Raw genomic sequence first — 56,494 nt, forward strand, 5'->3', positions numbered from 1 at the left:
TTTCCTGGTGGGTTTTAAAAAAAGACGTTAAAGGCTCACCACTGATTTCATACACTTCCAGAGCACGTTGTACACGCTGCGGATCATTAGGATGAATTCTTGCCGCAGACTCGGGGTCAACTTTGGCTAGTCGTTGATGTAAAGCCTCTTTGCCCAAGTTTGCTAGTTCGTCATCCAATCGGGCACGAATTAATAGATTAGCTTCGGGTAATATATCCAGTCCGTTATTGAGGGCATTAAAATACAGCATGGTGCCACCCGCTAAAATAGGTGTTTTACCGCGTTGGTGGATATCTTGCATTAATGCCAAAGCCTGGTTTTTAAATTGCCCAGTTGAATAAGCTTCAGCCGGATCGAGTATGTCAATTAAATGGTGGGGTATGCCTTGTCTTTCCGTTAATGTTGGCTTGGCTGTCCCTATATCCATGCCTTTGAACACGAGGGCGGAGTCCACGCTGATAATTTCACCATTCAGATGTTTGGCCAATTGTACCGAAAGGGCAGTTTTCCCTGAAGCAGTCGGACCCATGAGGAAAATAGCGGGTGGGAGGTTGGGCTGGGTCATGCCTTTTATAAGGTTATTGTTGTTAATGTCTTTGAATTTAGCACGAAATGCCAAAAGCACACTAAATTTTTTGTTATCTTTCTAAAGCTAGTGGCTGTCTAAGGACAAATTTTGGCGGGAACAGGTTAGTAGAGTGGGGATTAATTTAGCTCAACAGTTTGACGTGCTCTTTTTAACGGCCTTTAAAAGGCGGCGTTTTACACATCAAACCACTCTATTTGCATAAAATTGTCAGCTAAACCAGCAAGTGCTAATTGTGCGCCGCAGCCGGTAGTGTTATGTTATGGGCTGTTATTTTATTACGGGAGTTGTTATGCCAAATCCTTCGTTTACCTCGGCCTCGGGCGCTAGTGTTATTACTTTCCAAGATGGCAAACTGTGTGTACCTAATAATCCAATTATTCCATTTATAGAAGGCGATGGCACAGGGCCTGATATTTGGCGTGCTACGGTACGCGTTTTAGATGCAGCGGTGGCTTGTGCTTATTCTGGGCAACGAAAAATTCATTGGCTAGAAGTATTTGCAGGTGAAAAAGCCTTTAATTTATTCGGAACCTGGCTACCTGATGAAACGGTAGACTTGTGTAGAGAGTATCTTGTTTCCATTAAAGGGCCCTTAACAACGCCTATTGGGGGTGGCATACGTTCCTTAAACGTGGCGTTGCGCCAGTTATTGGATATGTACGTGTGTTTACGTCCGGTGCGTTGGTTTAAAGGCGTGCCTTCTCCGGTTAAAAATCCGGGCGGCGTGGATATGGTGATTTTTCGGGAAAATACCGAAGACATTTATGCAGGTATTGAATTTGAAGCAGGCAGTGATGATGCCAAACTTTTCTTGGCGTTATTAAAAGAACATTTCCCTGGTCAATTTAGCAAAATCCGGTTTCCTGACACGTCGGGTATTGGCATCAAGCCGGTTTCCAAACAAGGTACAGAGCGTTTGGTTAAGGCGGCGATTGACTATGCCATCGTCAATAAACGTAAAAGTGTAACCCTGGTGCATAAGGGTAACATTATGAAGTTTACAGAAGGTGCGTTTCGTCTGTGGGCTTATGCACTTGCTGAACGTGACTATGCTGAGCAGACTTATACGTGGGCTCAATGGGAAAAAACCAAGGCTCAGCACGGTGAGGCATCAGCCAATAAAGAGCAATCCGATGCTTTGGCGAGCGGCAAAATTTTGATAAAAGATGCTATTGCGGACATTACCTTGCAGCAAGTGTTAACGCGACCTGAAGATTTTGATGTGATTGCGACGTTAAATTTAAACGGCGATTATTTATCAGATGCGCTAGCAGCGCAAGTTGGCGGCATTGGTATTGCACCTGGGGGGAATATTAACTACTTAACCGGTACGGCAATTTTTGAAGCCACACATGGCACCGCGCCTAAATATGCAAATTTGGATAAGGTTAATCCAGGCTCGTTAATTTTGTCAGGGGAAATGATGCTGCGTTATATGGGCTGGACAGAAGCAGCCGATGCGTTAATTAATGCCATGGATGCGGCCATTGCCAGCAAACACGTCACTTACGATTTTGCGCGGTTGATGGATAACGCAACCGAAGTCAGTTGTAGCCAATTTGCTGATAAGATTGTCGAGTGCTTGCAGAACGTAGCTTAGTTAAACGGCTTATAGCGTAATTGTTTCATCCCCCATTTGAAAAAGAGGGGATGAATGCTGACCCTTTAGCTAATAACGAAGACCGGATTACTTAACCACCCGTAACGTCGGCCTTGGCGGCGGTGTTTCATCGGGTGGTATGTCATCATAATCATTTTCATCGACATTTTCCGCATCGAAGACCATGCCTTTGCCGCTTTCCTTGGCATAGATAGCCAACACCGCTTTCATCGGAGCCAGAATATACATGGATTTACCGCTAAATCTGGCGTTAAATTCAATTTCGTCGTTACCTAGTGAAAGTGCATCTACCGCAGCAGGTTTTATATTCAATACAATTTTGCCATCTTCAACAAACTGCATGGGTAAAACCGCTTTTTTGTGGGTTGCATCTACCAGAAGATGCGGTGTGCAATCGTTGTCAATAATCCACTCGTAAATAGAACGTACTAAATAAGGCTTTAAAGGTGTCATGTCAGACTCACTTTGGCGAGACGGCCATTTCTTTTTCAGCTTCGCTGAGACTACGTTTAAACGCCGGTCTGCTGAAAATACGTTGAGCGTAGTTGGTAATTACATCATTAGGCGTGGAGACATCAATACCAATGCTGGGTAAACGCCACAATAACGGTGCAATAGCACAGTCTATCAATGAAAACTCGTCGCTCATGAAAAAAGGCTTGGCGGCAAAAATAGGTGCGGAAGATAAAATACTTTCTCTCAGCATTTTTTTAGCTTTGGCCGATTTTTTCTCGCCTGAAGATATAATCTCATCCAGCAATTGATACCAGTCCTGATCAATGCGTTTTATGAGCATTCTGGCGGTAGCGCGAGAAACCGGATCCATTTGATGTAACGGCGGATGCGGAAAGCGCTCGTCAAGATATTCCATAATAATACGCGAATCGTACAGTACCAAATCCCGCTCAATCAGCGTAGGGGATGTCCCCGTTGGATTTAGCTCTAGTAAGTCAGCTGGGGGCTCATTCGGGTCATAATATTCTATGTCTGAAACAATCGCTTTTTCATGGAGAACAAAGCGAGCCGCGTGACTCATCGCGCAGGTTGGCGAAGAAAAAAGTGTCATCACAGATTTACGCGTAATAATATTTGCCACAAATAACAACCTCTTTGGACATGTAGGGCAGTAAAAATGACGATTATAGCATAAAAGGTCAGTTTTTTACGGGACGCATCCAGAATTGGTAAAGGCTAGTTTGTGAGAAAACATCCTTGTTTTCTCAATTCACATTCACACTTAGTCTATATCTTTCCAATATTCTTTCTTCAGCTTGTAAGCGATCACTGAAAATATAAGGAAGAAAAACAACACGTATTTTCCAAGACGCTGTCTTTCTAATTGTATGGGTTCACCCGCATACACCAGAAAATTAACCAAATCATTGACCATAAGATCAAATGCTGGTTCAGATAATTTACCCGGTTCACTTATCACTAATTTTTCGATTTGTTGTTGACCATCGACCAGATGAAAAACTGGTTTTTGCAGGCCTTGCAACTCCCAGAATACATTGGGCATGCCGACATCTTTAAAAACCGTGTTGTTAGTGCCTAACGGCTTGGTTTTGTCATTATAAAAGCCTTTGAGATAGCTGTATAACCAATCAGCGCCACGCGAACGGCCAATTAATGATAAGTCAGGTGGCTGCACCCCAAACCATTTCTCGGCATCATGCTTATTCATTGCCGTATGCAATTGATCATAAATAGTCGCACCTTGGATGGCGATGTCTTTTAAGACTTTTTTGTCATCGATGCCAAAATCTTGAGCCATGCGTTGATAGCGCATATGCTTTACCGAATGACAACCCAAACAGTAAGTTACAAAATGTTTTGCGCCGCGCTGCAAGGATTCGGAGTTGCTAGGATCAATATCAGCTTCTTGCAGCTCCATATCTCCTGATGCATAGCCACAAAAAGACAGTGATGCTAATAAAATTAGAGTTATTAATCTTTTCATATCAATCAAAGCTCTCTTTTAGTCTTTTTGTTAAGCGAATAATGAGAATAAGAATTCCTTTTGCATCAGGTTTTCTCATATTAATAATTTTGCCACTTTTTGTAGTAATAGGGGCGGGTACGGTGATTTCATCAAAACTATGGCCGACTGAAGCCAGTCGTTCTTCAATGGATTTATTTTTGGTTAACCGTGTAGGTAATGGTTTGGTTTTTTCCCAGCGCGTATAAATAGGCATGAGCAGGAAAAAGCTGAAATAAAGTGCGGTAAATAGTCGGGCAACAAGGGTAGCGCCAGGGGTAGCGGGCAAGGTACCCAGATAACCTAACACGACAAAGCTAATAACGAATATTGCCAACGCTTTTTTGTAAATGCCACCACGGTATCGGATCGATCTAACCGGACTGCGATCCAGCCATGGCAATAAAAACAGGACGATAATAGAACCAAACATGCCAATAACGCCAGCGAACTTATCTGGAATAGCCCTTAAAATGGCATAAAACGGGGTAAAGTACCAGACAGGTGCAATATGCTCGGGAGTTTTCATGGAATCAGCGGGAATAAAGTTTGCAGGTTCTAAAAAGTAACCTCCCATCTCCGGCCAGTAAAAAATAATCGTCGCAAAAAGCGTTAAAAATACGCCAACACCCACCAAATCCTTTACGGTGTAATAAGGATGAAAGGGAATGCCGTCCAGGGGAATACCGTTAGCATCTTTAGTGTATTTAATTTCAATGCCATCAGGATTGTTAGAGCCCACTTCATGCAAGGCAACAATGTGCAAAAACACCAGTAATACTAAAGCCAGCGGTACCGCAATCACATGAAAAGCGAAGAAGCGGTTTAGCGTGGCATCAGAGATAACATAATCGCCTCTGATCCACAGTGATAAATCGTCACCAATAATAGGGATGGCACTAAACAGCGAAATAATAACCTGTGCGCCCCAGTAAGACATCTGTCCCCAGGGCAGTAAATAGCCCATGAATGATTCTGCCATTAGGGCGACAAACAACAGCATACCGAAAATCCAGATCAGCTCTCGCGGATGCTTAAACGAGCCATAAAGCAAGCCTCTGAACATGTGCAGATAGACGACAATAAAAAATGCCGACGCTCCCGTTGAATGCATGTAGCGGATCAGCCAGCCCCAGTTAACATCGCGCATGATGTATTCAACGGAATCAAAAGCGAGCGCTGCATCTGGCTTGTAGTTAATGGTCAGCATGATACCGGTAAGGAACTGATTCACTAAAACCAGTAACGCTAACGAGCCAAAAAAGTACCAAAAATTAAAGTTTTTCGGCGCATAATACTGCGCCATGTGGCTGTTCCATAGATGAGCCAGTGGAAATCTATCCAGAAACCAGTTACCGACTCCGGCAAAGCGATTTATTTTCATGCTGCTTTCTCCTCTGTAGCTTCGCCAATAATTAACCGTGTGTCAGAGATATAACGATAGGGAGGGATTTCTAAATTGGTGGGGGCAGGTACACCACTGTAGACTCGTCCGGCCAAATCAAACCTGGATCCGTGACACGGGCAGAAAAAACCGCCTTTCCATTTGGGTCCCAAATCAGCCGGGGCTATTTCAGGCCTAAAGGTGGGTGAGCAGCCTAAATGTGTGCATAAACCTAGCGCAACAAACAGTTCCGGCTTTATGGAGCGGAAACGGTTTTTGCTGGAAACCGGCTGCAAAGAGGCTTGCGAAAGAGGGTCACTTAATTGATCCTCTAAGCTTTTCAAGTCTTCAAGCGCTTTAGTTGTTCTATTAAGAATCCATACTGGTTTGCCACGCCACGCGACTCTAAGCAGTTGACCAGACTCCATTTTGCTAAGATCAACCTCAACAGGTGCACCTGCTGCCATGGTCTTAACGCTAGGTTGCATTTGAGCCAAAAAAGGAATGGCCAAATAACCTGTGCCAACCGCGCCCACCACGGTCAATGCCGAGGTTAAAAACTGGCGCTTAGACTTATCGACGCCTTCATTAATCATTATAGAACTCTCCTGGTTAGAATCGTGTCTTCGACAGCGTGTTTTTATTATTGCCGGTCAATATACCACTAGAACACCGTGGATTTGAAGCGTTAGTCATGATTAATTTAGTCGGTATGCAGTTGTTTTTAGAGCTTCTCTAAACACGCGAAACACGGCTTGATGCTAAGTCCATGAACTTTAAAAAAATTATATTATTAATTTTGAGTCTTAAAACCCAGTAAAAATTCAGTAATTTGTGATTATTGTGCTAGCAACTCGGCCAAAAGCTAAAAGAATCAGCTATTAACTTAATGGTGGTTTTTGGATCGTTTTGCGAGTTTATCAATATGCAGGGACTCTTAAAAGAGAGTGTTAGTTTCCGGGCGCAGTTATTTTTAAGCTAACGATTTATAAATTTAAAGCATTAGATGCCTGGATTAACTTGCAAAATCTATAGGCGGTGGTAAAAAGAATAATGCAGGGCAGCATGGTTGAACGCGCAAAGCGCAGAAATAAATAATTGTTCAGGAGACGTGTCATTGACAGCTTTAATGCCAGCATTGGCGTTTGTAGATTTAGAAACCACCGGCGCATCGGCTACTAAAGATCGTATTACGGAAATTGGAATCGTGTTGGTTGATGAGCAGGGTGTTCGGGAATGGAGCCAATTGATTTATCCGCAAACCCGTATTCCTGGGTTTATTGAGCAACTGACCGGCATTAGTAACGATATGGTAGCGGATGCGCCGCGATTTGAAGCCGTTGCACAACAAGTAGAGACGTTATTACAAGGGCGTTTGTTTATTGCTCATAATGCCCGCTTTGATTATAGTTTTCTGAAAAATGAATTTAAGCGTGTAGGCATGATTTTTCGGCCTAGCGTGTTGTGCACGGTAAAATTATCCAGAACCTTGTTTCCGCAACACGCCCATCATAATCTCGATAGTTTGATTGAAAGGCATGAATTACAGGTAGAAAGTCGTCACCGTGCATTGACAGACGCCCGGCTTATTTACCAGTTTTGGAACAAGTTGCCTGACTATTTTTCACAAGCGCTTATTAATACCACCGTTCAACAGTTGGTTAATCGTTCCAGCCTACCGTCGCATATTGATCCGTTGCTGATTTATGACCTTCCGGAAAGTCCAGGTGTTTATCTGTTTTATGGCGTTAACGAGCTGCCTTTGTATATAGGTAAAAGCGTGAATATTAAACAACGTGTGCTGTCGCATTTTTCAGCCGATCATCGGCATAACAAAGAAATGAGTCTGTCCCAGCAGTTACGCCGCATTGAATGGGTTGAAACAGCTGGCGAGTTAGGTGCTTTGTTGATGGAAGCCAAATTGATTAAGCAATTATTACCTATTTATAATCAACGCTTACGTCGTAAAAATGAACTGTGTGCTTGGCAATTACAACAAAGTGACCAGCTGCGGCCGGTGCTCAGCTGGGCAAATGATCTTAATAGCGGCACGCAGGACAATCTTTACGGTTTATATCATAGCCAGCGCGACGCTCAAGCCGCGATGCGCGGTATTGCTAACGAGTATCAATTATGTTCGGGGGTGTTGGGTCTTGAAAAGGTTGCCAAAGGCAAGCCCTGTTTTGCTTATCAGCTTAAAAAATGTAAAGGCGCGTGTGTGGGAATCGAAAAGCCGCTGGATCATGCGGCACGGCTACTGATTGCAATGCACAAACTTAAGCTGGCCTCTTGGCCATATTCAGGTGCCGTTGGCATTCGGGAAGGCAATGCTTTGCATGTGATTGATCATTGGTGTTATTTAGGCACGGCAGAAAACAAGACGGAGGCGTACGATTTGTTAGGCGCGGGTCGACCTGAATTTGGTCGTGATACCTATATTTTACTGGTTAAAACTTTGAAAAAATCACAAGTGATAATGTTGAATTCGGTATAAGATGTTTTTCAAGGTTCAAGGTTCAAGGTTCAAGGTTCAAGGTTCAAGGTTCAAGGTTCAAGGTTAAGACCTCACATAAATTTTATATGGGTAAAGAGTACGGGTTATCTGTAAATGTCTGAAACTGCTGTTTTAGCCAGTTTTTGTTCTACGGTAATCACTGCTCTATTCAAAACGCCCAGATTTTTTTCTTCAATAATCTGTATGCCCATCACATAAAATATCGGCATCCACAACGGATTAATCAACAGGCCACCGAGTATGCTTTTAAACGTGCGTTTCCGGTTTTTTAAAATATTGTAAGATTCACTCAAGGGGGGCATGGGGTGTTCTACGAATACGGCGGTAATAGGGTAAAGCCTGGCTTTATCGCTATACTCAATCTGCGCTAAAGACTCACGCAGCTTACGCTCCATATTATGATAATTTCTGCGTGCCAAGCTTGAGGTAATCGCAAAAGTCAGCGCAACCAGCGGTAGGATAATATGAGGGGGTGCAACCGGCGCAAAAGTTGAGGACAGCATGACAATACAAAGTCCCAGCATCAAAATATCCTCACCGCGCTCAACATCTCGATCAATGCCTTCAACAATAGCATTAACCGGATTTTTACAGGGCTGGTTTAAATAATGGGTTGTTTTGGCCATGAGGTTTTCCTTGCGGATATACCCTTGATATAACTTTTACTGGCCAAAAGTCAAATAAGCTTAGGTGGGCAAAAATCACTTTATGCTGTGCACAGAAAGCCCAAAGACAAAAAATCATAACAGCAACGTCATTAACATCAAGCAGCAGATTTTCATATAAAGCTGTCTTATGTGCGTGCCAATTTCTAAGGTCTAAGTGATTACTTTTACAGTACAATACACGGCCATACGAAAGCGTAGCGCGTTACCGGATTAATAATACATGCTTAGAATCACCGAACTTAGACTGCCGCTCAACCATACCGATGCTGAACTTAAATCAGCCATCCTCAGCAAACTTAATATTGCCGACGACAAGCTGCTGTCTTACACCGTGTTCCGCCGCGCGTTTGATGCCCGCAAAAAACACGACATCAAACTGATTTACACGATAGATTTGCTCGCCAGCAACGAAGACGACATCCTAAAAAACTTGGCAGCTGACCTGCAAGTATCAACAACACCGGATACCTCCTATCATGAAGTAAGCCGCGCACCCGCTAATCTAAAAACAAGGCCGATCGTAATAGGCACTGGCCCATGCGGTTTATTTGCCGGATTAATATTGGCACAAATGGGTTTTAATCCCATTATTTTAGAACGTGGAAAAGCAGTGCGCGAACGCACCAAAGATACTTTTGGATTATGGCGCAAAGGCATTTTTAACCCAGAATCCAACGTGCAATTTGGTGAAGGTGGTGCTGGCACTTTTTCCGACGGCAAGTTGTATACGCAAATCAAAGATCCTAAGCATTATGGCCGCAAAGTGCTGGAAGAATTCGTTAAAGCCGGTGCGCCGCCAGAAATTTTATACGTCAGCAAACCGCATATCGGTACGTTTAAACTGGTATCAATGGTAGAAGACATGCGTACCAGCATCGAAGCCTTGGGGGGTGAAATCCGCTTCTCCAGCCGCGTTGATGACCTGTTAATTGATAACGGCCAAGTGCAAGGCGTGCAGCTTTCCAGTGGCGAAATCCTCCACAGCAGCCATGTTGTATTAGCCGTCGGCCACAGCGCCCGTGATACCTTTAAAATGCTTTATGAGCGCGGGGTTTATGTGGAAGCCAAGCCATTTTCAATCGGTTTTCGTATCGAACACCCGCAATCCATTATAGATAACTGCCAGTTTGGTGATAACGCGGGCAATGAAATACTTGGCGCTGCCGACTACAAACTGGCGCACCACTGTACTAATGGCCGCTCGGTGTACAGCTTTTGCATGTGCCCAGGCGGCACAGTGGTTGCGGCGACATCAGAAGCAGGCCATGTGGTCACCAACGGTATGAGCCAATATTCGCGTAACGAACGCAATGCCAACAGTGGTATCGTCGTGGGCATTACACCAGAAGATTATCCTGGTAATCCGCTTGCAGGTATTGATTTACAGCGTCGTTTAGAAGCCCATGCCTTTACCTTAGGTGGTGGTACGTATGCAGCACCTGGTCAATTGGTCGGTGACTTTCTGGCGCAACGGCCTTCTACCGAATGGGGGCAAGTGCTGCCGTCATACACGCCGGGCGTACAGTTGGGCGATTTAAGTTCTGCCTTACCCGGTTATGCTATTGATGCTATCCGTGAGGCACTGCCGGTATTCGACAAGAAAATAAAAGGTTTCGCCATGCACGATGCCTTGTTAACCGGTGTAGAAACCCGTACTTCCTCACCGATACGCATCAAGCGTAACGATGATTGCCAAAGCCTAAATACCAAAGGCCTGTATCCGGCGGGCGAAGGGGCGGGTTATGCGGGGGGGATTTTGTCTGCGGCGGTAGATGGCATTAAAGTTGCCGAAGCGGTCGCTATCAATATAATCAGCATGAGTTAAAAAGAAGAGAACATGCATCTTTTACTTGAGTTCTAAAAGATAGCACCCATATTAATAGCACGGCACAGCCGCAGGTCATTTTTTTCCACAATCCACCTAAGACCCTGTAGAATTAATGCAGGTATTTAGCAACTTCAGGATAACAATAAAGTGTTTAGAGGAACAACCATACTCTCTGTGCGCAGAGGCGATAAAGTAGTGATTGGCGGCGACGGTCAGGTCACTTTAGGCAATACCGTCATGAAAGGCAACGCCCGTAAAGTACGGCGCTTGTACAATGATAAAGTCATCGCAGGCTTTGCAGGCGCGACCGCCGATGCCTTCACCCTGTTTGAACATTTTGAGGGCAAGCTAGAAAAGCATCGCGGCAATTTAACGCGTGCTGCCGTAGAAATGGCCAAAGACTGGCGTACCGACCGCGCATTACGCAAACTGGAAGCCTTGTTAACCATTGCCGATTCCAGAACTTCGCTGATAATTTCAGGTACCGGTGATGTCATCGAACCTGAAAACAACTTAATGGCGATAGGCTCTGGCGGGGCATTTGCCCAGGCTGCTGCCCGTGCGTTGTTGGAAAATACTGATCTTAGCGCACGCGAGATTGTTGAGCGTGCCTTGAACATCGCCGCTGATATTTGTATTTACACCAACCACAATCTGCGCATAGAAGAACTAGACGCCGAACCTAACGAGTAGCCGCATGACACACATGACCCCCAAAGAAATAGTAAGCGAACTGGATAAGCACATCGTTGGCCAAGACAGCGCCAAACGCTCGGTTGCCATTGCACTTCGAAATCGTTGGCGTAGACAGCAGGTTGATCCTGCTTTGCGTGATGAAATTACCCCCAAAAACATTTTAATGATCGGGCCAACCGGTGTCGGCAAAACTGAAATTGCCCGTCGCTTAGCACGTTTAGCCAATGCACCGTTTATTAAAATAGAAGCCACTAAATTTACCGAAGTGGGTTATGTAGGCCGTGACGTCGAATCCATTATTCGCGATTTAGTCGATAGCGCCGTTAAGATGACACGCATTGCCGAGATGGAAAAAGTGCAATCTCGTGCTTTTGATGCCGCCGAAGATCGTGTTTTGGATATTTTATTGCCGCGTGCCGATGGCGGCATGTTATCGGACACCGAAGCCGGCACCCGCCAAAAAATGCGTAAAAAACTGCGTGAAGGCGATCTGAACGACAAGGACATCGACGTGGAAGTGCATGTATCACCGGTAGGTGTGGAAATCATGGCACCTCCTGGCATGGAAGAAATGACCAGCCAGTTGCAAGGCATGTTCCAGAATATGGGTTCAGGCAAAACCCGTTCGCGCAAGATGAAAGTCAGCAAAGCGTTGAAAGTGTTACAGGAAGAAGAGGCCGGCAAGTTGCTTAACGATGAAGAAATCAAGATACGCGCGGTAGAAGCGGTAGAACAAAATGGTATCGTGTTTTTGGATGAAATCGACAAAATCTGTAAGCGTTCCGAGCATGGCGGCGGGGGCGGTGAAGTATCGCGTGAAGGCGTACAACGTGATTTGTTGCCTTTAGTGGAAGGCAGTACGGTCAGCACTAAATACGGCGCCATTAAAACCGACCATATATTGTTTATTGCGTCAGGTGCTTTCCATGTCGCCAAGCCTTCAGATTTAATTCCTGAGTTACAAGGCCGTTTCCCAATCCGTGTTGAACTCAGTGCGTTGTCGGCAGATGATTTCGTACGTATTTTGACTGAGCCTAATGCGTCTTTAACGGAACAGTACCGTGCCCTGCTGGCCACTGAAGGTTTGGAGCTGAGCTTTACCGAAGACGGTATTAAACGTATTGCACAAATGGGCTGGCAAGTGAATGAAACCACCGAAAATATTGGTGCCAGACGCTTGCACACCATGCTGGAAAAGTTGCTGGAAGAAATCTCTTATAACGCACCGGATTTGGTAGATAAAACTGTGGTGGTGGATGCGGCGTATGTTAATTTGCATCTGACGACGTTGGTTGAGGATGAGGATTTGAGTCGGTATATTTTGTAGTTAGCTTGGTTAGGACGACATTCCGCACCCCTATTAGCGCATATTTATCGATAAAAATATATAATAATCATATTATTATATAGGATATCGAGAAAAAATAAATAATCAATAACTTACGATTTATTCCTAGAAATATTTGTTTTTCAATAGGTTAAGAAATATCAATTTAGGGGAATTAGTGATTTGCTAAAATAAATCAAATTAAATTATTTTAATATCAATTAGTTAAGGGTACGGAATGTCGGCTACTGGATTTCTTCATTGCTTTTTACTGCTTTACCATGGCCATACGTTTTTTCAATCATGTCGGTTATATGATTAATCTGCCTGGCAACGCTAGTGCTAATAATAGCGCTTGCTATCCTCGACAAGACACCGAGCTGAGCAATATATCAAGATTCTTGTTTAGCATCATGGCTGGAATTGCCCTCTTCAGGCGAGCCAAATTTTTTCGTCGTGTACGATAAAATCAGGATCGACAGGCTTAAAATGGCAATCGCGCCGGTAGTGCTGAGCAGTAAATACAAATGAAAGCTGTCTGATACTTCTTGCACATCAATCACCAGATGCCGTGATAGCGCGGTAATGGCAATATAAATCAGGTATTGCACCGGCAAACGATGCGTTCTGAAGTAAATGCCGACCATCGCGCCCAATTCCAGATAAATGAACAGCAGCAAGATGTCTTCCAGGCTGGCATGGCCGGATTGCACCATGTGCAGATAATCATGTATCCCTGACCACGCAATCATTGCCCCAATGCCAAACAGCGCAAGATAATGGAAAAGATAAACCAGGCCGTCGCCTATTTTTTGGATGATGACTATCTTACTGTCCATAAAGATTCCTCTTGATGCCCTCTTAGCGAAGGGCTTAAATTTTCAACTATCGGGTTCTTCGTTAATCTCTAACCACAACGCATTAATGATAGCCAAAGCACACGCCAAGCCGACCCCTAAAATCCACGCAAAATACCACATACTGTTTCCCCTTAATACAAGACGTTTTTGTTGTTCTGAATATCCTCAACCGTCACCTTGCCACGCATAACGCGATACACCCAGGTGGTATAAGCCATAACGATAGGCATCATTAATACAGTAGCAAACAACAGTATATTTAAAGTATAGTGGCTGGCGCTGGCATCCCACACGGTTAGACTACTGGTTGGGGAGATGCTGGATGGCATGAGGAAGGGGAACATCGAACCCGCCGTCGTCACTATTACGCAAACAACGACTAAACAGCTGGTTAAAAATGCCCATCCGGTATAGCGTTTAGCTGATAAAAATACCACCAGACCCGTGCCGATAATCGCAAGTAAGGGCGATAATAATAACCAGGGATACGTATTGTAGTTAGCTAGCCATAAGCCGCTTTCTTTGGTTACCGTTTTTGCTAATAGATTGGCGACAATATGGGTATCAATAGACGAGGTAATGCGGTAACCATCCAGACCGACCGCGACCCAAACACCCGCTACGATGAAGCCCAGTGCAAAAATCAGGGCGCTCCAGATTATCACTTGTCGGGCGCGTTGCGCCAACGCTGCTTCAGTACGCCAGTGCAAGAAGACCGCACCGTGCAAGCACAATAACGCTAATCCGATAACCACGCACAGTAAGGCAAAGGGTTGGAATAAATCCCAGAAGCTGCCGCTGTAGGTGGAGCGTAAATCGCTGTCAATTTGAAACGGCAAGCCAATGATTAAATTGCCCGCGCCAAGACTTAACACTACCGTCGGTACTGCGCCCCCTGCAAACAACGCCCAATCCCACGCCGAGCGCCAACGAGGATTTGGCAGCTTGCTGCGATAATCAAAGCCTACCGGGCGCAAAAATAAACCGAACAACAGCACCAGCATTCCGGTATAAAGCCCTGAAAAGAAGGTGGCATACACCAGCGACCACGCACCAAACGAAATGCCACCCAGCGTAATCAACCAGGTCTGGTTACCTTCCCAGGTGGGGCCGATGGTATTGAGCATCACGCGGCGTTCATCATCGGTTTTGCCGAGGAAGGGCAGCAACATGCCGATACCTAGATCAAAGCCGTCCATGACGATAAAGCCGCAAATCAAAAACACCAGCAGTGCCCACCAAATCAGTCGTAAGGTTTCAAAATCAAACATGATTCATACCTTCTTGTTCAAAATGATAGCGACCGGTGTGCAAACTGCTAGGCCCTAAGCGTACATATTTCGTCATCAAAAACAATTCAATAATGAGCAGCACGGTGTAGAACACGAAAAACCCCACCAGACTTAAATACAGTTGCCCAACATCAACGCTGGAGGCGCTCAAATGGGTCGGTAAAATACCGGCGATTGTCCAGGGTTGACGACCGTATTCGGCGACCACCCAGCCCAATTCGTTGGCGATCCAGGGTAATGGCATAGCGTAGAATGCCAGGCGTAATAACCAGCGTTGTTTATGGGCGGTGCGTTTGGCGTTGTAGTAAAACGAGGCGGCGAAAATAAACAGCATTAACACACCGCACAACACCATGCCGCGAAATGTCCAGAACATCGGCGCTACTTTAGGTATTGAATGGCGGGTGGCTTGCTCAATTTGCGCAGGTGTCGCATCGATGACTTTGTCGGTATAGCGTTTTAACAGCAGACCATAACCCAGATCGTCCTTGTGACTTTCAAACGTTGATTTTGCTTGCAGATCGAGCTTATCCAGGCGCAATTTTTGCAGGTTTTCATAAGCTATCATGCCGCTTTTAATACGCTCGCGGTTGTTGGCCAATATGTCGTTTATGCCGCCGACTTTTTCGTCTATTGAGCGCGTCGCGATCAGGCCTAATACCCAGGGAATAGTGATGGCGTAGTCAGTTGTCATGGTTTCTTCATTGGGCAAGCCGAGCAGCGTGAACGAGGCGGGTGCTTTTTCAGTTTCCCACTCCGCCTCAATGGTGGCCAGCTTGGCTTTTTGCACTTCACCCACGGTATAGCCGCTTTCATCGCCCAATACAATCACCGACAACACGGATGCCAGTCCGAAACCGGCGGCTATCCTGAATGAGCGCCTGGCAAAAGCGACATCGCGATTTTTTAACAAATAATACGCACTAATGCCCAGCACAAACATAGAGCCGGTGACATAACCCGCCGCAACGGTATGCACAAATTTGACCTGTGCAATCGGGTTAAAGAATACGTCGGCAATGCTGGTCAGTTCCATGCGCATGGTGTCGTAATTGAATTCGGCACCGACAGGATGTTGCATCCAGCCGTTGGCGATCAGTATCCACAGCGCCGATAAACTCGTGCCTAACGCTAACAGCCAAGTGACCATCAAGTGCTGAACTTTGCTGAGCCGTTCCCAACCGAAGAAAAATAATCCTACAAATGTGGATTCCAGAAAAAACGCCATCATGCCTTCAATGGCCAGCAGCGGGCCAAAAACATCGCCCACATAGTGCGAATAATACGCCCAGTTGGTGCCGAACTGGAATTCTAGCGTGATGCCGGTAGTGACCCCCATCGCGAAATTAATGCCGAATAGCTTGCCCCAGAAGCGTGTCATGTCTTTGTAAATTTGTTTACCCGACATCACGTACACCGATTCCATAATGGCCAGTAAAAACGACAAGCCCAGCGTGAGCGGCACGAATAAAAAATGATACATTGCAGTCAGTGCAAACTGAAGCCTCGATAACTCTACAACTTCATTGACGATCATTAATGGCCTTCCTTATTTTGCTGTGAAATAGTTGTTGAATGCTGCGCACCAAAAATTTTCTCGGCGATAATCGCGCCATTAACGGGGGGCTTGTTGCCAGAAAAAAACAGCCACCACAAGCCGCCTAGCAACAAAAACTTCACCAGCAAGGCAAGGGTTATTTCTTTGCTATACGATAAAAATCGAATGTGCTTGCTGGGGAATGGCATTATTTTTCTCGATTAAAATACAGGAAGACTAAAATGAGTCCAAAAATGAAGGCAGGCATGACGAAAAAGCTACCTTGGGGTTGATCCCAGTTTTCGGTGCCCCTGCGTAAAGCGGAGTCTTTGGATTCGTCGTAAGGCACATTCTTTTTTACGGAAAATTGTTGCGACCAATTGAATGCGCTATCAAAACTCAGGTTATCCGTAACAGCCAATGCTGTATCAACGAGGCTTGTATTGGCAGAGGCGATAGATACTGGGCTACTTGCTAATGACAGAATGATGGCCAAGCTTGAAATTATTTTTTTTATCATGGGTTTCTCCTGCGAGTGGTTAAAGTCAATAGTGCTGAAAAATTTTCGGTATGGCTGATGGTAAATATCAAGTTTAATAAGGCGTAAGCACGTAGACCTTCTCTTGAAGGCCTGTTAATCCGGCAGTTTTGAAGTGGGGATAAATGTCTAGTACGTCTTGGTTAAGCAAGAGATCGATACCATAGTTATCTCGGTAAAGCCTATGAACTTCGGCTTCACTGACTGAAAATGGTGGACCCGCCATTTCTGTTTGGTCATACTCAAAAGTGACTAGCAAAATTTTAGCCGTGTTGGGCAAAATGCTTTTTAAATGCCGTGTATACTGCTGGCGCAATTCAACCGGCAAGGCGACTAAACATGCACGATCAAAAACCCCTGCAACATTGTCAACATGCTGCGGCGTTAAGTCGAAAAAATCGCCTTGCAGTAGTGTTAAATGCTCGGTTTCATGGCAGTGAAAACAGTCTTGTTCAAAGCTATTAGGATTTAGTCCATTTTCAGTAAAAAAATTATCGACTGCTTTCTCACTGATTTCAACCCCGATGACGCTATGCCCTTGTTGTCGCAGCCACAAAAGATCGAGGCTTTTACCACATAAGGGCACAAATACACGGCAATGCGGTGGCAGATTCAAATGCTGCCAAAATGAGATCAGATGATTGTTGGTTTGTTGTTGATGGAAGCCAATTTTATTGTCTTGCCAATTTTTCAGCCAAAATCCAGGGTTCATAAAAATTATCTTGTCAGTGAGTACAGGGTAAGCATTCTTTACAATTTTTTATTATGATAAAGCCTTGAAGACAGCTCAAGTAAAAAATAACTTATTATTTGTTGGATATCCATTATCGCCCTCCACTGGTTAATGCTTTCATAAAGGCCACTAAATCCGCTTTTTCTTGTTGGGTGAGATGCAACGGGAAAATCTCTTTGTCGATAAACTGATTTTTATCGCCGCCTTTATCGTAATGTTCAATAACTTCTTCCAATGTTTTCATGCTGCCATCGTGCATATACGGTGCGGTTAGGGAAATATTTCGTAACGTTGGTGTTTTAAATTTGCCAACATCGGTTAGCACTTTGGTGACATTAAAGCGCCCCAGTTCAGAACGCTGGGTATCGGTTAACGGGAAGTCATCTGGATTTTTGCCTTGGTTTACAGCGGCAATCAACGCATCTAAAACCGGCGCTAAACGCTTAAAACCTACGCCGACATTATAAAAACGGTTATCGGTGAATAAGGCGTTATTCCAGGATATTTCATGGCACACCAGACAATTGCCCTTGCGCTTGAAAAGGCCTAAACCCCGTTCCGCACTTTTTGACAATACCGTGTGATCGCGTCCAAACAGATAACGGTCAAAAGGCGAATTACCGGCAATCAAAGTGCGCTCATAACTGGCAATGGCTTGGGTGACATGGTTAATGGTTATTTGCTGCGGTTGTAGGGCAAAAACTTTTTGGAATTGTTGGCCATACTGTGCATCTTTCTGGATTGTATCAACAATGGCTTGGTGATTGTTTAAGCCATGCTCAATGGGGTTAATAAACGGCCCTAAGGCTTGCGCTTCCAGGCTGTTGGCGCGGCCATCTAAAAACAGGGTTTCAAAAAATGCCGCATTCAGCACGGTAGGGGCATTGCGTGTGCCGGTTTGTCCGTTTAAGCCTTGGGCTAACGGTCGTCCATCGGTAAAGGCTTTATCAGCATGGTGGCAGCTGGCACAACTTACCGAGCCATCGGCACTAAAGCGTTTATCGTTGAACAAGTGTTTGCCTAATGCGATTTTGGCATCGGTTTGTGGATTATCAATCGGTACAGGTAAAGCTGGCAAGCCGAGATTTTGATCGGCGACAGCTGCGGCTGAAAGTGTTAATCCGACCAACAGCGTTAAAAAAAATCGCATAACCGTCTCCTATGGGCAGAAACTTCGGCTTCAGAGCAGCGCCTAAAAAGCATAGTCAACCCCCAACCAAATATTATTGTTGTTAACGCTGTGTGCTTCCGAGGTTAATTTTCGGCTGCCATGTTGCCAACCTAATTTAATCGTTGCTGATTTATCGAGTTCATACAATAGCTCTATCTCGCCCTGAAACAGATTTTCAGAAGCCCCGCGATGTTCATCATTAACATATTGGCTGGTGTAGGCATTTTTTTCATAATCAAATATAAAAATGGCGCTTAACTTTTCCAGTACCTGTAGCTTCAACTCCGCAGACGCATAGTGATTGACATAGGATATATCGTCATCCACATTGATGGCTTTTTGGTGGTCTGCCACGCCGCGTTCATAATGATAACCCAGTAACAACTCTACCCCTGGGTGGATAGCCCATTCAAGATGCGGTCCCAGCGTCCAGAACTGCGTATCACGATGCTGGAAAGGTGCGTTGTAATGGCGTAAGCCATAACGCCCCAGTAAACGGACGGTTATATTACGGGTTAAGGGGTGGTCTAAACGAACAGACCAATAATGGTTGCTGAGTATTTCGTCGTGTTCAGATTCTTGAGTATTTACTTGTCTTAGGGTATTTTTCCCTAAAAAAAGATCAGGCACAAAATTGTAATGCAGGCTTATTTTGCTGTCGTCTGCAAAGGTTTGTGCCAACCGAAATTCGTATAATCCATGCGAAAAGGCGGATTGCTCGGCAAAGACATAACCGCCCGCATCCATTGCCACTAATAGCTTGCCTAACGTATTCTTCCCTGTCCACTCCAGTGTTGCACTGGGATCATAAACAAAATCCCCGCCTTGGCTAGGCCTATCAACCACCGGTTGCGTCGGATCATCTTTAAGCGACAATCGCCGCGTTACCGAGAACAGCGCGACATCATCCGTGTAATGCACGCTGTTGCCGAGGTTGGCCAACCAATCTGCTGATGTCTTGAAACTCACTAGCATTATTCCGATAAAAAATGCCGTCTTTAAAGAAAATGACGGCATGAACGCACTCAATTGGCTGTGCATGGCAGGGGCTTATGCGCCTCTTCCGCGTGTATTATTTTATAGTCCACAGACCCGACATCCCCATGTCCTGATGTTCTACAATATGACAATGGAACATGGCTGTGCCGGTAAAATCTTTAATCGGCACTAATAGCTTAACGCTACCCTTTCTAGGTACGATAACTGTATCTTTCCAAGCTGGAGTAGTGGTATAAAATTTTGTATAGTCCTTATCGCCACCGGTAATTGACAGCACCTGCACAGAATTAACATGCTGGTGGAACGGGTGATCTATGCCGCTGTCATTGAGGATTTCCCATATTTCATAGGTGTTGACCTTGGAATTAAGGTTATACGCCGTGGTTGCCGTGTGGGCAATATCGTTGATATAAGCGCCATCCATGTCCATGCTCAGAGTCATTTTTCGGGTGGGCGTGCCTTTGGGGATAGCCAGCCGTACTGCTTTGCTGTTAATTTTGGCAGGAATGCTCTGAGTAACCGCCTTGCCTGTGACATTAACCGTGAGTAAGGTGATTTTCTGGTCGGTATTGTTGTTTCTGCGCGTGGCGTAAGGCGTGGACAGTAATTTGTAATAGCCTTTAGTAGCCGATGCTTTAACCATAATGTCGATACGTTCGCCTGGCGAGAGTAAAATGGCGCTTTGGGTAGAGGGTTTATTCAGTAACCCGCCATCGGTACCGATAATGTGCAGATTATGACTGGCCAAGCTGAGTTTATAAAAACGTGCATTGCTGGCATTGACTATTTTCCAGCGTTGCACTTGCCCTGGCTTCATGGCTAGCACGGGATTGACTTTGCCGTTAATCATCATGACAGCGCCTTCTTTGCCGCGCATATAGTCTTCTTCGCTATGCTTTTCTGGGGCTGAACCTGTCAAGGTGATGTCTTTTAACATCATCGTGTGGGTTTCATAACTCGCCAAGGCATTGGTTTCATCGGCAACTTCCAGCGCACCGGTCAGGCCGCCCCAGACTTGTTCTGCGGAATTACCGTGTTGATGGGGGTGATAAAAATTCAAATTACCGGCAGGATGCAAAGACAAGTCGTATTCATAATCGAACGTGCTACCGGACTTGACACTGATCATCACATTATCAGATTTTCCCTTCGGTGAAACATGCAGTCCGTGCGTGTGCAAATTGGTTAAATTACGGGCTTCGCCCATGGTGTTGAGACCTTTATTAGGCAATGAATTTTTAAAATGGATCTTTAAAACATCGCCTTTTTTAACCTTAATAGTCGGTGCGGGATACATGCCGTTATAGGTAATCAAATTAGCTTTTACACCATTGATATTAATAGGTGCGACTTTCGCTTCCAGATTCACCTCGACAATGCCCGCCGTTTTAGACATATTAGTTATGGTTACGGGGTCGGTAAACACTGCACCGCGCGGCGGGTCAATTATAGTTGTTGCGCCGATAGTCTGTGTTGTTGCCACTATGCTGGCCAAGCCAGCCAAAATCTGCCAAGATTTCTGGATTTCCATGTCTATCCTTTAAATGTGTACAGAAGTTCTGCCTAGTACGTGCAGTAATCCGCCTAATAAGAGCCAGATTAATTGTTAAAAAGAGCCAGCGGAGGTGTTGCAAACCTTAATCCGCTGACTTAAAGCTGTGTGTTTAATACACAACAAGGGGAGGATGGTATTTATTTTTTAACGTCCGGCATGTCTTGGACAATCAGTACGTAAGGTTCGCCCAAAGGGATTTTATCTTCGGGTTTTTGGAAATAAACCACCTTGCCGTAGGTTTCGTGTACGGTGGGTAAAATGGTGTTCGCTTCTTCCTTGGTTAAATCGGGGAAGGTGGCGCAAGCTCTGCCGACTTCGGTTTTATGGTAATGCCAGTAATGTTTTTCTTGTGCAGGCAAGGTGTTGTATTGCGCCGTTGGTATGATGTATTCAAAGCCAATCGGTTTATCTTGATCTTTCATGCCGCCTGGAAACATTAAACAGACTAATGTGCCGTCATCGTAGGCTTTACAGTGATGGTGGACAATGGCGTGTAATTTAGGGTCTTCAATACTCATGACATCGGGTTTAAGATGCCGAATAGCTTGGATATGCAGGTCATTAAAGCCCATGACATTCGGGTGTTCTATTTGCCTTGGGTTCATGACAGGATTGTATTTGGGTTCGCCTGACACCGGCATCATAGCGTGGTTATGTTGCAGTTCTGTGATGGCGTTGGGCGTGTTGGTAGCACAACCGGCAGTTAATGCCAGCACTGCACTGGCAAGCAATAATTGTGTGTTCATTTTTATCCTCCCAAGGATTAATCTAATAGTTATAGTGATGTACCAGGCTTTTCTGGCTATCATCTTTACTAAAGCGAAGATCGTGCCAATAGAGAAAAATAGTTTTATCTATTTGTTTTTAATGGTAAATGTTTTTATTGAAAACTATTATGATTGCCATCATGTTTCATGTATAGTTTCTTGTGAAACGATTTGGTGATTCATTTGAACGCTTATGAAACAAAAAAATCTTTAGGCTTTGATAGGTATCCGAGTTGAATGAAGGCGATAACCGCAAATTTAGGTTATATTCTGAACCTGTAATTTTTTGACTGATACGGAGTTGCTATGCAAGCACAACAGGTTATGCCATTAATAAATGAGGACGAATATCTGGAAATGGAGCAGCAGGCTAAATTCCGCCATGAGTATGTCGACGGCTATATTTATGCGATGACGGGCGGGTCGCGGGCGCATAATAAAATCAGCGGCAATTTATATGCAGCCTTACATCAGCAGATCAAGGGCACACCTTGTGATGTGTATATGAACGATGTGAAACTAAAAATTGCCCATAAGCACAGTTATTATTATCCCGACCTTATGCTCGGATGCAGCCGTGACGAAACGGATGCATATTTTTTAACCCAGCCGTGCTTGGTGATAGAGGTGTTGTCGCCATCAACCGCCCGCACCGACAGACGGGAAAAATTAATCGCGTATCAAAGTATTACCAGTTTGCGTGAATACTTTTTGGTAGTGCAAAGAAAATATCAGGTAGAGCGATACCACCGTGCTGATGAGGCTGGATTGTGGCATTTAACCGTTTATGAAAAAGGCGATCAGGTGCAGTTTTCCTGTATTGATTATCAGTTGGGTATGGATGAGATTTACGCAGGTATTTTAGACGGTTAATCTTCAACACCGGTGCAGTTTCTTGCGAAACGGTTTTGTGATTCATTTGAGCGCGTATGAAACAAAAAAAACAATCTTTAGGCTGGGTCAGCGAGTATTCCGCATGGTTAGCGCAATTTGATGGTGCGACGCTGTTATCGACAATGCTCGATCTTTGTGAATCCGCTGCTATTTATATTGTCGATAAAAATCAGCAGGTGCTGTATTGGGGCGACGGTATGGAAAAGTTAACCGGCTTGCGCCAGGAAAATACGGTCGGCAAGCCTTGTTTAGCGGAATTCACGCTAGCTGAAACCGATGACAACCAAGAGCAATCCATAAAGCTATCTCAGGCTAACGGTGATAAAACCACACTAAAAAAAATTAGCCAGATTTTGTTGGATAAGTCGGGGCTGTTTGCTGGCGGCATTGTTTTACTGACTGAGGCATCAGAATCAGCCTCCAATACTTTTCTACCCAAAGTATTGGCGACTGCAAAACAAAATTTTCACGGCATTTTAAGTCGCTCACCGACCATGCACGATGTGTTCCAGATTATCCAAAACGCCGCCGAAACCGAGGCCACGGTTTTAGTCAGAGGTGAGAGCGGCTCTGGTAAGGAGTTGGTCGCTAAGGCCATTCATAATTTGAGCGCCCGTAGGCACGCACCTTTTCTGGCGGTTAATTGCGCGGCGCTGTCCAGTAATCTATTAGAGAGCGAATTGTTTGGCCATGTGCGCGGCGCTTTCACAGGCGCGATAAAAGATCATAGTGGCTTATTCCAGCGTGCCAATGGTGGTACATTGTTTTTGGATGAAGTTGCCGAGTTGCCTTTGGAATTACAAGCGAAATTGCTCAGGGTATTGCAAGAGAGAAATTATATTCCGGTGGGCGGTGACCGTACTATTGAGGTGGATGTGCGCATTGTGGCGGCAACCCATCGCTCATTGCGGGAAGAAGTAAAAAATGGCCAATTCCGGGAAGACTTGATGTATCGTCTCAGAGTCGTGCCTATTTTTCTGCCGCCGCTTAGAGAACGCAGAGAAGATATTAGCCTGCTAATTTGGCATTTTATTACCCAGCACAACGATGAGCGGGTTCGTATCATCGAAAAAATTGATCCGCAAGCCATGCGTTTATTACTGGATTATGCGTGGCCGGGTAATGTCAGGGAGCTGCATAATGTGGTGGAATATGCGTTTGCAGTAGGAAGAGGCAGTACTTTGCGGCTGTCTGAGTTGCCACCTGAATTCAAAGAGACGCGTGTGGCTGAGGCATCAAAACAACTATATAAACGCGGCCCAGCACTTGATACTGAAGATGAACTTGCAGCTATCCGTCAGGCTTTACAGCAAAGCCATGGTCGAGCGGGGCTGGCGGCTAATGTGTTGGGAATGAGCCGAGCTACGTTTTGGCGTAAGCGTAAGTCGCATGGGCTATAAGTTTGGCATTCGGGCTTAGGGGTGTTACCCAGAAAGTGCCAGATAACTTTGCTTTGTATTTATATTTAAAAAGGTCGGACAATTCTACTCAACTCGGTGTCCTGTCCAGCATAGCAAGCTCCACTATCAACACCAGCGTTGCCAGTAGCAAAAAATAGGGGCCGAAAAACCATAATATAATCGGTAAGCTAAAAAAGAAAGTACGGATTCCCAGCATATAGTAACTGCCAGCTTTGTTTAGATAGGCGCAGGTTTGTTTATATAAACTGTCATCTGTCGATGGGTCGCTAGGCAAATTAATCATATAACCGACATGATTGAAAAAGCGTATAGCCATGGCAAAACAGTAGAAAGCAATGAAAAAATCCAGCAGCAATAAACCTAATTTTATCTGCCATAACTGGCTAGACTCAATATCGACTAAAGCATGAGGATGCCATTGTAATGTCCATTTGCCGATTTTTTCGCTTAAGTTTAATGCACCGATTATCAACAATACGGCAGTCGATGCCATGAAGTTGGCGGCCATGACTGAGTTACGTAAAGTTTGAACAGCCAGAATTTCCATATTGCCTTTGCTCATGACCATACCAACCCATCGCTCGCGAACCCTGGCATTGAGCGCATGCACACTTGAATCCGGCACGCGGCGAGTCCGTCGCCATAAATACAGGTAATAAACCAGTATTAACAAGCAACTGACCAAAAATGCACCCGTATCGTAAATCATGCAACACCCTGAGTTTTGTTATTTCAGAATGAATACGTTACATTAAGCCCATGAAAAATGTAATAGCCGCTGACTATTTACCAAAAATTTAATGATCATTTTTCAAGCGTGAAAGCACAACTCACTTTTCCAAAAACACACCAAACAACACCCGTAAGGTAGATCATGTAAGAAAAAGCCCCGCTTCTCGTTTCGCCTACCAGCCCTTACGCACGTAAAGTACCAATTGCTGCACTTGAAAAAAATATAGACTTTGACATCAAAGCAAATGTGTCTTGCAATGAAGATACTGGTGCTATTACATTAAACCCATTGAGAAAGATACCTGTATGGCTAAGACCTGAGGGCAATGCCATTTATAACTCGCGCGCCATCAAGGGATGTATATGAAAACTTACCAACACACCGATTTAAATGGCCACTGTAGTGGAGACGAGCTCTATGATATCCCTGCATTCGGCAATGTAAGCTTGCTGCACTTCACCGACTGCCACGCGCAGCTGCTGCCTATTTATTACCGTGAGCCCAGTATAAACCTGGGTATAGGTAAGAGCGCAGGTAAGCTGCCACATCTTATCGGCGCAGCGCTGCTTAACGCTTATGGCATTAAACTGGGTAGTCGCGAGGCTTATGCGTTCTCGCACCTAGATTTTTGTGAGGCAGCTCGGATCTATGGCAAAGTTGGCGGTTTTGCGCATTTGGCCAGCCTGGTCAAGCAGCTGAAAGCAGACCGTCCGAATGCTTTGCTGCTGGATGGCGGAGATAGTTGGCAAGGATCGGCTACAGCGCTTTGGACGGCTGGGCAGGATATGGTAGAAGCTTCGCTTGCGTTAGGCGTTGATGTGATGACGGGGCATTGGGAATTTACTCATGGGGCCGATCGGGTGCTGCATGTTGTGCATAATGATTTCAAAGATAAAATCGCTTTTATTGCGCAAAACATCGTCCATGAAGACAATGCCGAGCCGGTATTTGAGAGCTTCGTTATTCGTGAACAGAACGGTATTCCGGTTGCCATCATTGGCCAGGCGTTCCCGTATACTCCCATGGCCAACGGCGCACAATTCACTCCAGACTGGCAATTTGGCATTGATGAAAACCGCCTCCAGGTTACGGTAGATGAAGTCCGTGCTAAAGGTGCACAAGTTGTTGTATTGTTGTCGCATAATGGTATGGACATTGATCTTAAATTGGCTGCGCGGCTTTCCGGAATCGATATGATACTGGGTGGGCACACCCATGATGGCGTTCCCGTACCCATTGAAGTTCCTAACCCTGGCGGGATAACCGTCGTTACTAATGCCGGATCCCATGGCAAATTTCTTGCTGTGCTTGATTTTGATGTCAAACATGGTCGCGTAGCGGATTATAAATATCACTTATTGCCGATATTTTCAGAGCTGCTGCCTGCCGATCCGGATATGCAGGCAGTCATCGACCGAGTGCGTGCACCGTTTAAATCTCGCCTTGAGGAACCTCTTGCCCAAACTCAGGAGTTACTTTATCGGCGGGGTAATTTTAATGGTTCCTGGGATCAGTTGATTGTTGACGCTTTGATACAGGTGAAAGACACTGAAATTGCATTTTCGCCTGGATTCCGTTGGGGAACAACGCTACTGCCTGGCGAAACTATCACCCGTGAGCGACTGATGGAACAAACGGCTATTACTTATCCCAATACCTCGGTGGTAAATATGGCGGGCGCTGAAATCAAGCAGCACTTGGAAAAGCTCTGCGACAAGATATTTAATGACGATCCTTATCAACACCAGGGAGGCGATATGGTGCGTACGGGCGGATTAATTTACACCTGTAAGCCGTGGGGGCAATTAAATTCACGGATTAGTAACATGATGCTGAATGGCGAGCCAATACAGGCCGAAAAAACCTATAAAGTGGCTCGCTGGGGCGTAGGCAGTGTTCAATCTGGGGGAGAGCCAGTGTGGGGCGTGGTTGAGCAGTATCTGAAAAGCAACCCGATTGTTAAAAACCAACGCGTCAATGTACCGCAACTTGTAGGACTGGAAAACAACCCCGGATTGGCAGATTTATAAATTAAACCAGCCTTGGGTTTCTTATGAAGATATTTTTTCAAAGTAACTTTAAGGACTTGTGCATCTTGTCCTTAAAAAGTCATTCATTTGGGTATAGGTTCGGTAACGTACAGACAATAAAATAGCATAAGTCTATGTTTATCCATGAAAACTAAATACATTCAAAAATTAATTCAAAAGGAAAACCATGAGACTTAGCCGCATAACCCTTATCCCTTTGTGTGTCGTTGCAATTACAGCTTGCACGCCCTCTGCTCTATCACCATTAAAACCCGAAGGCCAGGAAAAATCTTCAAAGACTAAAGTACTTGAAACAGGCGCTGCCATACTACAAACTGATTCGCCCCTAGATCCTATGAACATCTATCTGGACGGCTTTCATGCCGCCAAAGATGATCCGGCACACCAAATGGAAGCCCATCATTTCTGCCGGCAGGTTAACGAGGATTTTGCCCAGTGCGCCCTGTTCGATGGTAATACCCGGCAAGCGAACCTGATCGGCATTGAGTATATTGTTTCGGAAGTGTTGTTTGAATCCTTGCCCGGAAAAGAGAAAAAGTACTGGCATCCACATAATTTCGAGATTTTATCAGGTCAGCTTATTGCCCCTGGTATTCCTGAAATGGCAGAAAAGGAACTTATGAAAGGCAAGATGAACAGTTACGGTAAAACGTGGCATGTGTGGAATTCTGCCCCTTATGGAAAAACGGGCGACAAGCTGCCGTTGGGCGAGCCTATGCTGGAATGGTCATTTAACCGTGACGGTGAAGAAATGCCCGGATTAGTAGAGCAGCGAGATCAGCGCCTGGGTATGAGTACGCAGGTCAAACGTCAGGAGCGCGTTGATTTGACACCCTTAGCCAAACCCCAGATGGGTGTCGATGCACTGAATGGCAAATTTAAAAAACCGACAACGCCTCTTTCGGGCGTGGTGGATAAAAGACCGCGCCGCTGAATTAATCAATAAATTAACATTCAAGTGCAGTTATTTTTAATGAGCCGGGAGACAAAGCATGACGACCTCAACGTTGTCTTAATTAAGTGGATCAAAAATTTCATTGCTCCGCGATTCAAGTGAAACGCAATTTACAAGCGCATTACTTTTGCTAATAACTGACGATTCCGTTTTTCATTAGTTATATAAACTCAAAAACAGGCTTAGGAATATGAAATCAAAATCAGACAAAAATAAGAATGACATAGATAAGCGCGTAATTGGTTTTGCCCTCATTTTTATCATGCTGTCGGGATACTCTCAAATGGTTTCCTCCGCTACCAATGCTAAGCAAACGCCGCCGCAACAAGGCATTCAGGGTTACGGGAAAGTCTATCCTTACCCTGGAGCCGCCATGCAACCATCGCCTGAACGTGACTACCAAGTGTTGTTTGACATCACTAAAACCGCAGACGCCCCTGACAAGGTAAATCCGGGGCTTGACCATGTCGCGCGGCTTTTGAACCTTTTCGCTGCGGCAGGAGTTTCAACTGACCGCCTGAAAATCGTTGTGGTTGTGCATGGCCCAGCAACCCCTGTTGTTTTGAAGGATGATGCATATCAAAAGCTGTATCAAAAAGGCAATCCCAATTCTGAGCTTATCGGCCTGCTCCACAGTGCAAACGTCAAGCTTTACATCTGCGGCCAAGCCTTGGCGGAAAAAGACTTAAGCCCTGAATCGGTTAATCCCAAAGTTACCTTGGCTTTATCGGCTTTAACCGTCCTAATTAATTATCAATTGGACGGCTACGCATTGATACCTAATTAGGCTTGAGAATATTCCCATACAAGATAACCAATTTTTATGGCCGCTGCGATTTTCTGCAAACGCTCCGTTTAGCACTTTAACTTTATCCTGCATGGCAAACGCATCGATCAGCACTGGCGTTAGCATGCCAACCCAGCGCTCTCGGATCCTGGCATTGAGCGCATGCACACTTGAATCCGGCACACGGCGAGTCCGTCGCCATAAATACAGGTAATAAACCAGTATTAACAAGCAGCTGACCAAAAATGCACCCATATCTTAAATCATGTAACCCCCCTAAGTTTTGTTATTCCAGAATGAATACGTTACATTAAGGCCATGAAAAATGTAATAGCCGCTGACTATTTACCAAAAATTTAATGATCATTTTTCAAGCGTGACGGTCTAATATGAACCGTTATTTTAATTTAAACTGTCACAGAAGGTGTCATGATGAACAAATTGACCGTAGGTATTCTTAGCTTGGTTGCCGCTACAGCACAGGCGCAAAACACTAACAACACTCTGGTGTTAGCCTTAAATCAACAGCAAGGCAGTTCGATTCTGGAAAACAAGACTGATAGCGTTTCCCCGCAGGAAGCTGCAACCCTGCTTTCTGAGAAGACAGCTATTATTGTCGATGTACGCGAAGACGATGAATGGAATCAGCAGCATATCCCAGGCGCTATCCATATTCCATTGGGTCAATTACTGGGACGGCTCACTGAGCTTGAGCAGTACAAAAACAGTCCCATTATCACTCAGTGTCAAAAAGGCGGGCGTTCGCAGCAAGCGTTGACCGTATTAAAATCGTTAAAATTTTCAAAAGTGTATAACTTGGAAGGTGGCATAGCTGCCTGGAATGAGGCCGGTTTAAAAACACAGTAATCATCGAACTTGTTTTAACCCACGAGCATTAAATACATTATATGGAAAATTTCACTCCCTACTCAGCCCTCGCAGGCGGCATTCTGATAGGACTTGCCGCCACTGTGTTGTTATTGTTCAACGGGCGAATTGCCGGTATCAGCGGCATTATGAATGGCTTAATCAATACTTCCCGAACGGAAGTCTATTGGCGCGTGGCTTTTCTGGCCGGTATTGTTATCGGCGCATTTTTATTCCATCAGCTAAAACCTGACTTTTATCAGCTCCGCGAAAACTTTCCGGTTTGGCTATTGGCATTGGGCGGTTTTCTGGTCGGTTTCGGCACACGTATGGGCAACGGCTGTACCAGTGGCCATGCGGTATGTGGCATTGCCCGATTTTCCGTACGTTCGATTGCAGCGACAATAACCTTCATGGCCAGTGGTTTTTTAACCGTTTACATTATTCGTCATGTCCTTGGAGCAGTTGTATGAAACTCATCGTAATAGCGCTCATCAGCGGCATAATCTTTGGCATCGGCCTAACACTTTCTCAGATGACTAATCCCGCTAAAGTACTTAACTTTCTGGATATTACCGGTAACTGGGATCCGAGTTTAATTTTCGTTATGGCCGGTGCGCTAGCTATTACAATGCTTTGTTTTACAAAAATACTCAAACAGCCTGCGCCGTTATTTGACCAACAGTTTTACCTGTCCAGTAAATCAGCTATTGATAAAACGTTGTTGATTGGTGCTGCCATTTTTGGCATAGGCTGGGGAATTAGCGGCTATTGCCCCGGACCTTCTGTTGCCGGATTAGGCTTGGGTAATATCGAAGCAGTTGTGATGATTTTTTCTATCTATTTAGGTTTTATTGCTCACCGCCTGTATAACAAATAGAGCCTGTTCATCAATGATGCCACAAGCTATTTCCAGACGCTTTATGCTTGCGATATTTTCTAACCAAGACAATTAACCCCATAATTAACAAAGGCCACAGTAAAAAAAGCACTGCTTTTAAAATCGCTAAAGGTTCCATAATCCTTGCTCCAAAACTATATCTATATCTATATACATCAAAAAGTAAAGAAAGTTTCATTACTTTACAAGAAACATCTAGAGTGATTGAATTTTTGATAAATGTTTCATAAAAAACAAATGAAACGCCAAAGCGTTTCAATGAAACATATCGAGTAACTATTAAATAGAACTCTTTGCCATTAAAGTAGTATTAAAGTCTTCTATAACAATCAATTAGCATATAAAATTATTTTGGCATGAGCATTGCTTAGACTTATATAGCTGATGTCACTATTCCCTATTTTAATAGCCCAAAAAATCAACGACAGCCAACAGAGAAACATTATGCTATTCAAACAATTATTCGACCCAGAAACCTGGACTTACACTTACCTGATTGCCGACCCTGTCAACAAAGATGCGATGTTGATAGACCCAGTCAACACCCATATTGACGATTACCTGACATTGCTGGAAAAGCATGGTCTACAACTGAAATATGCCTTGGAAACTCATGTCCATGCTGACCACATTACCGCCAGCGGTTTGTTACGGCAGAAGCTAGGCGCACAAACCGGTGTGAGCGCCTTATGCGGCGCGGAAACAGCGGATTTCCAGATTAAGGATGGCGATGTGTTCGCTTTTACCAATGGTGAGCAGATTAAGGTTATTGCAACGCCAGGACATACTGTCGGCAGTATTTCTTTTTTGTGGCAAGATCGCGTGTTTACCGGCGACTCGCTGCTTATCGGCGGCTGTGGCCGTACCGACTTTCAGGGCGGTGATGCGGGGGCTCTTTACGACTGCATCACCCAACGGCTGTTTAGCTTACCTGATGAAACACTGGTTTATCCAGCCCATGATTACCAACAACGCTGGGTGAGCAGTATTATGCAAGAACGCACCACCAATCCGCGTCTGGCCGGTAAATCCCGCGAACAGTTCATCGACATCATGAATAATCTTAAGCTGCCTAAACCCAAAATGATTGATGAAGCCGTACCGGCCAATCGCTATTGCGGCCTGGAAGAGAATGAGCGCCAAGATGCTATTGCACACAGAGAAAGCATCCGTGAAAATACTAAAACTACCGAAGTATCGGCAGTTAACTGCGGCGGAAACATGCCGTCCAGCGGAGGCGTAACCGTTCAGGACATGGTCGCTGCGGCCAAACAGCAGATTACCGAAATTACTCCAACAAAGGCCAAGCAATTACTCAGTGAGGGTAATATCAATGTTATCGATACCCGCGAAGAAAGCGAATTTGCAGCTGGACATATTGAGCAAGCCGTATCTTTACCTCGCGGTATACTGGAATTTAAGATTGGCACAACCCCTGAATTGGCCGACAAATCCAAGCCAGTACTGATTTACTGCCGCACCGGTGGACGCGCGGCATTAGCTGCCCAAAGCCTGCAAACATTGGGGTATACTCAGGTGCTTTCTATTGCAGGAGGCTATGAAGCCTGGCAGAAAGCGTAGCCAATAAACCGCACCCACGGTGTAACCATAAAAATAACGTAACCGTTCATCCCTCTCTTTGAAAAAGGGGGAGGTGAGCGCATATAAAATAACTAACTGAGGAGAGGATCACATGTCACAACACCACACAGTCTTAATTGTTGGCGGCGGCGCTGCGGGCGTTTCTGTTGCTAATAATATGCGTCGGCAAGATGCCAAAATTGATATTGCGCTAATTGAACCGTCTGAAAAACATTATTACCAACCCGGCTTTACCATTGTCGGTGGCGGTGCATATACATTAAAGCAATGCACCCGCAATGAAGCGGATTTAATTCATCGCAGTGTTAAGTGGGTTAAGGATTATGCCGAAACCTTTCAGCCAGAAAGCAATACGGTAACCCTGCGCTCTGGCGATAAAATCACTTACGACTATCTGGTGGTCTGCCCCGGTTTGCAACTGGATTGGGACAAAATTCAAGGCTTAAAAGAAACGTTGGGCAAAAACAATGTCTGTAGTAATTACTCGCCCGATACCGTGGAATATACCTGGGAATGCCTGCAACAGCTAAAATCCGGCAATGCATTGTTCACCCAGCCGCCCATGCCCATTAAATGTGCGGGCGCACCGCAAAAAATCATGTATCTGGCCGCTGACCGTTTCAGAAAACAAGGCATATTGGATAAGTTCAACATTGAATTCTACACGGCAACGCCTGCTATGTTCGGTATTCCTTTTTTTGCGAAAGCGTTAATGAAAGTGGTGGCAGGCTACGGAATTAAACCCAACTTTAGCCATAATCTGGTTGCCATTAATGGCAATGCTAAAACAGCTACCTTTGAATCCACTGACAGCGCCGGTAACAAACAGCAGGTTGTTAAGCCCTTTGATTTCATTCATGTCACGCCACCGCAAAGTGCGCCCGATTTTATTAAAAAAAGCCCTCTAGCCAATGCCGCAGGTTGGGTAGATGTGCATGACAAAACTTTACAGCATAACAAATATCCCAATATTTTCGGATTGGGCGATGCCACCTCAACGCCTAATGCCAAGACGGCAGCAGCGGTCAGAAAACAGGTGCCGATTTTAGTCGATAATATTTTGCATCTCATCAACGGTAAAGCGGTGGAAGAAAAATATGATGGCTATGGCTCTTGCCCATTAACCACTTCGCTGAGTACCGTGATGCTAGCTGAGTTCTCTTACGGCGGCAAAGTAACACCGTCATTTCCGTGGCTGGATCCCAGAAAAAATCGTTTTATCTGGTGGATAGGCAAAAAAATCGGTTTCCCCTGGATGTACTGGAGCTTAATGATTAAAGGTTCACGGTTTGATATTCCACACAAGGAATCTTATGTGGAAAACCTGATGAAAGAAGACTAAAAATTAGTTAGCAAAGTAGGGTGGGTAGGCTTTTTTGCCCACCGTTCACAATATCAAGTGTATAAATTCGGTAATGTGGTGGGCAAGAAAGCATCGCCCACCCTACCTACTAGATAATACAATGACCTAAACCACCCATACTACATGTCAAGGCTGACAAACTACTTACCCATTATCGCCTGGTTAAAAACCTATAACCGCCAGGATTTTAATGATGACCTGTTTGCCGGCATCATCACCGCGATTTTGCTGGTTCCACAGGGCATTGCTTATTCAATATTAGCAGGCTTACCGCCAGAACTGGGCTTATACGCCAGTATTTTGCCGCCCACACTGTACGCCTTGTTTGGCACCAGCAGAACACTCTCCGTAGGTCCTGTTTCCATAGCCGCAATCATGATTGCCAGCGCCTTAAGCGCACCTGAGATCAGCGCCTTGGGAAATCCCGTGCAAAGTACAGCGATTCTAGCCGCAGAAAGTGGCTTAATTATGTTGCTGATGGCACTATTAAGGATGGGGGGATTAGTGAACTTAATCAGCCATCCGGTGCTGACAGGCTTTACCAGCGGCGCTTCTTTGTTAATTATCGCCAGCCAGTTACCGCACCTGGCGGGCTTAAAAATACCAGCTTGCGGCTTAAATACCGGTTGTTATCGTGATTATGTCCAAGGTTTTAATGGCGTTACCTTAGGGATTGCATTGGCGGCACTCAGTATATTAATTTTATTCGGCAAACCACTCAGCACGTTACTTAAAAAAATAGGCTTGCCGTCGTCCATCGTCACCGCTATCAGCAAATGTGCGCCGTTATTGACGGTATTATTTGGCACGCTCGCAGTGAATTATTTTAACCTACAAAACCAATACCATGTTGCGGTCGTCGGCCAGGTGCCGTCTGGTTTTCCGATATTAAGCCTTAACTTTATTCACAATGAGCAATGGCGTTTATTACTGCCCAGCGCCGCGTTTATCGCGTTAATCGCTTACGTAGAAAGTGTGGCTATCGCAAAAGTGACGGCCAATCTGAGAGGTGAAAAAATCCTACCCAATCAAGAGCTGATTGCCCTGGGCGCCGCTAATTTAGCTGCTGCAATGTCTGGGGGTATGCCGGTTGCCGGTGGCTTTAGCCGGACCATGGTTAATTTTGCCGCCGGTGCTAAAACACAAATGGCCATGTTAATTGCCGCCGGATTACTGAGCGTGGCGGTCATCTTTTTTACCCCGTGGTTTGAGAATATCCCCAAAACGGTATTGGCCGCTATTATTTTAGTCGCTATTATGCCGTTGCTGCGCTTAAAAGACATTGTGCATACTTGGCGTTATGACCGTGGTGATGGTATCGCCGAAGTGATGACCTTGTTAGGGGTGTTAATCTTCGGTATTGAAGAAGGTATTTCGCTAGGGATAGTGTTGACGATTGCCAGCCATTTGCGTAAATCCAGTCGTCCACATATTGCCATAGTGGGACGCATTCCAGATACTGAGCATTTTCGAAATATCAAGCGACATCAGGTGGAAACATGGCACTCTTTATTGTTGGTACGTATTGATGAAAGCATAACGTTTAGCAATATTAATTTTATTGAAGACTTCCTTAATGCGGAATTGAAACAACAACCTTCTATTAAGCATGTCGTGCTTATTTTTACTTCAGTCAATGATATTGATACCACTGCACTGGAAGTATTAGAGAATATCAACCATGCTTTACAAACGTCGGGGAAAACGTTAAACATTTCGGAAGCCAAAGGCCCTGTTATGGACAAATTGAAAAAAACAGACTTTATTGAACAACTAAAGCCCGGGAAAGTATTTTTTACTAACGTGGATGCCGTTAAAGAATTGACGGGGTAAGTATTCACTTTCCCCTTTGAAAAAGGGGAATCGAGGGGGATTTATTTAAAAAATATCCCCTAAACCCTCTTTTCCAAAGAGGGGATTGAATGATTACTTGATGGGTTAGCGCTGCGTATTTACTAGCACTTCCCATTAGTAAGCAAGCCAATAGTGACGATTAGTCCTCAGTGTTTACAAAATTTTAATGTCCAGTGTTTGGGGTTCCCCCAGGTAGTCCATTTTTCCTAACTCTACACCGTTATGTCGCAAAATGGCGTAAGTGGCAGTGATATGAAAATAAAAGTTGGGAATCACAAAGTTGAACAAGTAGGATTGACCTAAAAATACCATTTCATTGCCGCGTATTTTTAGGGTGATTTCGCGTTCTTCACTGCCGTTAATTTGCTCTTCGCTGATACTTTGCAAAAAAACTACGGTTTTGGCAATACGTGCTTGCAACTCGGTAAACGTACTTTCGTTATCTTCATAACTGGGTACATCTATACCTGAAAGCCTTGCTGCGCAGCTTTTTACTATGTCGGCAGCAATTTGTACTTGTCGGCTAAGCGGGTACATATCCGCTGCTAAACGTGCGTTGATTAAAATCGCTTGGTCGATTTGTGTTGCCTCGGCATGAGCGACAGCTTTATTAAGTATGTTCGATAAATTTCCTAACATGCGTATAAAAACAGGGGTAGAAGCTTGGTACAGGGTCAGTGACATTTGTTTCTCCAGTAAATGAGTGATGATTATTGACGAGAGCTATAGCTCAAGAAAATTGTTTAGCTGTTGTAAAGTGAAGGCTTGTTGAGCGGCTAATGTTTTATCTTCGGCGGTGTTATAACCCCACAGTGCAAAGATAAGTTTAACACTGGCAAGTTCCTCGTGTTTTAAAACATTTATTAGCGTGGGTAAACGATCTTCCGCGAAGTAAGTGGTTGTATTAGGGTGTTTTTTTAGCAATTCTTTTAATACTTCTACTTTGCTCATATTGCGATCCAAACCAAATATCCGCTCGTCCGTTAGCTCAATAGCATTGGCCTTGAGTATTTGTTTAACAAAACGTTCCTGTTTGGTCGTGACAACATACCAGATGTGCTGTTGACCCATTTGTTGCAATTTTGCTGTTACACCGTCAAATAAAGGATTCATGTTAACCCAATCCGCTAAATCCTCCGCAATCCAAATATCGCGGGTTTCGCCAAACAGTTTTTTTAGGTCGTCAACGCTGATTTGCGCATCTTGTAACAAGCGTTGCATTTTGTCGCCATAGTCGCTGTAAATAGCTTCGACACTTTCTCCGAGGTAAAGCAAACGCATGGCCAATATGGCTTCGTAGCCTGTCTCTATAATAGGTCTGATTATCCGAAACTGATCAATCATTATTTTCGGAGTAGATTTAGGCATATCCTCCCAGAGTGTGCAAGCGGCTTTCCAGCCAGTCATACCCGTTTCCACTGCGCTATCGCAGATAACACCGTCAAAATCTAGCGCGTAAATTGTAGGGTTGTTCATTTTTTAATTAATTGAAAGTAGTCGTTATTAATCCAGTGCAGCTGGCTAACAGTAGGATGTGTAGGGGTAAATAAGCCGCTTATGCTATAAAATCAGGGGATAAATTAGTTAATTTAATGGGATGAGTATCAAGTATTTTTCGGATAAAGCGCTTCACTGCCATCCATGTCACCGGTCTGTTCGTATAACAAGGGAATGCCAGGATGTAATATTCCGGCTGCTAGCACTTCGCACACGGCAATTTTATGATCGCCCGCATCACAGTAATGACTCACTTGGCAATCAAAATAAGCCAAGCTATCCGATAAAATAGGCGCTCCGGTTTTAGCTGTTTTCCAGTTAAAACCGGCCATTTTGTCGGGTATCGCTGAATCACCAAAATGCTCGGCAAGCTGATATTGATGCTTGCCAAGAACGTTAACCGTGCAAATACCGCCTGTTTGTAGCAAGGTGTAGGAATAATGCTGCGGATTAATACTGATAGCGAGCATTAGAGGCTGAAAAGATACTTGGATAACCCAGGCGGCGGTAAACGCATTTCGATGTTCACCGGATGCCACACCGATAATATAAACGCCGTGGCTTAGTGTTTTGTATAAATGGTGCTGATTATCAGTCATGGATGCACCAAGGTAATGCGCATAGACAAATCAATAGCGTTGATATGCTTGGTTAATGCGCCTATGGAAATATAATCAACGCCAGTATGTGCAACGGCGCCTAAATTGAAGAGGTCAATATTGCCGGAAGCTTCCAGTTCTACCGCCCCCGCATTTAATTTTACCGCCGACTTTAAGTCAGCCAGACTGAAATTATCCAGCATGATGCGGTCAGGTTTAGCGATAATGGCTTCCAGTAACTCTTGCATAGATTCAACTTCAACTTCCACAGAAGTAAGCGTTTGCGCGCGAGCAATCTGGACTGCTTTGGCTATGGAGCCGGCCGCGATGATGTGATTTTCTTTAATTAACACGCCATCGTATAAACCTATACGGTGGTTATAACAGCCCCCACACGCTACCGCATATTTTTGGGCATCTCTTAAACCAGGAATGGTTTTGCGGGTATCCAACACTTTACAGCCGCTTCCCGCTACGGCATCGGCATATTGCCGAGACACCGTTGCGGTAGCAGATAAGGTTTGCAGGATATTGAGCGCCGTGCGTTCGCCAGTTAACAGCGCACGCGCAGAGCCGTGTATTGTACACAGCAATGTATCTTTATTGACCGATGTGCCTTCAGCGGCCAACCAGTTAATCTTGACATCAGGATCGAGGGCTTTGAAAACCTCATCAAACCAGGGTTGGCCACACAGCACCATGCTTTCACGAGTGGTGATTTCGGCGGTGGCTTGAGTGGATTCAGGAATAATAGCTGCGGTTACGTCACCTGTGCCAATATCTTCTTCCAAGAAAGCCGCAACATTGACCACTTTTTTCGGATTCATCATTAGTTTGTACATTGGCGAAGCGGTTTCTTTCATCGAAGTTCTCTCAATGTGTGAAAATTCAGGCATTGCCGATGCTGTCGGTTTACGTATAGTCCACTGGCCTATTGCTGCACGAATTTAAACCAAGCATTAATACTGTTGCTTAATGGCTTGAGCCAGTTGATGCACGGCCATTGCGTATTTATTGCTGTTGTTATAACGTTTAATGACTTTAAAGTTATGATACACCCGCCAGTATTCATCGCCTTCATAGGTGCTCAATTCAATAATAGAAGGATCGTAGTTATCGTCCACTTCCTGGGCTACCGGATTTTTATATTCCCAGCCATTTTTGGAGAAATAATGTGCCACACTGCCTATCGCATCTTCAGCGTGCCATAAATCGCGTCGGCCATCGTGATCAAAATCAATAGCTAGTTTGCGAAAACTACTGGGCATAAACTGGCCTAAGCCCATAGCACCCGCCCATGAGCCGACAGGTTCTCTAGGCTCGTAGCCTTCTTCACGCGTCATCAGTAAAAAGTTTTCCAGCTCGGACATAAAATATTTAGAGCGTCGGTAGGTATCGAACGATAAGGTCGTTAGTGCATCAAATACGCAGGTTTTACCAATATTTCTACCAAAGTAGGTTTCAACCCCAATGATGCCCACTATATACTCTGGATCAACGCCGTAAGTTTGGCTGGCTTTCTGAATAGTCGCTGCGTTTTCATGCCAGAACTCTACACCGTTGCGAATATGATCCGGAGTGAGAAATTTATTGCGGTAGCGCGTCCAGCTGCCTATGCGCGACTTAGTGGGGCCTGTGGAAGGCGCTGGGCTTTCCAGCCGGATTACCGAATCTAAACGGCAGGCTTTAGCAAATAATCCGTTTAAATACGACTCTGAAAAGCCATGTTTGTCTGTCATGCGTTGAATAAAATCGCGTACTGAAGAGTTATTCACATAATCACCATTCGGCGAATAACTCGAATAATTACTCGTGTTTGAAAGCGGGCGGTAACGTGGTTGGAAAGGCCGTTTAGGCTTAACGCTTATATAAGGATTGGGTGGCGGCGGTGATTGTGTAGTATTCACCGGGCTTTTATAGGTGTTGTAATCGACAGGATCACTGGCGCAACCTGCAAGCAGTGCAACTAGGGCGATATGAAAAAAATGCTGATGTACTGAGGTTGTCACAAATTATTCCTTTTTATTTTTAGCTAGAGTGAGGCTGTTTGGTAGGAGGTAGCAAGTCGTAGACTGCCTGTTACCCAAATTTGGCTTATGATTATACCTGAAGAAAAAGTATAGTCTTTATCTGCTGTTAGGCCAAAGGCCTATCGGCACTGAGTTAAGATAGTCGTTAATTTTAGCGCAACTTTTAAGCGACATCTTTTATTTTTTACGCTGCCTTATGCCCCCATGAATATAGATCAACACTGGTTAACCCCTGCTACACATACGCCGTCACCTAATTTTGATGAACGAGCCGACCCTATGGATATTTCTCTGATTGTGATTCACTGTATCAGTTTGCCACCAGGTGAATTTACTACGCCGTACATTGATGATTTATTTTGTAATCGGCTTGATCCGGAAGGCCATCCGTATTTTAAGGATATTTACCAATTCACTGTATCGGCCCATCTTTTGATTAAACGTAGCGGCGAGGTGGTTCAATATGTGCCCTTTGACAAGCGTGCTTGGCATGCGGGTAAATCAGTTTATGAAGGCCGAGAGCGCTGTAACGATTTTTCTATAGGCATTGAGCTTGAAGGTGCCGAATGGCTCCCTTATACCGATGAACAATATACACAATTATCAGAAATTATTAAAATCTTGTTACAAGCATATCCCACATTATCACCGCAGCATATTACTGGCCATAGCGATATCGCACCAGGAAGAAAAACCGATCCGGGTGATTCTTTTGACTGGCAACGACTTTTTGATATTCCGGTGTAAAAGTCATGCAGTAATTGTGCTTTTTATGTGTGTGTCACCGTACCGTTTTGAAAAAGCTTTTTCGGTAAGCTTTCGATCCTAATTTTGGCAGTCCGCTTGATTAGGGGCTGGAGTAACAAATAATTTATTTTTTCTGCACAAATTTAATGAGCTGTAGTGTTGTTATATAAAGGCGACCTTGAGACTTGTTCAAAAAATTGAAATTTCGAGGCGTTAATATTGTCTATTCATCCAGCATTCATAAATTATGGGCTAGACTAACTACAACAATTACATACTTAAACATTAAAAGAGGAAGTAACCATGAGAAAATTAACAAGCGGTATGGTTTTAATTGGCGGCATTGTGTTGTCGGGTTGTGCCAGTCAAACAAACTGGACACCTACAGTAGATGGTTACAATGATCCTAATGCTTACAATATTAACCGCGATATGGCTGAATGTAAGCAGCTTGCCAGCCAGTCTTCTGGTGGAACCGGTAAGCAAACTGCGATTGGTGCAGGTGTCGGTGGTTTAGTGGGTGCTGCCGGTGGCGCCGTAGTGGGTGCATTTACTGGAAATCCGGCGGCAGGTGCAGCGATTGGCGCAGCGGCAGGTGGTTTTGGCGGCGGTGCTCAACAAGGTTTTAATGCAGAAGGTAAATACAAAAATGCCTTTAACAACTGCATGAGCAATCGTGGTCATCGCGTGGTGAGATAAGATTTTAACGTAGTTTGGCGACACAAGGACGTGTTGCTGATACTGCATTGCTTATGCTTTATGGGTATTGCAATAGCCACAAAAGGCACGAAAACCTTAATATTCAATCTGTTCGACAAATACTTAGCCCAAGCTAACCCGCAAGCAAGTATTTTTTCGTAATTCTCGTGGACAGAAAATTACACACTAACCTAGATAACGTCAATCAATTCAGCAATTCCCACACCGGTTTTATCTTGTCTGGAAACGGCGCAAGCCGACCTAATTCTACCCATTGATTAGCAGGGCTGTGAAAGTCTGAGCCCATTGAACCGGCCAATTCAAACTGCATGGCATAATGGCTGGCGAGTTTAATGTCATCGGCATTCATGCGGCTAACCACAACTTCTATCGCTTGGCCACCGGCTTCTTTAAAAGTAGCCAATACCCGCTTCATCCAAGCCGCTGTGAGTTTATAACGCAAAGGATGCGCTAATACCGCCACGCCGCCAGCGCTGGTAATCCAGCTAATTGCTTGCTCTAGCTCCGGCCATTCGGTAGCGACAAACGCAGACTTGCCTTTACCCAAATAACGATCAAAGGCTTCTTGTTGCGTGTCCACATGATGTTGGGAAACCAGAAAATCGGCAAAGTGGGTGCGGGTGATCATACCTTCACCGGCTTTTTGTTGTACGTATTCCAGTGCCCCCGGGATACGTTTTTTAGCTAACTTATCAGCAATTTTTGCCGCGCGTTGATCACGCGTTATTTGCATGCTTTCCAATGAGGCTAACAGCGGCGGAAAAGTGGGGTCAATACCAAGCCCTACAATATGAAAACAATGACTTTTCCAGTTGGCTGACAATTCCATACCATTTATTAAGCTAATGCCAACAGCATCAGCACAGGTGCGTGCTTCCGCTAATCCTGCCACAGTATCGTGATCAGTTAATGCCAGCGTAGTCACACCTTGCAACTGCGCGCGTTGCACTAATTCGGTGGCAGATAAAACACCGTCCGATGCTTTGGAATGGCAGTGCAGGTCATAGACCTCAGGGGTACTCATTGGTATTCTCCATACAGTTTTGCGTAAAGGCCGTTGTTTTGGATTAGCACCTCATGCCGGCCTTGTTCACAGATTCGACCGCCTTCAAACACGTAAACGTGATCGGCTTGTTTTACCGCACTTAAGCGATGCGCAATGATAATAGTGGTACGGCCTTTTAAAAAATCGTTGAGGGCTAGATGAATATTGCGTTCGGTTTCGCTGTCTAAAGCTGAGGTGGCTTCATCTAAAATGACCACTTTAGGGTCGGCAACTATCATGCGGGCAATAGCCAAGCGCTGGCGCTGTCCGCCAGATAATCGCATGCCTTGTCGGCCGACTACGGTATCCAAACCGGTATCTATGTCTTTAATCGCATCGGCTAATTGCGCAATGCACAGGGCTTGCCATAACTGTTTATCGCTGGCAGTTCGCCCTAACGTCAGATTAGCGCGGATAGTATCATTAAACAAGATGGGATGTTGCAGTACGGTAACGACATTCTCTCTGACGATATCAAGGCCGATTTGTTCAATGGGGATGCCATCGAAATAAATGCAGCCTTTATCAGTTGGGTAAAGGCCAATCAAGGCTTGTATTAAAGTGGACTTGCCACCGCCGCTGGCGCCTACTAACGCGACTTTTTCACCGGCTTTTATGTGTAAATTTATACCTTTTAGTATTTCATCTTCACGGTAACTGAAATGCAGGTTTTCTACATGTATAGACACCGTGGGTTTATTATGAAATGGGTTTTTAAGATGCGGGTAATTGGGTTCTTGCCGTAACGCCGCCAAAGTATTGATGCGGCCTAACGCCGCTTTAGCACCGTAATACGCATACTGAATATTTAAAATTTCCTGAACCGGCGCCATCATAAACCACAGGTAACCGAATACGGCCAGCATTTCACCAATGGTAAGGTCAGAATAAAACACCATAAGCATGGCGCAGGCGCGAAAAATATCAAAGCCAAACAAAAAAATCAGAAAACTTAAGCGCCCCGCCGCATCGGCTTTCCAGGAAAAAGCCGTGGACGTGTCTTTAACGGTACGCGCTGATTTGATCAGTTGTTGGCAATAATGCTGTTCACGGTTGCTGGCGCGAATTTGGTGAATGGCTTCCAGGGTTTCTGTTAATGATTGCTGAAAAATCTCGTAGGCAGAGTTTTCGTTATGTTTTAAATCTTTAACTTTGGAGCCGACAACGCGGGTAAAAAAAATAACGACGGGATTGAGCAATAGAATAAATAAACCTAGCTGCCAGTGCATCCATAATAAAATAATGGCCGTGCCAATGATGCTTAAAAAAGCGATCAGTAACTTACTGACTGTAGAGCCAATAAAGTTATCGATGGTATCTAAATCTTTAATCAGGTAGGTAATAACGGTACCGGTACCTAAACTTTCATATTCGGCCATGGAAATGCTTTGTAAATGGCCAATCAGGTTCTGGCGAATATGAAAAATAATATCTTTGGAAATGCAGTAAAACTGCCGCGCTTGGATAATTCCAAAAATGCTGGCAATAATGCGCAAAAACAAGCTAACCAATAAGGCCACGCCAATATAAACCATGGGTAAACGCCAGTCGACAGGCAGAAATAAATCGGTGGCTTTAATGAGTTGTCCAGGTTTATGCAGTAACACTTCATCAATTAACAGCGGCATTAACAAAGGCACGGGCACACTGGCGATGGTGGCCAAAATCGCAATAAAATGCGACACAATAAGCGCTTTTTTGTGCTTTAAAGCAATGCTAAAAATGGAGTTCCAGCTGTACGTTGGCATAAGTATTTACACAATCTGTTATCCTTATTGGGATAACGGTAATGCTCGTTATGAGTTGTCGGTGTTTTTACGCATTGTCCACGAAAAACGCCAAAGGCACGACAGTATTTGTCATACGATGAGATTGATTATTATTTTGGGCTACACACATAAGACGGGACAATCAATAAGGCAGACCGTTCGGCCTGAGCTTGTCGAAGGGTGTGCGGTCGCCGCTCATGGTTCGACAAGGCTCTCATGAGCTTGTCGAATGGCTCGCCACGAACGGCACACCTTCACCTGTCCCGCCTTAAGTTGGAAGCCTTATTTTGATAGCAGCAATGGAAGTGCGCTATACATCTAGGCTTAAGGTGTTTTCAGATAATTTAGTAATGTGCTGCAACAAACTTGCTTGCATTATTTTAGGCACGCTCTTAATCAATAAATCGTTTGGTTAAACCAGCGTATTCATCAATTCTGCGGTCACGCAAGAACGGCCATATTTGCCGCACATGTTCGGATCTTGCGCTATCCAATGTACAGGTTAATAGCTTTACTTCTGCGTCATTCGCTTGTGCAATGATTTCTCCCTGTGGCCCTGCGATAAAGCTATTGCCCCAAAATTCGATACCTTTATCGGAGTCCGGCGCTTTCTCAAAACCGATCCGATTGCATGAAATAACCGGTATGCCATTGGCGATGGCATGCGAACGCTGAATCGTTATCCAGGCATCCAGTTGGCGTTGCCGTTCTTCTTTGCTGTCTTCACGATCCCAGCCGATGGCGGTAGGGTAAATCAATAGCTCTGCGCCAGCCAAGGCCATCAAGCGAGCGCCTTCTGGAAACCATTGGTCCCAGCAAATCAATACGCCGAGTTTACCAATGGAGGTTTCGATAGGTTTAAAACCGATATCGCCAGGGGTGAAATAATACTTTTCATAAAATCCTGGATCATCCGGAATGTGCATTTTGCGGTATTTACCGGCAATGCTGCCATCTTTATCAAAGACCACGGCAGTGTTGTGGTAAAGCCCGGCTGTCCGCTTTTCAAAAATGGTGGAGACAATGACAATCCCAGCCTGTTTCGCCACCTTAGCCAAAATTTCCGTGGCAGGCCCTGGTATGGGTTGCGCTAATTCATAATGCTTGTAATCTTCATTCTGGCAAAAATACGGGCCTAGATGCAGTTCCGGTAGCACCACTAAATCGGCATTTTTTTCGGCTGCTGCATGGATTTTAGCAATAGAAAAATCAAGGTTGCTTTGCCGATCTTTATCACAAGGTTGTTGTACCGCGCTAACGATTATTTTTGATTTCATGGTCAATGGCATAGTCATGGTGTTGATTGTCATTTTATAACGGTTCGATTAGCAATTACATTAATTACTGATTGCATGTTACCTACGCAAACTACAAAAGCTAAGCATTAAGCTATGAAAACCAGGATAAAACTCGAAGTGTATGTTAAAAAATCACAGCACTAAATTTAGCATTAGCCGTCAATACCTGCATTTTGGCCAATTGGGTGAGTTCTATAGACAGTTTTTCGTCATTATCGATGACTAAAAATTCCCGTTTGTCAGCGGTGACAATATTTAGCGCTTTACCTTCGATACTTTGCTGGTCTTTTAATGTCAGTTTTACCTGATAACCATATAGGCAAGCAATTTCCAGGTAATCGTGTTGTTCACAAGATATAGGGTGTAGGTTCATGAGTCGATTTTTAAAGTAATTGATAAATAATCGTGGTAAGCAAATGCGCTTTAGTAATTTGCCTTTTTCGCCTACAATCTAGTTGATAGCGCGTTTGTGTTTTAAAAGGCAAGCAAACTACAAAGAAGTTCAATAGTGATTTTGTGCTTGTACGTCCGGTCATTAATTTGAGGTATTCATGTCAGTTTCACATGTGTTTGACACTTATGCAAAAACAGCTCAGGGCAGGATTATGCACTTTGATGTGGTGCTCGATGATAAAGACCCGGTCAAAGCTTTAGCTTGCGCTAAGGCATGGCTAGACACTATCGGCATACAAGATGCGGTAGTGACACAGGAAAACTGTGTTTTTTGTCACAGTACAGAAGCGCCACCGGCGTTAAGAAAACAAATCGATAGCCAAGGCTATGCGATCTATAAATTGGAAGGTTGTCCGAAATAATGTATTTCGATGGTCTTGTTAACATTTGAGTGAGAAAAATACCATCATGATAGAGCCTGTAACGGTTACTTCGCCCTGTGTGGGATTGTGTTGCTTGGATAATAGCGACATTTGTGTAGGGTGTTTTCGGACATTAGACGAGATAAAAGCGTGGTCGCAAGTGGATGACAAGACACGTTTAATGTTTATCGCTAATGCTAAACACCGTGATGATGTGCATAAAAGCAAGGTAACTGAGAGGCTGTTTGATGAAACAACTGCATAGACCCGATTTATTTGGCTGGTCAGAATTTAATGAAGAGCGAAACATTGATTTTCACAGTGTGCTTTGGGTACGTGAAGGCGGCAATGTTCTGATTGATCCTTTACCGATGTCAGATCATGACCATTATCATTTGCAAAGCTTAGGCGGCGTTAATATTATCGTTATCACCAACAGTGATCATGTGCGTGATGCTGAGCGTATCGCCAATCAGACCGGTGCAATCGTCTGTGCGCCGGCAAGGGAAGAAGCTTGTTTTCCGTTAGCTTGCCAGCGTTGGCTTTACGATGGCGAAACCATTGTTCAAGGCTTGGTTGCTTATCAACTTGAAGGTTCTAAAACACCGGGGGAACTGGCTTTAGTCTTGGAAGGCAGCACTTTAATTACCGGCGATTTAATTCGTTGCCATGTTGGAGGCGAATTGTGCATGCTGCCAGCGGCAAAGCTGACTGATAGGAGTAAGGCAATTAAGTCGGTAAAACGCATTGCCGATTTAACAGGCATTAAAACGGTGCTGGTGGGTGATGGTTGGCCAATTTTCAATCATGGTGCTGAGGCATTGCATCGGCTGGCGCGATCTCTTTAATGGTTTCAGTGGTAAGCCATAAATTTTAAGTGGGTCGGTGTATGTGTCTGGTAGATGACTTCAAACCTTTCTGAGTAAATAATCCAACCACGAGGCTGGCAAAATACGCTTTAAGAAAGCAAATAAATAGGTTGGAAAAGTCACGTAATAGCGTATCTTGGGGCGCTGGGATTCCAGCGCATGGATGACTTTATCAGCGACAGTTGAAGCCGGTAAAGTGAAAGGGACGGCAGCGCCTTCGGTTTGCAAACGTGTTTCCATGGCTTTATAGGTTTGTTGGTGAAAGCTATGGGTTGCATCAATATTTTTTTTGTAAAGCTGAAAGGCATTTTTTCTAAAGTCGCTTAAAATTGGGCCAGGTTCAATAAGAGACAGATGGATATTAGTGCCATGCAACTCCAGCCGTAACGTATCCACCAAGCCTTCTAAAGCAAATTTACTGGCGTTATAGGCGCCACGATAGGTCATGGCAACCAATCCTAGAACAGAGCTGTTATAAATAATGCGGCCATGCCCTTGTTTGCGCATAAGGGGAATGAGCAGGTTGGTCAGTTCATGCGTACCAAACAGATTGGTTTCAAATTGATAACGCAATACATCGCGGGTTAAATCTTCAACAGCACCGGGTTGGCCAAAAGCGCCGTTATTGAATAAAGCATCGATTTTACCCCCGGCAAGCGCAATAGCGTCCTCCACAGCTTGTCGAATGCTCATGCTATCGGCCAAGTTAAGTTGCAATGCGGGAAAGCCCTCTTGCTTTAAACGCTCTACATCTTCCGGTTTTCTGGCGGTAGCAATAACATGATGTCCTCGTGCTTTTAAAGCAACAGCAGTCTGATAGCCTATGCCGGTCGAACAACCGGTAATCAGTATAGTTTTGTTTGCCGTTATCACGTGTTTATTGTGCAAGTTCTTGTTCAGTAATATAAAAACGTTTGGCGGTGCTGCAATCCACCAAAAAGACTAAAGCACCTTTAGTGCTTTTAATGTTTAATTCAACAGCTTCCACACGAACACACTCGCCTGATGCCAGGGCTTTTTGCGCTGATTGTCTGCGCATGCGTTCAATATCCGCTAATCTGTCTTGATGCAGCTTGACCAATGCAGGTAATTGATCCGGTTTATAAGTCGGAATAGCAAACGGAGAAAACTGTTTAGGATTGTTTTTAATCAGAAATTGACTCTTTGCGCTCTCATCAATAGCATCTTGTTTTTGTTTGGCTTGTTTTTGTAAAAGCTGTTGTTGTTCCAGTTTTTGTAATTCGAGCAGGGCTTGTTGTTCTTGTTGTTGTGAGGTTTGCTGATTTTTAATCTCATCCAGATTAACAGCACTGCCTGTTTTAACGTTCAGCTTCATGTTGTTGATGCCTGCTGCACAAGGATTGCTGCGGTAGGCTGTTTTGCCACTCGTATCGGTACATTTAAAAACACCTGCAGAAGCATAAGTGGAAAAAAGGCTTCCCAGGATGAGTAATGCAAATTTCATTTCTTCCCTCAGTTATAAATAAATAAAAACAAAATTAAGGTGCTACAAGATAAGGTCAGGAATGCTGAATACAAACGCTGCCGCTTAGTTACGTATCAATATAAAAGCCATATAGCAATTTATCAATAGTTATAGTTTAGTTGATAAACGGATTTTGTAATTGTCTGCAAAGACGGCACAATCACTGTATTTTTCGATAGACATTGTAAAAGCAGCAAAATATTGCGCTAAACAGCCCATACGCCAACGGTGGAGTTGCTGATAGTCCAAGGGCTTTACATAAAACTTGTAAAAATACATCAGTGAACAGTGCTAATATAATGTAATAAGCTAAACTTATTGCTATTATAAACAAAGAAAAATTTGCGGATGCGCTATGCTTTAACTTATACGCTGCGCTTCTTTATAGTTTAAATTTTACAGGTGGGTGTTTAAAGTTAGTTGAGTTTGCATTATCGGATATCAACACATCATCCAGGATAACAGGCTACAGTATTTTTTGTTTTAATGCCTAAAACCAACGGCTTGCCCACCAGCTAAGTTGCAGGGTGTCAGAAGTCGCTGCTTAACACGGTCAATGTTAAATTGACAAACAAAACTGCTTAATTTATCAAACCTTACTGGTTTCAATTACGAATAAAATCTGGGTCATGGCAGAAAAAAACAGTTATCAAAATACGACACAAACCGCATTAATACGGCTTAAAAACTACATTAATGAGGAAATTATTGGCCAAGAAGTGCTTGTTGAGAGAATGTTGATCGGCTTGTTGGCTGATGGACATATTCTGGTCGAGGGTGCTCCAGGGCTTGCTAAAACCAGAGCTATCAATGTGTTGAGCAAAGGCATCGAGGCTGATTTTCATCGGGTGCAATTTACTCCCGACCTATTACCTGCCGATTTAACCGGTACCGAAATTTATCGGCCCCAACAAGGTACCTTTGAATTTCAAAAAGGCCCGTTGTTCCATAACCTGATTTTAGCTGATGAAGTCAACCGCTCGCCCGCAAAAGTGCAATCGGCTTTGTTAGAAGCAATGGCAGAGCGCCAAATCACCGTGGGCCAGGCAACTTATCAATTGCCAAGACTGTTCATGGTCATGGCAACACAAAACCCCATTGAGCAGGAAGGCACTTATCCGTTACCCGAAGCTCAGCTTGATCGTTTTTTGTTACATATCAAGGTTGATTATCCTAAACCTGAGCACGAAAAAAGTATTTTACACTTGGCCAGAACTGAAGCACGTTACGAAACCACCAAAAAAAGTGATCAGTTTGTGCCGCTTAGCCAAGAAATCTTGTTTGAAGCACGTAGAGAAGTATTGGATATTTATTTGTCCGATAATCTTGAAGATTATTTACTGCAAATTATATTGGCCACGCGAAATCCAGGTGCTTATGGGGATGATTTGGCTGGCTGGTTGCAATACGGCGCCAGTCCACGCGCCAGTATTGCTTTAGATCGTTGCGCCAGAGCTAAGGCATGGCTGGGACAGTGGGAGTTTGTCGGTCCTGAAGACATTCAGGAAATGGCTTATGATGTCTTGCGCCATCGTTTAATATTGTCCTACGAAGCTGAAGCCGAAGGCATTACCACTGATTACGTGATTAAAGAGCTTATTTCCCGAATTGCTGTTCCCTGATGTTTTTTAGTAAGCAAATAATGCCGGATCAACCGCGCAAGAAAGCCCCTGAACTGGTTTCAGTATCTCTAAAAACACTGATTGATCTGGCGGAACCTGCGGCTGGCTTAAAACAGCACCACTTGGGGATTCGCTCTCAACAGACGGGTGGCTATGTATCGCGCTTTAAAGGCCGTGGCATGGAGTTTGACGAGATTCGGCTTTACCAGCCTGGCGATGATATACGCCGTATTGATTGGCGGGTGACTGCCCGTACTGATCAAACTTATACCAAAGTTTTTCGGGAAGAACGCGAGCGTCCGGTATTTATTTCTGTCGATGATAGGCCGACCATGCACTTTGCGACGCGCGGCGTGTTTAAATCGGTATTAGCGGCCAAATTAGCGGCTTTATTGGCGTGGACAGCCCAGCATCACAGTGATCGAATCGGTGGGCAGATTTTTTCCGAAGTAACATGCCGGGAGCTAAAGCCGCAAAATGGTAAGCATGCGGTGTTGCGGTTTTTGAATGCCTTGGCCACCAAGCCTGTCGTTGAGTCAGCATCCTCGCCAATAAAACATCAGGCACCTGAAAAAAAGCCCAGCGCAGCCAGTTTGTCGCTGTCTTTTGAACAAGTTTTGGCGCGTTTGATAAAGCATGTCAGACCGGGTAGTCTGGTGTACATTATCAGCGATTTTCGTGGTATGGATGACAAAGTTGAGGGCCATCTGGCCAAATTGCGTCGTCATTGCGATGTGGTGTTGGTTTTTGTTTATGATCCATTGGAAAGCAGCTTGCCCAATAAAGGCCGGTATCGTTTTACCGATGATAAGCGTGATGTCATTATTGATACCGCTGATCAGCAACGTTTACAACAATATCAGCAACATTTTGTACAGCGTTTGCAGAGACTGGAAATATTAGCTAAAAAAATGGGATTGATATTGATTCAGTGCAACACCGCACAAGATCCAATACAACGGCTAAGATAAAAACTGCCAAGGACTATTCGTTTACACACGTAATCATACATAAATGCCAACGACGCAACTTCCTCTTAGAGATATTCATTTACCCGAAGCGATAAGTTGGTGGCCACCTGCTATTGGCTGGTGGTTATTAATGTTGCTGGTACCAATAGCAATGTTACTGGCATATCGCTTATATAAATGCCTAAACCGTAACAATGTTGTTAAAAAAGCCCTTAAAATTGCCAGACAGCATTTGGCCACTATTGAAGGCGATGCCACTATGGGCAGTATGCAAAAATTATGTGAGTTATCGGTATTGGTTCGCCGTGTTGCCATTAGTGTGGCACCGCGCTCAGAAGTGGCAGGTTTAACCGGTCGTGCCTGGTTGGCGTTTCTTGACAATGGTTTAAAAGATGCGCCTTTCAGTGAAGGCATCGGGCGCCTGCTGGTTGATGCGCCTTACCGTAAAACACCACCCACCGAGCCTGAAATTTCAGATTTAATCAATCTGTGCCGAGATTGGCTTAAAAACTGCGCAAGACTAAAAACATGATTCATTTTGAATGGCCTTGGCTATTAGCTGCTTTGCCCCTGCCGTTATTAATTCGGTGGTTAATGCCTGCGACCGTACCTATTGAGCAGGCCGCTTTAAAAGTACCTTTCCTGGATGACTTTTCCGTAGAAAATTCCCGCGCTGTGCTGCCGACCCGAAAATGGCCATTATTTTTAATGACACTTGCCTGGTGTTTATTAATCGTCGCCAGCACACGCCCACAATGGCTGGGTGAGCCGGTAGAGCAGGCCATGAGTGGCCGTGATTTAATGTTGGTGGTGGATTTGTCACCGAGTATGGAAGCTGAAGATATGGTGCTCAACAAAAAATTTGTTGATCGGCTGACGGTGATCAAATCGGTAGCCGGTGAATTTATTAATCGGCGCGTGGGTGATCGGTTAGGGTTGATTTTGTTTGGCTCACAACCGTATTTGCAAACACCGTTAACGTTTGACCGAAAAACAGTGACTACTTTACTGAATGAATCGGTGATTGGTATGGCGGGCGATAAAACCGCTATAGGTGATGCGATTGGTTTGGCGGTTAAGCGCCTTAAAAATCAGCCAGCCGACAGCCGCGTGGCCATACTGTTAACCGATGGCGCCAATACTGCGGGCGAAATTTCCCCGATAAAAGCGGCGGAACTGGCTAAACAAAATAAGCTAAAAGTTTATACCATAGGCGTGGGTGCGGATGAAATGATTGTGCGCAGTTTTTTTGGTTCACGTAAAGTAAACCCGTCCGCCGATCTTGATGAAACCACCTTGGTTAAAGTGGCTGAAACGACTGGCGGACGTTATTTTCGCGCCAGAAATACCGATGAATTGAACAATATTTACACCTTGCTGGATAAACTTGAGCCGGTAGAAAAAGACAAACAGTATTTCAGGCCGCGTAGCGAGTTGTATTTTTGGCCGTTATCCTTGGCATTGGCTCTGGTGGCCTGCCTGTGTTTAACACGGATGAGCCTGTCATGACTCTGGCGGAATTCCATTTTCTCAGGCCTTATTGGCTGTTAGTATTGATTCCTTATCTAGTGATTTTGAGTTTAATGGTGAGACACAAGCTGAGCCAGGGTAACTGGTCGGCGGTGTGTGATGCCGCCTTGCTGCCGTATCTATTACAAAAAGATGCCATGAATCAAAGCCGTTGGCCGTTGTTGGTAGGTGCGTTGGCAACTTTGTTAGTGATTTTGGCGTTGGCAGGTCCAGCTTGGGATCGCTTGCCGTCACCGGCCTTTCGGAATGATTCTGCTCTGGTAATTGCCCTGGATTTATCGCGTTCTATGGACGCAGGTGATCTTAAACCCAGTCGGCTGACGATGGCGCGTTTTAAAATTGCCGACATATTAAAGCAGCGTAAAGACGGCCAGTCGGCGTTGTTGGTGTATGCCGGTGATGCTTTTGTGGTCACGCCGCTGACTAACGATGCTGAAACCATTATCAGCCAACTGTCGGCATTGACAACCGACATAATGCCTAGTGAGGGCAGCAATACCAGTCTTGCGCTAGAAAAAGCCGCCGCACTTTTTAAACAGGCAGGGCTGCAAAAAGGCCATATATTACTGGTTACCGATGGGGTTGATGTTGATAACACGTTGGCCACTGTGAATAGTTTAGGCAATTATAAATTATCGGTGCTGGGGGTTGGTACAGCTGATGGCGCGCCCATTGCACTGCCCAATGGCGGCTTTTTAAAAGATCAACAAGGTGCTATTGTTGTTCCAAAGCTGAATAGCGCTGCATTGGAAAAACTGGCTAGCGCAGGGCATGGCAGTTATCAAACGCTTAGCCCAGGCGATGATGATATTAAAGCCTTAATATCCTCTTTAGACCCGCCCATGCAGCAAAAAACCAACAGTGGCAGCAACTTGGCACTGGAAATTTGGAACGATAGAGGGCCTTGGCTATTATTGCTGGTACTGCCATTAGCGGCGTTAAGCTTTAGAAAAGGGGTGTTGTGTTTCGCGTTATTAGTGATGCTGCCTTTTCCAAAAACCAGTTATGCGCTGGAATGGCAAGATTTATGGCTAAACAAAGATCAGCAGGGCTTGCGGGCTTATCAGCAAGGCAATTATGCTAAAGCGGCCAATACTTTTGAAAACTCCGCATGGAAGACAGCGGCTCACTACAAAGCCGAACATTATGACAAAGCGCTTGCGTTATTAAAGGACGGTAAAACCAGCGATGATTATTATAATAAGGGCAATGCCTTAGCGCAATCGGGTAAGCTACCTGAAGCCTTGGAAGCTTATAAAAAAGCCCTGGGGCTTAATCCTAATAATGCCGATGCCAAGTACAACAAAGACTTGATAGAGAAAGAATTACAGAAACAAAAACAAGAGCAGCAAAAACAGCAAGCACAACAGGATCAACAAAAACAACAAGGCCAGCAAGGCGACCAAAAACAGCAATCGCAAAATAAGAGCCAGGAAAACAGCGATAGCGGCAGTAAAGATCCCAATAAACCTGACGAAGCGCAGCAGTCCGAGCAAAAGCCAGAACAAAAACCCGAGCAAAAACCGGGGGAATCAGGTGAAAATACTGCTGATCAGCAAAAAGCTGAGCAAACACCTGCTGAAAAAGCGGAAGCACAGGAGAAAGCAGAACAAGCTGCTAAAGCGCAAGCTGCTCAGTTAGCCGAACAGAAAAAAAAGGCTGGCGAAAAATCGCCGGAAGATAAAAACTCCCAGGCGATAGCCGTTGAAGAAAAGCCTTACGACGAAAAACAACAGGCCAATGAGCAATGGCTTAACCGTATCCCTGATGATCCAGCGGGTTTGTTGAAGCGTAAATTTAAATACCAGTATGGCCAGCGTGAACGTGCTCCGGATGGCAGTGCAATTGCCTGGTAGTGTTGCGCAGTTTCTCTGATGTGTTTCATTGCTTTCAGGAGTAGTAGATTTTGTCTTTCTGCCATTCAATAAATTAGCGGCATTTAAGAGTCGTTACCCTTTGTTAGTCTTAAAACCGTAAATCAACATGCTAAATAAGCAAATAAGACTATTTGGTGAAGTGTTATTTGATCAGTTTCCTGATGGTCAGCGAGTGCTTGGTGGTGCGCCTTTTAACGTAGCCTGGCATTTGCAGGCGTTTGGACAACATCCCGATTTTATCAGCCGGGTAGGCAACGATAGTGAAGGTTTGCATATTAAACAGGCCATGCTGAGTTGGGGCTTAAGTCTTGAAAACCTGCAAACTGACCCCACACTTTCAACAGGCAGTGTGCAGATTACCGTAATGGATGGCGAGCCTTGTTATGATATTGTGGACAACCAGGCGTACGATTTTATCAGCGCAACCGAGCTTAAGGGCTATAGTCATTCGGAGGGCGTGCTTTACCATGGCAGTTTAGCTTTACGCCATGACGTTTCAGCGGCGACGTTTGATAAATTGCTTAATGAACATCTGGGTAAAATATTTGTCGATGTCAATTTGAGGCATCCCTGGTGGCAGATTGAACGCGTTATACAGCTGCTTGATAGAGCCGATTGGGCTAAGTTGAGCCAAGATGAATTAAGGCTGTTACAGCCTGTTTCCGGATCGTTAACCGAAACTATGCGGGTTTTTAGAAAAAGCCATAACCTGGACGTGTTAATGGTGACCTGTGGTGAGCAGGGGGCAATGGCTATAAATAAACACAATGAATTTTTTGAGGTTGTCCCAGCCGATAACGTATCCGTAGTCGATACGGTAGGTGCAGGTGATGCGTTTTCTGCGGTTGCCCTGTTGGGGATGCAGCACGCTTGGCCAGTGCCGCTTATTTTGCAACGTGCGCAAGCTTTTGCCTCTGCAATGGTTGGGCGACAAGGTGCAACAGTACAGGATTTAAGTTTTTATCAGGCATACATCCACGCTTGGCAGCTCGCACATCTGATTGAAGATTGAAAATAACCACTATGAAAGTTATAAAATTAATGAAGCCAATATTGTTCCCCTTTTTATTTTTGACATTTTGGCTGCCGAATGTAGCCTTTGCTGTGCAAATAGATGTCACCTTAGATCGTACGCCTGTCAATCTTGACGAATCTTTCCAAATTATTTTCACTGCCGCTGAGTCGCCAGATGAGGCACCTGATTTTAGTCCACTGGAACAAGATTTTTCTATTCTCAACCAAAGCCAAAGCAGTAATACGGTGTTCGTCAACGGTAATTTAAGCAAAACCGTACAATGGACTTTGAATGTGATGGCCAAAAGGGAAGGGCATCTTACTATTCCGGCGATAAAATTTGGCGATGATATCAGTCAAGCGACATCGGTAATGGTGAGTAAAAATAAAGGCAAAAAAGGCATTAACAGTGACAGCGAGTTGTTTTTAGAAGTTAAGGCTTCACCAGAAACCACTTACGTGCAATCGCAAATAATTTATACCATGCGTTTGTACACCAAATCTAAAATTGCTCAGGCTAAACTGACCGAGCCAGAATTAAACGATGCAGTGATTGAAAAGCTGGGCGAAGACAGTAATTACAATACCTTATACAACGGTACAACTTACGAAGTTGTGGAGCGCAAGTACGTTATTTTTCCACAAAAAAGTGGCCAGTTGACTATTAACCCCCTAGAATTAACCGCAGATGTGGTCACCGATACAGCCCCTGGCTTTAACGATTTTTTTAGTTCACAAACCACTAAAACCAAACGAGTTGTTTCTAAAAAGGTGGTGTTAAATGTTAAGCCTGTGCCCGTTACTTTTACGGGACAACATTGGATAGCGGCTGAACAGCTGGAATTAAAGCAGGAATGGTCTGGCGATACGCAACAAGTTAAAGCGGGGGAGCCGTTAACCCGAACGTTGACACTGCAAGCCAAAAGCACGACGGTAGCGCAATTGCCTGAATTAAATAATGCAAAGACTAATGAGCAGCTTAAGATTTATCCCGATCAGCCGGTATTACAAGAACAAAAAAAACCGGACGGCTTATTGTCGTTACGGCAAGAAAAAATTGCCCTGATTCCATCGCAAGCGGGCAGTTATAGCTTGCCAGCCATAGAGATTCCCTGGTTT

60 protein-coding genes and 1 pseudogene (2 of these 61 only partly in view) are annotated in these 56,494 nt (G+C 44.6%); 30 read left to right on the forward strand and 31 right to left on the reverse strand.

What is annotated here, in order from left to right; translation table 11 throughout:
• A protein-coding gene (miaA, locus tag ACHZC4_RS06020) for a tRNA (adenosine(37)-N6)-dimethylallyltransferase MiaA (protein ID WP_394752923.1) crosses the window boundary here: on the reverse strand, positions 1-565 show its 5' portion. The gene continues 374 nt to the left of window position 1, outside the view; only the first 565 of its 939 coding nucleotides appear in the window; the start codon lies at positions 563-565; its stop codon lies off the left edge, out of view.
• 313 nt (positions 566-878) lie between these two features.
• On the opposite strand from miaA, the gene icd reads away from it, so the two are divergent.
• Positions 879-2,189: an NADP-dependent isocitrate dehydrogenase gene (gene icd / locus ACHZC4_RS06025; protein ID WP_394752924.1), complete on the forward strand. Its 1,311-nt coding sequence runs from the start codon at positions 879-881 to the stop codon at positions 2,187-2,189.
• A gap of 87 nt (positions 2,190-2,276) precedes the next feature.
• Here the strand turns inward: icd and ACHZC4_RS06030 are convergent, their stop codons facing one another.
• The 5 genes from ACHZC4_RS06030 to petA all read right to left on the reverse strand — a co-directional run bounded on the left by ACHZC4_RS06030 (position 2,277) and on the right by petA (position 6,168).
• The gene (locus ACHZC4_RS06030) at positions 2,277-2,663 is read right to left on the reverse strand and encodes a ClpXP protease specificity-enhancing factor (RefSeq protein ID WP_394752925.1); all 387 of its coding nucleotides are present in this window, start codon (positions 2,661-2,663) and stop codon (positions 2,277-2,279) included.
• Between the two features lie 7 nt (positions 2,664-2,670).
• The gene (locus tag ACHZC4_RS06035; protein WP_394753058.1) at positions 2,671-3,276 is read right to left on the reverse strand and encodes a glutathione S-transferase N-terminal domain-containing protein; all 606 of its coding nucleotides are present in this window, start codon (positions 3,274-3,276) and stop codon (positions 2,671-2,673) included.
• A gap of 171 nt (positions 3,277-3,447) precedes the next feature.
• Positions 3,448-4,170: a cytochrome c1 gene (locus tag ACHZC4_RS06040; RefSeq protein ID WP_394752926.1), complete on the reverse strand. Its 723-nt coding sequence runs from the start codon at positions 4,168-4,170 to the stop codon at positions 3,448-3,450.
• Position 4,171: 1 nt separating this feature from the next.
• The gene (locus ACHZC4_RS06045; protein ID WP_394752927.1) at positions 4,172-5,572 is read right to left on the reverse strand and encodes a cytochrome bc complex cytochrome b subunit; all 1,401 of its coding nucleotides are present in this window, start codon (positions 5,570-5,572) and stop codon (positions 4,172-4,174) included.
• Complete coding sequence (gene petA / locus ACHZC4_RS06050) at positions 5,569-6,168, reverse strand: ubiquinol-cytochrome c reductase iron-sulfur subunit (protein WP_394752928.1); 600 nt, start codon at positions 6,166-6,168, stop codon at positions 5,569-5,571. Before petA ends, ACHZC4_RS06045 begins: the two co-directional genes overlap by 4 nt.
• A gap of 521 nt (positions 6,169-6,689) precedes the next feature.
• Between petA and ACHZC4_RS06055 the strand changes: the two genes are divergently transcribed.
• Positions 6,690-8,066, forward strand: coding sequence for an exonuclease domain-containing protein (locus ACHZC4_RS06055; RefSeq protein WP_394752929.1), 1,377 nt, complete (start codon positions 6,690-6,692; stop codon positions 8,064-8,066).
• 104 nt (positions 8,067-8,170) lie between these two features.
• Here ACHZC4_RS06055 and ACHZC4_RS06060 read toward each other — a convergent pair whose 3' ends face one another.
• Positions 8,171-8,713 (reverse strand): hypothetical protein, encoded by a 543-nt coding sequence (locus ACHZC4_RS06060; RefSeq protein ID WP_394752930.1) that lies wholly within the window; start codon positions 8,711-8,713, stop codon positions 8,171-8,173.
• Positions 8,714-8,975: 262 nt separating this feature from the next.
• On the opposite strand from ACHZC4_RS06060, the gene ACHZC4_RS06065 reads away from it, so the two are divergent.
• The 4 genes from ACHZC4_RS06065 (at position 8,976) to ACHZC4_RS06080 (ending at position 13,073) form a co-directional block, all read left to right on the forward strand.
• The gene (locus tag ACHZC4_RS06065) at positions 8,976-10,580 is read left to right on the forward strand and encodes an NAD(P)/FAD-dependent oxidoreductase (protein ID WP_394752931.1); all 1,605 of its coding nucleotides are present in this window, start codon (positions 8,976-8,978) and stop codon (positions 10,578-10,580) included.
• A gap of 150 nt (positions 10,581-10,730) precedes the next feature.
• Positions 10,731-11,276 carry an ATP-dependent protease subunit HslV gene (gene hslV / locus ACHZC4_RS06070; RefSeq protein WP_394752932.1) on the forward strand — a complete coding sequence of 182 codons (546 nt, stop codon included), beginning with the start codon at positions 10,731-10,733 and terminating at the stop codon, positions 11,274-11,276.
• A gap of 4 nt (positions 11,277-11,280) precedes the next feature.
• On the forward strand, positions 11,281-12,606 hold the full coding sequence (gene hslU, locus ACHZC4_RS06075) for an ATP-dependent protease ATPase subunit HslU (protein WP_394752933.1): 1,326 nt from the start codon (positions 11,281-11,283) through the stop codon (positions 12,604-12,606).
• Between the two features lie 281 nt (positions 12,607-12,887).
• A complete protein-coding gene (locus ACHZC4_RS06080; RefSeq protein ID WP_394752934.1) occupies positions 12,888-13,073 on the forward strand; it encodes a hypothetical protein in 186 nt (61 codons plus the stop codon).
• Here the strand turns inward: ACHZC4_RS06080 and ACHZC4_RS06085 are convergent.
• From ACHZC4_RS06085 to ACHZC4_RS06135, 11 genes are all read right to left on the reverse strand, one after another.
• Positions 12,999-13,445 (reverse strand): phosphate-starvation-inducible protein PsiE, encoded by a 447-nt coding sequence (locus ACHZC4_RS06085; protein WP_394752935.1) that lies wholly within the window; start codon positions 13,443-13,445, stop codon positions 12,999-13,001. The two genes, ACHZC4_RS06080 and ACHZC4_RS06085, sit on opposite strands and share 75 nt — an antisense overlap.
• A gap of 42 nt (positions 13,446-13,487) precedes the next feature.
• On the reverse strand, positions 13,488-13,586 hold the full coding sequence (gene cydX, locus ACHZC4_RS06090; RefSeq protein WP_087143051.1) for a cytochrome bd-I oxidase subunit CydX: 99 nt from the start codon (positions 13,584-13,586) through the stop codon (positions 13,488-13,490).
• Positions 13,587-13,597: 11 nt separating this feature from the next.
• Positions 13,598-14,737, reverse strand: a complete 1,140-nt coding sequence (gene cydB, locus ACHZC4_RS06095) for a cytochrome d ubiquinol oxidase subunit II (RefSeq protein ID WP_394752936.1) — start codon at positions 14,735-14,737, stop codon at positions 13,598-13,600.
• Positions 14,730-16,295: a cytochrome ubiquinol oxidase subunit I gene (locus ACHZC4_RS06100; RefSeq protein ID WP_394752937.1), complete on the reverse strand. Its 1,566-nt coding sequence runs from the start codon at positions 16,293-16,295 to the stop codon at positions 14,730-14,732. Before ACHZC4_RS06100 ends, cydB begins: the two co-directional genes overlap by 8 nt.
• Positions 16,295-16,504: a cytochrome oxidase putative small subunit CydP gene (gene cydP / locus ACHZC4_RS06105; protein ID WP_394752938.1), complete on the reverse strand. Its 210-nt coding sequence runs from the start codon at positions 16,502-16,504 to the stop codon at positions 16,295-16,297. Before cydP ends, ACHZC4_RS06100 begins: the two co-directional genes overlap by 1 nt.
• Positions 16,504-16,815, reverse strand: a complete 312-nt coding sequence (locus ACHZC4_RS06110; protein ID WP_394752939.1) for a hypothetical protein — start codon at positions 16,813-16,815, stop codon at positions 16,504-16,506. The genes cydP and ACHZC4_RS06110 overlap by 1 nt, the downstream gene beginning before the upstream one ends.
• Before the next feature lie 73 nt (positions 16,816-16,888).
• Complete coding sequence (locus tag ACHZC4_RS06115) at positions 16,889-17,545, reverse strand: thiopurine S-methyltransferase (RefSeq protein WP_394752940.1); 657 nt, start codon at positions 17,543-17,545, stop codon at positions 16,889-16,891.
• A gap of 112 nt (positions 17,546-17,657) precedes the next feature.
• Positions 17,658-18,716 carry a cytochrome-c peroxidase gene (locus ACHZC4_RS06120; protein WP_394752941.1) on the reverse strand — a complete coding sequence of 353 codons (1,059 nt, stop codon included), beginning with the start codon at positions 18,714-18,716 and terminating at the stop codon, positions 17,658-17,660.
• 42 nt (positions 18,717-18,758) lie between these two features.
• Positions 18,759-19,712, reverse strand: a complete 954-nt coding sequence (locus ACHZC4_RS06125) for a hypothetical protein (protein ID WP_394753059.1) — start codon at positions 19,710-19,712, stop codon at positions 18,759-18,761.
• A gap of 97 nt (positions 19,713-19,809) precedes the next feature.
• Positions 19,810-21,267, reverse strand: coding sequence for a multicopper oxidase family protein (locus ACHZC4_RS06130; protein ID WP_394752942.1), 1,458 nt, complete (start codon positions 21,265-21,267; stop codon positions 19,810-19,812).
• Positions 21,268-21,428: 161 nt separating this feature from the next.
• A complete protein-coding gene (locus ACHZC4_RS06135) occupies positions 21,429-22,037 on the reverse strand; it encodes a DUF1264 domain-containing protein (RefSeq protein ID WP_394752943.1) in 609 nt (202 codons plus the stop codon).
• 327 nt (positions 22,038-22,364) lie between these two features.
• On the opposite strand from ACHZC4_RS06135, the gene ACHZC4_RS06140 reads away from it, so the two are divergent.
• A complete protein-coding gene (locus ACHZC4_RS06140) occupies positions 22,365-22,931 on the forward strand; it encodes a Uma2 family endonuclease (RefSeq protein WP_394752944.1) in 567 nt (188 codons plus the stop codon).
• 56 nt (positions 22,932-22,987) lie between these two features.
• Positions 22,988-24,352: a sigma-54 interaction domain-containing protein gene (locus ACHZC4_RS06145; protein ID WP_394752945.1), complete on the forward strand. Its 1,365-nt coding sequence runs from the start codon at positions 22,988-22,990 to the stop codon at positions 24,350-24,352.
• Between the two features lie 88 nt (positions 24,353-24,440).
• Here the strand turns inward: ACHZC4_RS06145 and ACHZC4_RS06150 are convergent, their stop codons facing one another.
• Complete coding sequence (locus ACHZC4_RS06150) at positions 24,441-25,082, reverse strand: DUF599 domain-containing protein (protein WP_394752946.1); 642 nt, start codon at positions 25,080-25,082, stop codon at positions 24,441-24,443.
• A 198-nt stretch (positions 25,083-25,280) separates the two neighbouring features.
• On the opposite strand from ACHZC4_RS06150, the pseudogene ACHZC4_RS06155 reads away from it, so the two are divergent.
• From ACHZC4_RS06155 to ACHZC4_RS06185, 7 genes and pseudogenes are all read left to right on the forward strand, one after another.
• A pseudogene (locus ACHZC4_RS06155) lies at positions 25,281-25,472 on the forward strand (glutathione S-transferase N-terminal domain-containing protein); the annotation flags it as partial.
• The gene (gene soxB, locus ACHZC4_RS06160; protein ID WP_394752947.1) at positions 25,469-27,136 is read left to right on the forward strand and encodes a thiosulfohydrolase SoxB; all 1,668 of its coding nucleotides are present in this window, start codon (positions 25,469-25,471) and stop codon (positions 27,134-27,136) included. The pseudogene ACHZC4_RS06155 and the gene soxB, both read left to right, overlap by 4 nt.
• Before the next feature lie 187 nt (positions 27,137-27,323).
• Positions 27,324-28,091, forward strand: a complete 768-nt coding sequence (locus ACHZC4_RS06165; protein WP_394752948.1) for an OBAP family protein — start codon at positions 27,324-27,326, stop codon at positions 28,089-28,091.
• Between the two features lie 211 nt (positions 28,092-28,302).
• Positions 28,303-28,899 (forward strand): DsrE family protein, encoded by a 597-nt coding sequence (locus tag ACHZC4_RS06170; protein WP_394752949.1) that lies wholly within the window; start codon positions 28,303-28,305, stop codon positions 28,897-28,899.
• Between the two features lie 429 nt (positions 28,900-29,328).
• The gene (locus ACHZC4_RS06175; protein ID WP_394752950.1) at positions 29,329-29,766 is read left to right on the forward strand and encodes a rhodanese-like domain-containing protein; all 438 of its coding nucleotides are present in this window, start codon (positions 29,329-29,331) and stop codon (positions 29,764-29,766) included.
• A gap of 41 nt (positions 29,767-29,807) precedes the next feature.
• A complete protein-coding gene (locus ACHZC4_RS06180) occupies positions 29,808-30,239 on the forward strand; it encodes a YeeE/YedE family protein (protein ID WP_394752951.1) in 432 nt (143 codons plus the stop codon).
• The gene (locus ACHZC4_RS06185; RefSeq protein WP_394752952.1) at positions 30,236-30,646 is read left to right on the forward strand and encodes a DUF6691 family protein; all 411 of its coding nucleotides are present in this window, start codon (positions 30,236-30,238) and stop codon (positions 30,644-30,646) included. Before ACHZC4_RS06180 ends, ACHZC4_RS06185 begins: the two co-directional genes overlap by 4 nt.
• Before the next feature lie 10 nt (positions 30,647-30,656).
• Here the strand turns inward: ACHZC4_RS06185 and ACHZC4_RS06190 are convergent, their stop codons facing one another.
• Positions 30,657-30,926: a hypothetical protein gene (locus tag ACHZC4_RS06190; protein WP_394752953.1), complete on the reverse strand. Its 270-nt coding sequence runs from the start codon at positions 30,924-30,926 to the stop codon at positions 30,657-30,659.
• A 185-nt stretch (positions 30,927-31,111) separates the two neighbouring features.
• Here ACHZC4_RS06190 and ACHZC4_RS06195 point away from each other — a divergent pair, with 185 nt between their 5' ends.
• From ACHZC4_RS06195 to ACHZC4_RS06205, 3 genes are all read left to right on the forward strand, one after another.
• Positions 31,112-32,248, forward strand: coding sequence for a rhodanese-like domain-containing protein (locus tag ACHZC4_RS06195; RefSeq protein WP_394752954.1), 1,137 nt, complete (start codon positions 31,112-31,114; stop codon positions 32,246-32,248).
• Positions 32,249-32,360: 112 nt separating this feature from the next.
• Entirely contained in the window at positions 32,361-33,611 is a 1,251-nt protein-coding gene (locus tag ACHZC4_RS06200; protein ID WP_394752955.1) for an FAD-dependent oxidoreductase, read from the forward strand.
• Positions 33,612-33,755: 144 nt separating this feature from the next.
• Positions 33,756-35,465 (forward strand): SulP family inorganic anion transporter, encoded by a 1,710-nt coding sequence (locus ACHZC4_RS06205; RefSeq protein WP_394752956.1) that lies wholly within the window; start codon positions 33,756-33,758, stop codon positions 35,463-35,465.
• A gap of 174 nt (positions 35,466-35,639) precedes the next feature.
• On the opposite strand, the gene ACHZC4_RS06210 is transcribed toward ACHZC4_RS06205, so the two are convergent.
• The 5 genes from ACHZC4_RS06210 to ACHZC4_RS06230 all read right to left on the reverse strand — a co-directional run bounded on the left by ACHZC4_RS06210 (position 35,640) and on the right by ACHZC4_RS06230 (position 39,591).
• Positions 35,640-36,170, reverse strand: coding sequence for a DUF1993 family protein (locus ACHZC4_RS06210; protein ID WP_394752957.1), 531 nt, complete (start codon positions 36,168-36,170; stop codon positions 35,640-35,642).
• Positions 36,171-36,209: 39 nt separating this feature from the next.
• Entirely contained in the window at positions 36,210-36,962 is a 753-nt protein-coding gene (locus ACHZC4_RS06215; RefSeq protein WP_394752958.1) for an HAD family hydrolase, read from the reverse strand.
• Positions 36,963-37,090: 128 nt separating this feature from the next.
• Positions 37,091-37,582, reverse strand: coding sequence for a flavin reductase family protein (locus ACHZC4_RS06220; protein WP_394752959.1), 492 nt, complete (start codon positions 37,580-37,582; stop codon positions 37,091-37,093).
• Positions 37,579-38,409, reverse strand: a complete 831-nt coding sequence (nadC, locus tag ACHZC4_RS06225; protein WP_394753060.1) for a carboxylating nicotinate-nucleotide diphosphorylase — start codon at positions 38,407-38,409, stop codon at positions 37,579-37,581. The genes ACHZC4_RS06220 and nadC overlap by 4 nt, the downstream gene beginning before the upstream one ends.
• A 132-nt stretch (positions 38,410-38,541) precedes the next feature.
• Complete coding sequence (locus ACHZC4_RS06230; RefSeq protein ID WP_394752960.1) at positions 38,542-39,591, reverse strand: lytic murein transglycosylase; 1,050 nt, start codon at positions 39,589-39,591, stop codon at positions 38,542-38,544.
• A gap of 225 nt (positions 39,592-39,816) precedes the next feature.
• On the opposite strand from ACHZC4_RS06230, the gene ampD reads away from it, so the two are divergent.
• Entirely contained in the window at positions 39,817-40,359 is a 543-nt protein-coding gene (gene ampD / locus ACHZC4_RS06235) for a 1,6-anhydro-N-acetylmuramyl-L-alanine amidase AmpD (protein ID WP_394752961.1), read from the forward strand.
• Between the two features lie 303 nt (positions 40,360-40,662).
• On the forward strand, positions 40,663-41,058 hold the full coding sequence (locus ACHZC4_RS06240) for a glycine zipper family protein (RefSeq protein WP_394752962.1): 396 nt from the start codon (positions 40,663-40,665) through the stop codon (positions 41,056-41,058).
• 205 nt (positions 41,059-41,263) lie between these two features.
• Here the strand turns inward: ACHZC4_RS06240 and ACHZC4_RS06245 are convergent, their stop codons facing one another.
• The 4 genes from ACHZC4_RS06245 to ACHZC4_RS06260 all read right to left on the reverse strand — a co-directional run bounded on the left by ACHZC4_RS06245 (position 41,264) and on the right by ACHZC4_RS06260 (position 45,564).
• Entirely contained in the window at positions 41,264-42,103 is an 840-nt protein-coding gene (locus tag ACHZC4_RS06245; protein WP_394752963.1) for a PHP domain-containing protein, read from the reverse strand.
• Positions 42,100-43,872 carry an ABC transporter ATP-binding protein gene (locus ACHZC4_RS06250; RefSeq protein WP_394752964.1) on the reverse strand — a complete coding sequence of 591 codons (1,773 nt, stop codon included), beginning with the start codon at positions 43,870-43,872 and terminating at the stop codon, positions 42,100-42,102. The genes ACHZC4_RS06245 and ACHZC4_RS06250 overlap by 4 nt, the downstream gene beginning before the upstream one ends.
• Positions 43,873-44,285: 413 nt before the next feature.
• Entirely contained in the window at positions 44,286-45,170 is an 885-nt protein-coding gene (locus ACHZC4_RS06255; RefSeq protein ID WP_394753061.1) for a carbon-nitrogen hydrolase, read from the reverse strand.
• Positions 45,171-45,315: 145 nt separating this feature from the next.
• Entirely contained in the window at positions 45,316-45,564 is a 249-nt protein-coding gene (locus tag ACHZC4_RS06260; RefSeq protein WP_394752965.1) for a Rho-binding antiterminator, read from the reverse strand.
• A gap of 178 nt (positions 45,565-45,742) precedes the next feature.
• Here ACHZC4_RS06260 and ACHZC4_RS06265 point away from each other — a divergent pair, with 178 nt between their 5' ends.
• Genes ACHZC4_RS06265 through ACHZC4_RS06275 form a run of 3 tightly spaced genes read left to right on the forward strand, consistent with a single transcriptional unit; the run spans position 45,743 to position 46,854 of the window.
• Positions 45,743-46,006: a DUF2024 family protein gene (locus ACHZC4_RS06265; RefSeq protein ID WP_394752966.1), complete on the forward strand. Its 264-nt coding sequence runs from the start codon at positions 45,743-45,745 to the stop codon at positions 46,004-46,006.
• 46 nt (positions 46,007-46,052) lie between these two features.
• Positions 46,053-46,271, forward strand: coding sequence for a DUF1289 domain-containing protein (locus tag ACHZC4_RS06270; RefSeq protein WP_394752967.1), 219 nt, complete (start codon positions 46,053-46,055; stop codon positions 46,269-46,271).
• The gene (locus ACHZC4_RS06275) at positions 46,255-46,854 is read left to right on the forward strand and encodes an MBL fold metallo-hydrolase (protein ID WP_394752968.1); all 600 of its coding nucleotides are present in this window, start codon (positions 46,255-46,257) and stop codon (positions 46,852-46,854) included. The genes ACHZC4_RS06270 and ACHZC4_RS06275 overlap by 17 nt, the downstream gene beginning before the upstream one ends.
• A 60-nt stretch (positions 46,855-46,914) precedes the next feature.
• On the opposite strand, the gene ACHZC4_RS06280 is transcribed toward ACHZC4_RS06275, so the two are convergent.
• Both ACHZC4_RS06280 and ACHZC4_RS06285 read right to left on the reverse strand, forming a co-directional pair.
• Entirely contained in the window at positions 46,915-47,745 is an 831-nt protein-coding gene (locus tag ACHZC4_RS06280; protein WP_394753062.1) for an SDR family oxidoreductase, read from the reverse strand.
• 7 nt (positions 47,746-47,752) lie between these two features.
• The gene (locus ACHZC4_RS06285) at positions 47,753-48,340 is read right to left on the reverse strand and encodes a DUF4124 domain-containing protein (protein ID WP_394752969.1); all 588 of its coding nucleotides are present in this window, start codon (positions 48,338-48,340) and stop codon (positions 47,753-47,755) included.
• A 650-nt stretch (positions 48,341-48,990) separates the two neighbouring features.
• Here ACHZC4_RS06285 and ACHZC4_RS06290 point away from each other — a divergent pair.
• The 7 genes from ACHZC4_RS06290 to ACHZC4_RS06320 all read left to right on the forward strand — a co-directional run.
• Positions 48,991-49,983 (forward strand): AAA family ATPase, encoded by a 993-nt coding sequence (locus ACHZC4_RS06290; protein ID WP_394752970.1) that lies wholly within the window; start codon positions 48,991-48,993, stop codon positions 49,981-49,983.
• A 20-nt stretch (positions 49,984-50,003) separates the two neighbouring features.
• Positions 50,004-50,954 carry a DUF58 domain-containing protein gene (locus ACHZC4_RS06295; protein ID WP_394752971.1) on the forward strand — a complete coding sequence of 317 codons (951 nt, stop codon included), beginning with the start codon at positions 50,004-50,006 and terminating at the stop codon, positions 50,952-50,954.
• 43 nt (positions 50,955-50,997) lie between these two features.
• On the forward strand, positions 50,998-51,486 hold the full coding sequence (locus tag ACHZC4_RS06300) for a DUF4381 domain-containing protein (RefSeq protein WP_394752972.1): 489 nt from the start codon (positions 50,998-51,000) through the stop codon (positions 51,484-51,486).
• Positions 51,483-52,463: a vWA domain-containing protein gene (locus ACHZC4_RS06305; protein WP_394752973.1), complete on the forward strand. Its 981-nt coding sequence runs from the start codon at positions 51,483-51,485 to the stop codon at positions 52,461-52,463. Before ACHZC4_RS06300 ends, ACHZC4_RS06305 begins: the two co-directional genes overlap by 4 nt.
• Positions 52,397-54,340 carry a VWA domain-containing protein gene (locus tag ACHZC4_RS06310; protein WP_394752974.1) on the forward strand — a complete coding sequence of 648 codons (1,944 nt, stop codon included), beginning with the start codon at positions 52,397-52,399 and terminating at the stop codon, positions 54,338-54,340. The genes ACHZC4_RS06305 and ACHZC4_RS06310 overlap by 67 nt, the downstream gene beginning before the upstream one ends.
• 127 nt (positions 54,341-54,467) lie before the next feature.
• Complete coding sequence (locus ACHZC4_RS06315; RefSeq protein ID WP_394752975.1) at positions 54,468-55,373, forward strand: PfkB family carbohydrate kinase; 906 nt, start codon at positions 54,468-54,470, stop codon at positions 55,371-55,373.
• Positions 55,374-55,384: 11 nt separating this feature from the next.
• Positions 55,385-56,494, forward strand: the 5' portion of a protein-coding gene (locus tag ACHZC4_RS06320) for a BatD family protein (protein WP_394752976.1). The gene runs 618 nt beyond the window's last position; the window shows 1,110 of its 1,728 coding nt (coding positions 1-1,110); it begins with the start codon at positions 55,385-55,387; the stop codon falls past the right edge of the window.

It is taken from the genome of Crenothrix sp. (assembly GCF_043729335.1).
Taxonomy (GTDB): Bacteria; Pseudomonadota; Gammaproteobacteria; order Methylococcales; family Methylomonadaceae; genus Crenothrix.

Excerpts from the sequence above, each read along its gene's own strand:
- icd (WP_394752924.1), top strand. The coding sequence starts at position 879 with ATGCCAAATCCTTCGTTTACCTCGGCCTCGGGCGCTAGTGTTATTACT.
- ACHZC4_RS06030 (WP_394752925.1), bottom strand. The coding sequence starts at position 2,663 with ATGACACCTTTAAAGCCTTATTTAGTACGTTCTATTTACGAGTGGATT.
- ACHZC4_RS06035 (WP_394753058.1), bottom strand. The coding sequence starts at position 3,276 with ATGACACTTTTTTCTTCGCCAACCTGCGCGATGAGTCACGCGGCTCGC.
- ACHZC4_RS06040 (WP_394752926.1), bottom strand. The coding sequence starts at position 4,170 with ATGAAAAGATTAATAACTCTAATTTTATTAGCATCACTGTCTTTTTGT.
- ACHZC4_RS06045 (WP_394752927.1), bottom strand. The coding sequence starts at position 5,572 with ATGAAAATAAATCGCTTTGCCGGAGTCGGTAACTGGTTTCTGGATAGA.
- petA (WP_394752928.1), bottom strand. The coding sequence starts at position 6,168 with ATGATTAATGAAGGCGTCGATAAGTCTAAGCGCCAGTTTTTAACCTCG.
- ACHZC4_RS06060 (WP_394752930.1), bottom strand. The coding sequence starts at position 8,713 with ATGGCCAAAACAACCCATTATTTAAACCAGCCCTGTAAAAATCCGGTT.
- ACHZC4_RS06065 (WP_394752931.1), top strand. The coding sequence starts at position 8,976 with ATGCTTAGAATCACCGAACTTAGACTGCCGCTCAACCATACCGATGCT.
- hslU (WP_394752933.1), top strand. The coding sequence starts at position 11,281 with ATGACACACATGACCCCCAAAGAAATAGTAAGCGAACTGGATAAGCAC.
- ACHZC4_RS06080 (WP_394752934.1), top strand. The coding sequence starts at position 12,888 with ATGGCCATACGTTTTTTCAATCATGTCGGTTATATGATTAATCTGCCT.
- ACHZC4_RS06085 (WP_394752935.1), bottom strand. The coding sequence starts at position 13,445 with ATGGACAGTAAGATAGTCATCATCCAAAAAATAGGCGACGGCCTGGTT.
- cydX (WP_087143051.1), bottom strand. The coding sequence starts at position 13,586 with ATGTGGTATTTTGCGTGGATTTTAGGGGTCGGCTTGGCGTGTGCTTTG.
- cydB (WP_394752936.1), bottom strand. The coding sequence starts at position 14,737 with ATGTTTGATTTTGAAACCTTACGACTGATTTGGTGGGCACTGCTGGTG.
- ACHZC4_RS06100 (WP_394752937.1), bottom strand. The coding sequence starts at position 16,295 with ATGATCGTCAATGAAGTTGTAGAGTTATCGAGGCTTCAGTTTGCACTG.
- cydP (WP_394752938.1), bottom strand. The coding sequence starts at position 16,504 with ATGCCATTCCCCAGCAAGCACATTCGATTTTTATCGTATAGCAAAGAA.
- ACHZC4_RS06110 (WP_394752939.1), bottom strand. The coding sequence starts at position 16,815 with ATGATAAAAAAAATAATTTCAAGCTTGGCCATCATTCTGTCATTAGCA.
- ACHZC4_RS06115 (WP_394752940.1), bottom strand. The coding sequence starts at position 17,545 with ATGAACCCTGGATTTTGGCTGAAAAATTGGCAAGACAATAAAATTGGC.
- ACHZC4_RS06120 (WP_394752941.1), bottom strand. The coding sequence starts at position 18,716 with ATGCGATTTTTTTTAACGCTGTTGGTCGGATTAACACTTTCAGCCGCA.
- ACHZC4_RS06125 (WP_394753059.1), bottom strand. The coding sequence starts at position 19,712 with ATGCTAGTGAGTTTCAAGACATCAGCAGATTGGTTGGCCAACCTCGGC.
- ACHZC4_RS06130 (WP_394752942.1), bottom strand. The coding sequence starts at position 21,267 with ATGGAAATCCAGAAATCTTGGCAGATTTTGGCTGGCTTGGCCAGCATA.
- ACHZC4_RS06135 (WP_394752943.1), bottom strand. The coding sequence starts at position 22,037 with ATGAACACACAATTATTGCTTGCCAGTGCAGTGCTGGCATTAACTGCC.
- ACHZC4_RS06140 (WP_394752944.1), top strand. The coding sequence starts at position 22,365 with ATGCAAGCACAACAGGTTATGCCATTAATAAATGAGGACGAATATCTG.
- ACHZC4_RS06145 (WP_394752945.1), top strand. The coding sequence starts at position 22,988 with ATGAAACAAAAAAAACAATCTTTAGGCTGGGTCAGCGAGTATTCCGCA.
- ACHZC4_RS06150 (WP_394752946.1), bottom strand. The coding sequence starts at position 25,082 with ATGATTTACGATACGGGTGCATTTTTGGTCAGTTGCTTGTTAATACTG.
- soxB (WP_394752947.1), top strand. The coding sequence starts at position 25,469 with ATGAAAACTTACCAACACACCGATTTAAATGGCCACTGTAGTGGAGAC.
- ACHZC4_RS06165 (WP_394752948.1), top strand. The coding sequence starts at position 27,324 with ATGAGACTTAGCCGCATAACCCTTATCCCTTTGTGTGTCGTTGCAATT.
- ACHZC4_RS06170 (WP_394752949.1), top strand. The coding sequence starts at position 28,303 with ATGAAATCAAAATCAGACAAAAATAAGAATGACATAGATAAGCGCGTA.
- ACHZC4_RS06175 (WP_394752950.1), top strand. The coding sequence starts at position 29,329 with ATGATGAACAAATTGACCGTAGGTATTCTTAGCTTGGTTGCCGCTACA.
- ACHZC4_RS06180 (WP_394752951.1), top strand. The coding sequence starts at position 29,808 with ATGGAAAATTTCACTCCCTACTCAGCCCTCGCAGGCGGCATTCTGATA.
- ACHZC4_RS06185 (WP_394752952.1), top strand. The coding sequence starts at position 30,236 with ATGAAACTCATCGTAATAGCGCTCATCAGCGGCATAATCTTTGGCATC.
- ACHZC4_RS06195 (WP_394752954.1), top strand. The coding sequence starts at position 31,112 with ATGCTATTCAAACAATTATTCGACCCAGAAACCTGGACTTACACTTAC.
- ACHZC4_RS06200 (WP_394752955.1), top strand. The coding sequence starts at position 32,361 with ATGTCACAACACCACACAGTCTTAATTGTTGGCGGCGGCGCTGCGGGC.
- ACHZC4_RS06205 (WP_394752956.1), top strand. The coding sequence starts at position 33,756 with ATGTCAAGGCTGACAAACTACTTACCCATTATCGCCTGGTTAAAAACC.
- ACHZC4_RS06210 (WP_394752957.1), bottom strand. The coding sequence starts at position 36,170 with ATGTCACTGACCCTGTACCAAGCTTCTACCCCTGTTTTTATACGCATG.
- ACHZC4_RS06215 (WP_394752958.1), bottom strand. The coding sequence starts at position 36,962 with ATGAACAACCCTACAATTTACGCGCTAGATTTTGACGGTGTTATCTGC.
- ACHZC4_RS06220 (WP_394752959.1), bottom strand. The coding sequence starts at position 37,582 with ATGACTGATAATCAGCACCATTTATACAAAACACTAAGCCACGGCGTT.
- nadC (WP_394753060.1), bottom strand. The coding sequence starts at position 38,409 with ATGAATCCGAAAAAAGTGGTCAATGTTGCGGCTTTCTTGGAAGAAGAT.
- ampD (WP_394752961.1), top strand. The coding sequence starts at position 39,817 with ATGAATATAGATCAACACTGGTTAACCCCTGCTACACATACGCCGTCA.
- ACHZC4_RS06240 (WP_394752962.1), top strand. The coding sequence starts at position 40,663 with ATGAGAAAATTAACAAGCGGTATGGTTTTAATTGGCGGCATTGTGTTG.
- ACHZC4_RS06245 (WP_394752963.1), bottom strand. The coding sequence starts at position 42,103 with ATGAGTACCCCTGAGGTCTATGACCTGCACTGCCATTCCAAAGCATCG.
- ACHZC4_RS06250 (WP_394752964.1), bottom strand. The coding sequence starts at position 43,872 with ATGCCAACGTACAGCTGGAACTCCATTTTTAGCATTGCTTTAAAGCAC.
- ACHZC4_RS06255 (WP_394753061.1), bottom strand. The coding sequence starts at position 45,170 with ATGAAATCAAAAATAATCGTTAGCGCGGTACAACAACCTTGTGATAAA.
- ACHZC4_RS06260 (WP_394752965.1), bottom strand. The coding sequence starts at position 45,564 with ATGAACCTACACCCTATATCTTGTGAACAACACGATTACCTGGAAATT.
- ACHZC4_RS06265 (WP_394752966.1), top strand. The coding sequence starts at position 45,743 with ATGTCAGTTTCACATGTGTTTGACACTTATGCAAAAACAGCTCAGGGC.
- ACHZC4_RS06270 (WP_394752967.1), top strand. The coding sequence starts at position 46,053 with ATGATAGAGCCTGTAACGGTTACTTCGCCCTGTGTGGGATTGTGTTGC.
- ACHZC4_RS06275 (WP_394752968.1), top strand. The coding sequence starts at position 46,255 with ATGAAACAACTGCATAGACCCGATTTATTTGGCTGGTCAGAATTTAAT.
- ACHZC4_RS06285 (WP_394752969.1), bottom strand. The coding sequence starts at position 48,340 with ATGAAATTTGCATTACTCATCCTGGGAAGCCTTTTTTCCACTTATGCT.
- ACHZC4_RS06290 (WP_394752970.1), top strand. The coding sequence starts at position 48,991 with ATGGCAGAAAAAAACAGTTATCAAAATACGACACAAACCGCATTAATA.
- ACHZC4_RS06295 (WP_394752971.1), top strand. The coding sequence starts at position 50,004 with ATGCCGGATCAACCGCGCAAGAAAGCCCCTGAACTGGTTTCAGTATCT.
- ACHZC4_RS06300 (WP_394752972.1), top strand. The coding sequence starts at position 50,998 with ATGCCAACGACGCAACTTCCTCTTAGAGATATTCATTTACCCGAAGCG.
- ACHZC4_RS06305 (WP_394752973.1), top strand. The coding sequence starts at position 51,483 with ATGATTCATTTTGAATGGCCTTGGCTATTAGCTGCTTTGCCCCTGCCG.
- ACHZC4_RS06315 (WP_394752975.1), top strand. The coding sequence starts at position 54,468 with ATGCTAAATAAGCAAATAAGACTATTTGGTGAAGTGTTATTTGATCAG.